This window comes from Caballeronia sp. dw_19 (assembly GCF_018449515.1).
Lineage (GTDB): Bacteria > Pseudomonadota > Gammaproteobacteria > Burkholderiales > Burkholderiaceae > Caballeronia.
In genome coordinates this window covers 115343-172707 of the sequence record NZ_JAAVUQ010000016.1, presented here as the reverse complement: position 1 = coordinate 172707, position 57365 = coordinate 115343, and the positions used below count along the sequence as shown (strand labels likewise).

The following is a 57365-nucleotide window of genomic DNA, read 5'->3' as shown; positions in this document are numbered from 1 at the left end:
AAGCGCTGGATGCAGCGCTTGCGGGCGCCGAACTGATTGATCTGAAGGAACCGGGCGCCGGGGCGTTGGGCGGTGTGTCCCTGGACGAGATCACACGGATCGTGGCCCGGCTGCGATCGACCTTCCCGGTCAAGCCGATCAGCGCAACTATCGGCGATATCGCGACCGAGGCGATCGATGAGATCGCCACGCGCGTGATTGAGGTGGGCAATACGGGGGTGGATTATGTGAAGGTCGGCGTGACACCCGGGGCAGCGGCGCGGGATTGCCTGATTGAGCTGGCGAACTTGCCGGCGGCAGTCGTGCCGGTGCTGCTGTGCGATGCGGGCATGGATGTGGAGCTGACTCGCTTTGCAGCAGCGTTGGGCTTTGCGGGAATCGTCTTCGATACCGCCATCAAGAACGGCCGCACGCTCTTCGATTGCATCGATAAAAACACGCTCGCGGCTTGCTTGCGAGCGGCCGGCGAGAACGGTTCAATGACCGGGTTGGCGGGGTCGCTCGGTTGGGCGCAACTGCCGGAGATTCGCGAACTGGCGCCGGATATAGCGGGGTTTCGAACCGCACTGTGCGAGGGAGGGCGTGCGGGGCGGCTGGACCCCGCAAGAGTCGCCCAATGGGCCGATGCACTGCATCGGAGTGCGGTCGCGGACCCGCATTAAGCTTCGCCTGGAAGATATCGCGAATTGGGTTTCGTCGGCATTCGGGGTTCTGTTTTGAGGTTGATTTTCGCCAGATCAAGCCACCGGAATATGCAACAACCTCTCCCTCATCAAACCGGCGTCGCCCTTATTGAACATCTCCACGACGTAGTTGGCATCCGCCACATGCTTGACAAAGCGCGCATCTACTACCCCTCTCGACGATAAAGCCTCGAGCGGCGTGGCGTCGACCGCGCACGACTTCACCACCATCAGCCGCTCAGCGTTCAGCGTAGTCGACAGCCACGCGGCGAGGCTATCCGACGTCGTGTCCCAGTTGGTCATTTCATCAGGTGTATCGCGCATCAGGTCGGTCGGCACCCACACGGCCACGCGCCCATCGCGCAATGCGCGCCGGATGCGGATCTCGTTCGACGCCAACACGAGTTCCGGCAAAACCCCCTGCATCAATATGGCGTACTGCGCCATCGCAAGCAGGCACATGTTGTGAGCGGCCAGGTCGCCAAAATGCCACTCACTCTGGTACTGGCGAACCGTGTCCGCGAAATCCCCGCCGCCCGGCACGATCACGACCCGCCCGCCGCCTACTTCCCAAAGCTGGGTAAGCCATTCGCGCAACGACGGGTCGTGACTCAGGCTACCCCCGATTTTCACCACCCACATGACATGCCCCTCGCTCTGATTTGACTCGCCCACACACACCGTCACCGTCGTACGCTTCACGTCAAGCCCACGTCAAGCCCACACCACGCCCACATCAAGCCGCAGCCGCAGGCTCGTGCAACACCTCTAATGACAGCAACGCTACCGCCACGCCCGGCGCGCAGGTCGCTATCCATTCCAGCACATCCCGACTCGTGCCGGGCGCATCGACCAGGCTCGTGAAATCGATAAAATCCCGTCCTTGCCGCCGCGCCATCGCATTGGCCAGAAACCGCCCGCACCCCGCGCCCACCAGCGGCGCGTGTTCAAGCGCCGGATGCGCATCAGTCACGCGGGCCAGGTTCTCCGCCAGGATCTGCATCTGCTCGTTACGCCAGGTTTGCGCGAATTCCCGCCATTCGTTGTCGCCAGCGTCGCGAGCGTCAAGGCCAATCATCCGTGCCATCCGGGCACGGCTCGCAGCCTCGGTCTTCGGTCTGTTATCGGCGCTCGGATACTGATCGTGTGCCGGCCATAATTCCCCCGTCAACCGATAGATATCCGCGGTCGTCGCGAACCATTCATTCATCACGTTGACCCGCGCATCACGAAAAACAATCCGATGCGATACCCCGCACAACGGCGTGCGCACTACGCCCTGATACAACAGCTCGCCGTTGGCAAGCCGGCTCGCGTCGTTACTGCCGCGCGCCGCGACGCGCCCGGCGACAATCGGCACGATATCCGTAGTGGTACTGCCTATATCGACGAGCAGCGCATCACTGACACGGCTCGCGACCCATTGCGCGGTGGCGCGCCAGTTCGCCGATGCCACGTCGCGCCAGCCATCGGCGCACGCGCCGGGTGCAAGCCAGCCAGCCGCGCCCGCGAAAAACCGCGTGTCCAGTCCAAGCCGCCGCGCAAGCGTATCCACGAGAACGCTGACGCCCTCGGCGCGATCGGCGAAGAGATCGACCATCTCGCCTGTCATGGTGACCGCGTGGCAGGCACCCGCCTCGCGAGCACCCGGCCAGCGTTCGAATACGGAATCAAGCACCTGCTCCAGGTGCCCGAGCCCTTGCCATAACGGACAAGCCCATTGCGCGATATCGAGCAACTGGCCGGACGCCGCCACCACTGACACCTTGACGTGGGCGCCGCCCACATCCCAGCCGAAGACCACGCTGGCGGTTTTCATGAACGTGCTCCCGATGCACACGCGTGCGTACTGGCGCCACATTCGTACGGCACGCCATGCGCCTTGAGCAGATCGCCGGCCAGGTTGCGCCCGAGCCGCGCCGACAACCCCGCATACGCCGCCGTCAACCGCGGATTGACTTCGATCACCACCGGCCCTCTCTGCGAATGCCACACCAGATCGATCCCGACGAATCCGCGCAAGCCAGGCAACGCCGCCACGACCTGCCGCGCCAGTGCGTCGAGTGCGCGCCCCTGCGCGCCGTGCCGGTCGATCTGATCGACCTCCACGCCGCTGAACTCGACCACGTGCGCCTTCTTTCCCGGCGCGGTCACGCCGGGCAGGCCAATCAACTGTCGATTGATGCTGGCCAGTTCCACATCGTGCTCGCCGCAAACGAGCGACAGGCTCAACGGCTCGCCATCGACCCATTCCTGAAGGACGGGATTGCGGCCGGCCGCCGCGCGCGACTCGTACTCGGTGCAAGCATCGGTGAAATCGTCGTAGACGAACGTGTCCAGACCGCCCGCGCCGTCGTCGGGCTTCACGACCCAGCGCGCGCGCGGGTTGCCGGTATCAGCAAGCTCGCCGGGTTCGAGCGCGGGCGTCACCGCAATCCCGTGCGCTTCCATGCATGCCGCTGTCGCGCTCTTGCTCGACGCAATTCTGATGGCTTCCTTCGAGCATCCCAGCCAGCGCGCCGAGCCAACGGAGTCATGCAGACGCAGCAGCAAGCCGTCGCATTCGGGCGCTATGATCCACGCCCGATCATGCTGCCGGGCGACACGCGCCACAAAAGCCGTGATCGATTCGCCGGGCAGCGCCTTGCAATGGCTGCGCGACGGATCGACAGTTTCGAAACGCGAACTGGCGAACGTCACCTCCACGCTGTCGAGTTCGAGGAGGTCTTTCACCAGCGCATCGCGCATCGCGCGGCCTTCCACGACGAGGGCGCTAAGATCGAGCAGACTGGCCTCGCCGGCAAGTGCCGGATCGATGCCGCCGCCGGTGAGATACTCGTACACGAATAACTTGGTCAAGGGTCCCTTCCATGCAGGTGATGCAGGTGATACCAGTACTCGATCTGCTCGATGGCTTCGCGGTACGCGCGGTGCGTGGCGAGCGCGCCCGCTACAGGCCGATCGAGTCCTCACTGTGCGCGACCAGCGAGCCGCTCGCCGTCGCCCATGCGCTGTTGGCCGCGACCGGCGCCCGCAGGCTCTACGTCGCCGACCTCGGCGCGATCCTGCAGCAAGGCGATCACGCCGGCCACCTTGCAGCGCTGCTTGACGCGCTCGACCGGCACGACCAGACGCCTCACCAAGTGTGCGGCCACAACGTCGAAATCTGGCTCGACGCGGGCTTCACCGATTTCCCTTCGATGCAAACGTTCTTCGATCGCATTGACTCTATCCGTCGTATCCATGGCATTCGGCCACCTCACCGCGCCACGCTCGTGCCCGTCTTCGGCACCGAGACCCTGCACACTACCCATGCCCTGCACGAGGCCGAAGCCGCCGGTCTTGCGCCCGTGCTCTCACTCGATCACCGCGCCGGCCGGCTTATATCGGAGCCGTCGGCAGGACAGCCGGGACCCGACACATCATGGTGGCCATCGCGCGTGATCGTCATGACGCTCGACCACGTGGGCTCCTATGAAGGCCCCGACCTCGACACCTTCACGGCCATTCGGGCGCAAGCCGGTGATCGTGAGCTGATCGGCGCCGGCGGTATCCGCCATGCCGCCGACTTATCCGCCGCCGCCCACAGCGGCGCCGCTGCGTGGCTCGTGGCCTCCGCCCTCCATGACCGGCGGCTCGATCTTCCGTCCGCCAAACCCTGAGCCGAATACACAATATCCATGCCAACCGGCACGTCGGGCCTTGGCCTGTAATCGTTTGGCAAGGAACCGTAATAGCCATGCGCAGCGGGTGACAGTGTGTTCCAGCGGCGCACATACTGTGCTGCGCAGCGGGGGTCATAGGGACATGGCTGCGGCGCAATGAGCGGGCGCAGTCCCGCTCTGTCCCCCATGCCCGCTGCATCTGCGCAGAGACCCGCTTGCGGTGCAGCCGTCGGACATTGCGCTTCGAAAACCGGCATGGACTTTGCACTAATGGCTTCATGCATCTTTCGTCCGCCCCTTCGTCGAGTGTCGCTCAGCCAAGCGTACGCACCGCGGCCTCATCGCCGCTGTCCGTTGCTGCGCCCTCGCCTGAGCCCGGCGTGCGCGACTGGACCTGCCCGTTCTGTCCCCTGCTCTGCGACGACATCACGACCATCGTGCACGGCGACGGCACGCTCGATGCACCCGATGTCGATTGCCCGCGGCTCGCCCGCGCGTTGACGTGGTCCAGTGTGCCCGGTGCAAGCCAGCCCGCTATCGATGATCAGGATGCCGACCTGGAATCGGCCCTGCAGCGCGCCGCCGATATCCTGAAACGCGCATCCCGCCCGCTCTTTGGCGGACTGGCGACCGATGTCGCGGGTGCCCGCGCGCTCTACCCGCTGGCGGCCGGCTGCGGCGCGATCCTCGATCATCTGCACGGCGATGCCATGGCCGCATCGACGGCCGCCTTGCAGGACCGTGGCGGGTTTTTCACTACGCTCTCCGAAGTGCATACGCGCGCGGACCTCCTGATCATTTTTGATTGCCAGCCATCGCTGCGTTATCCACGTTTTTACGAGCGCACACTGGGTGGCACGGATCACGCGCGCGACCTGATATTCGTGGGCTGCGAAGTGGATCCCGCGGCGGATATCGTTGAAAACACCAGCACGCATTCAATCCTCAAGGACGCCGATCCGTATGACATCCTGGCGATCTGGTCCGCGCTGACACAAGGCCGCACCGAGGCATCGATCCGCGACGGCACCGGCAACGGCAACGCCATCGCTCACGCGCTTGCGGATCTGGCCGGGCGCGTAAGCGCCGCACGTTATGCGGTGGTTGTGTATGAACCGGCCGCATTGCCCGGTCCGCATCCGGCGTTGCTGATCGAAGCGGTGAACCGGATCGTCAAGGCGGCGAACGGGACCACGCGCGCCGGTGCACTCGCGCTTGGCGGTGACGATGGCGCGCTGAGCGTCAACCAGGCCGTTACGTGGCTATCGGGGTTGCCACTGCGTACCCGCGTGTCGATGTCCACGCGCCTTGCTGATCAGCCCCAGCTCGATCACGATCCGCAGCGTTACCGAACGCAACGGCTCCTGTCGGCTCATGAGGTCGATGCGCTGTTATGGGTCGCGAGCTTCCAGCCTGAGCCGCTGCCACCCGGTCTCGCCGATAACGTCCCGGCCATCGTGCTCGGCCATCCCGCGATGCGATCGATGCTCGCCACACGCACCGCGCCGACCGTTTTCATCGCTGTGGCGACACCCGGCGTAGATAGCGGCGGCCACCTGTTTCGCGTTGACGGTTCGGTGGTCGCGCCACTGAGCGCCGCACGCGCGTCGGCACTACCGACGGTCGCTGCCATCGCGGCACGATTGTCCGGCTTGCTCGACTCGAGGAGCCCGCCATGAGCCTGACGCGGCTAAAAGGCGGCACGCTCTACGATCCGGCCAACGGCATCAACGGCGAACGTCGCGACCTGACCATGCGCGACGGCCGGCTTGTCGCGGCCGATCCCGGCGCTCCCGTCGATCAGGAATTCGACGCGACCGGCATGATCGTGATGGCGGGCGGTATCGACCTGCACTCGCACATTGGCGGGGGCAAGACCAATCTCTCGCGCCTGCTGCTGCCGGAGGATCATCGCGGCAGCGGCGCAAGTGGCGAACCGCCAGAACAAGCCATCAACGGCCGCTACTTGCGGCTGCCGTCGTGCGGTACTTGCGCGCCCGGCACGCTCGCTACCGGCTATCGATACGCGGAGATGGGATACACGGCCGCCTTCGAGCCCGCGATGATGCCGTCCAACGCGCGCCACACGCATCTGGAAATGGGCGACACGCCGATCATCGATCACGGCGCGTACGTGATGCTGGGCAACGACGAGCTGTTCCTGCAGCTTCTCGCCGAACGCGACAGCTTCGAGCGCTTGCGCGATTACGTGGGCTGGACGATGCACGCAAGCAAGGCGCTCGGGGTGAAGGTGGTCAATCCCGGCGGCATTTCCGCGTTCAAGTTCAACCAGCGCTCGCTGAACGTGGACGAGCCGCATGTGCATTACGGCATCACGCCGCGCGACGTGCTGCGCACGTTGTCGCGCGCACTGACCGAACTGGGCGTGCCGCATCCGCTGCATGTGCATGCGAGCAACCTTGGCGTGCCGGGCAACATCGACTCGACGATCGCCACCATGGACGCCGCCGACGGCCTGCCCATTCATCTGACCCATATCCAGTTTCATAGCTATGGCGTGGAAGGACCGCGCAAGTTTTCATCGGGCGCGCACGCGATTGCCGACGCTGTGAATGCGCGGCCAAACGTGTCGATCGATGTCGGCCAGATCATTTTCGGGCAGACCGTCACAGCGTCGGGCGACACCATGATGCAGTTCAAGAATGCGCCGCTTGCGACGCCGAAGAAGTGGATAGTCGGTGACATCGAATGCGACGCGGGCTGCGGAATCGTGCCATTCAAATACCGCGAGCAGAGCTACGTGAACGCACTGCAATGGATCATCGGGCTCGAGATTTTCTTGACTGTCGACGACCCCTGGCGCGTGTCGATGACCACCGATCACCCGAACGGCGGACCGTTCACGAGTTATCCGCACCTGATCCGCTTACTGATGGACAAGGGCTTTCGCGACGAGCAACTGGCGAAGCTGAACCCCGAAGCGCAGGTCGCGAGCGCGCTGCCGGAACTCACACGCGAGTTCTCGCTGTACGACATTGCGATCATCACGCGCGCGGGTCCCGCGCGCTTGCTCGGCCTGAAGGATCGCGGCCACCTGGGCGTAGGCGCGGCGGCGGACATCGCGGTGTATCGGGATCACGTGGACAAGGAACGGATGTTTACATCGCCGGCGTATGTGTTCAAGGACGGGCAACTGGTCGCGCGCGACGGCGTGCTGGTCGCCACGCCCACGGGTGGCATCCACTACGTGTCGCCCGATTTTGATCGCGGGATCGAGAAGACCTTGCGAGCGTATAGCGCGGCAAACCTGGTCGGCAACCCGGTTCACACGGCCATCAGTGACGACGAAATCTGCACCTGCTGCCGCGGCGGCAGGCTCTTGCCGGTTGCGTGCCTGAGCGCCGGCGCGTGAGACGTGAACACCATGCAGATCAACGACACCCTCATCGACGACACCTTCGCGGAAGCCTTCCCGATGAAAGCGACGCGGCTCGTCATCACCGCGCACACGCCGGTCTGGGCGAGCCATGCGGCGCAGTCGCTGACGGGCTTCGCCACATCGGTCATCGGCTGCGGTTGCGAAGCGGGGATCGAACGCGAACTCGGGCCGCATGAAACGCCCGACGGCCGGCCGGGCGTCGCGGTGCTGCTGTTCGCGGTATCGACGAAAGAACTGGCGAAGCAGGTCGAGCGGCGTGTCGGGCAATGCGTGCTGACCTGCCCGACTACGGCGGTCTTTAGCGGTATCGATCCGGCGACAAGCCGCGCGCCTCTCTCCGATAACGCCCCGCTTGGCAGCAGCCTGCGTTTCTTCGGCGACGGCTGGCAGATCAGCAAGATGCTCGGCGAGACGCGCTACTGGCGCGTGCCCGTGATGGATGGCGAGTTCGTCGCCGAAGAAAGCACTGTCACGGTGAAGGCAGTCGGTGGCGGCAATTTGTTGCTGCTCGCAACCGACACCGACGCGGCGTTGCGAGTGGCCGAAAGCGCGGTTCACGCGATGCGCCGCTTGCCCAATGTGATCATGCCCTTCCCCGGCGGAGTCGTGCGCTCAGGCTCCAAAGTCGGCTCGAAATATGCTGCGGCACCGGCATCGACGAACGACGCCTTTTGTCCGACGCTCGTCGGCTTGTCGCCGAAAAGCGAACTGGATAGCGAAGTCGGCTGCGTGCTCGAAATCGTGATCGACGGCCTGACCGACAGCGACGTCGGCGCGGCCATGACGGCAGGGATCGCGGCCGCGGCCGGGCTTGGGCGAGCGTGTGGCGTGCTGCGGATATCGGCGGGAAACTACGGCGGCAAACTCGGCCCCTATCACTTCCATCTTCGCGAGCTTGCGGCCGGCGTTGAAGGGAGACGCGCATGAGCACAACGTTGTTGCGGCTCAGGAGTGCGCCCGGATTTCGTGTGGATGCTGCCGGGCTGCTGCCTGCCGCGCTCGCCGCGCTTCCGGTGGCTGAGCTCGGGCGCATCGTGCTGCCGGCGGGTAACGAGCGTTGCGCGGCCGGCGACCTGTTCGATATTTCGCGTACGGAAGGGGACGGTACGGAAGATGGCGCGGCGCTCGTGATCGAAGGCGATGTGCCATGGCTCGACCGTCTGGGCGCGCATCTCGCCGAGGGCCGTATCGATGTCCACGGTTCCAGCGGCAACCACACGGGCTTTCGCATGGCAGGCGGCGAATTGCGCATTGATGGCGACACCGGCGACTTCACCGGCTGCCAGATGAGCGGCGGCCGCCTGACGGTAGGCGCAAACAGTGGCGACTTTACTGCCGGGCCGCTGCCCGGCGACATGGAAGGCATGACCGGCGGCACGCTGACTATCCACGGCAACACCGGCGCGCGGCTCGGCGACCGCATGCGCCGCGGCCTCGTGCTGGTCGGCGGAGACGCGGGCGAGTGCGCGGCATCCCGGCTCGTGGCGGGCACGATCGGCATCGCGGGGAAGCTCGGGCCGCACTTCGGCTACGGCATGCGGCGCGGCACGCTGCTACTGGTTCAAGCGCCAGCCAGTTTGCCGCCGACATTCACAGGAGGCGGCCAGGGATTCGATGTCTTCTGGTCGCTTCTCGTGCGCTCGCTTGCCGCCGAGATGGCACCCTTTTCGACACTGAAAGCCAGCTCGCTGCCGCGCCGGTATACCGGTGATCTCGCAGTGGACGGACGCGGGGAAGTGCTACTCGTCGGATAAAACCAAATCGGCGTAGGGTAGAGCAACCCGTTGAGGAACGACGTTGAGCAACGAATAAGCTGCAGCCGACAAGCGGCCCACACCGCAACCTGAAGGAGGCGACCATGAACATCGCGCATTCATCCGCCGCGCCGCTCGAGGCAAGCGCCGGCGTGGCGCGTTATTCACCCGCGCAAATCGTGCTGCATTGGGTGATCGGGCTGGCGATCATCGTCATGCTCGGCATTGGCCTCTATATGGTCGGGTTGCCGAAAGGCCTCGCTTTCAAGTCGAGCCTGATCAACTTCCACAAGTCGCTTGGGATGACCGTTTTCCTGCTTGTGCTGATTCGCATCGTGGTTCGCCTGGTTGCAGGCCGGCCTCCGCTTCCTCCGATGCAAGCGTGGCAACGCGCCGCCGCGAGCACGACGCAGGGTCTTTTATACGTGGCAATGATCGTCATGCCGCTGACGGGTTACGTCGGCTCGTCATTCAACAAGTTCGGCACGCGCTTCTGGGGCATCCCGCTGCCAATGTGGGGCTGGGACGACCCGGCCCTGAGAAAGATTTTCTTCACGGTGCACACGGTCTCGGCCTGGATCCTGATCGGATTGATCCTGCTGCATGTGGCCGGTGCGCTCAAACATCAGTTAATAGACCGCGACCGTCTGATGCAAAGGATGTTGCCATGACAAGGCTCCACCGACTTTTTAAAGAGGGACGCCGCCAGCGTCACGCCGCATGAAAATCAAGGTACTCGGTTCATCGGCGGGCGGTGGTTTTCCGCAATGGAACTGCAACTGCCGTAACTGCGATGGCGTGCGCAATGGAACGCTAAAGGCACGGCGACGCACGCAGTCGTCCATTGCCGTGAGCGCGAACGGCCAGGACTGGCTGCTGGTTAATGCATCGCCGGACCTGCTGGCGCAAATCGCGGCCCATCCCGAACTGCAGCCGGCGCGACGCGTGCGTGACAGCGGCATTGCAGCAGTCGTCACCATCGACGCGCAGATCGATCACGTGACCGGCCTGCTGATGCTGCGTGAACGCGATACCCCGTTGCCGCTCTACGTCACCGATGCCGTCCTGCACGACCTGAGCACGGGCTTGCCGGTTGTATCGATACTCGCGCATTACTGCGGCGTCGAACGCCATGCCATTCCACTCGATGGCGCGTCGTTTGCGGTTCCCGCGCTGCCGGGCATTCGCATTGAAGCGCTGCCGCTTTCGAGCAAGGCGCCACCCTATTCGCCGCATCGCGAAGCGCCGCAACGCGGCGACAATATCGGGCTGACTTTCATCGATGAACACTCGGGCAAACGTGCGTTCTATGCGCCGGGCCTTGGTGCGCTGGAACCGCACGTCCTCGAAGCGATGAATGCTGCCGACTTGCTGCTGGTCGACGGCACGCTCTGGACGCCGGACGAAATGATCGAACTCGGGCTCTCCAGAAAGACCGCCGCCGACATGGGCCATCTCGCGCAAACCGGCACGGGCGGCATGATCGACGTGCTTGATTCGATCGAACGCGCCGGCGTGCGCAAGGTCCTCATCCACATCAACAACACGAATCCGATCCTGATTGAAGACGGTCCCGAACGACGACGGCTCGCGGAACACGGCATTGAAGTTGCATTCGATGGGATGGCATTCGAACTTTAAGCAACGCTTACAGGAGGACGCAAGTGAACGGCCCCACTCCGATGACCAGCAACCACGCGACAGACCACACGACAGCCTGGACTCGCGAAGAGTTCGAAGCCCAGCTTCGCGCGAAGGGCACCGCATATCACATTCATCATCCGTTCAACGTGAAGATGAACGAGGGCGGCTGTTCACGCGGCCAGATTCGCGGCTGGGTCGCGAACCGCTTTTATTACCAGATCAACATTCCGCTGAAGGACGCGGCCGTGATGTCGAACTGCCCCGATCGCGAGACCCGCCGGCGCTGGGTGCTGCGTATCCTCGATCACGACGGATACGGCAACGACGAAGGCGGCATCGAGACATGGGCCCGGCTGGGCGACGCGGTGGGTCTCTCACGCGACGAACTCTGGTCGCTCGAACACGTGACGCCGGGCGTGAAATTCGCCGTCGATGCCTACGTCAACTTCGCGCGCCGCGCGCCGTGGCAGGAGGCGGTGTGTTCGTCCCTGACCGAGATCTTTGCCCCCCAGATCCACAAGGACCGGCTTGCCACGTGGCCGTCGTGTTATCCGTGGATCGAACCCGATGGACTGACGTATTTCCGCTCGCGTATCTCGCTCGCCCAACGCGATGTTGAACACGGCTTGCAGGTCACACTCGATTACTTCAAGACCCGTGGACAGCAGGAACGCGCGCTCGAAATACTGCAGTTCAAGCTCGACATCTTGTGGTCAATGCTCGATGCCATCGAAAAGGCCTTCCCCCAATGACATCGCCCATGCTCAAGCTCAAGGGAATCTTCCGGCTGCAATGGGAACCGGCGCAGGAAGCGCATGTGCTGCTGTATCCCGAAGGCATGGTGAAGCTCAACCAAAGCGCGGGCGAGATACTCAAGCGCTGCGACGGCACGCGCGATATCGACATGTTGATCAAGGACCTGCAGCAGGCCTTCAATGCGCAAGGCATTGACGAAGAAGTCCGTTTGTTTGTCGCCGAAGCCGAGCGCCGCGGCTGGCTGGAAAGCGCGGAGGCCGCAACATGACCAACATGAGCGACATGAGCAAGATCGCGCCGCCGCTGTGGTTGCTGGCCGAGCTGACATACCGATGCCCGCTGCATTGCGCGTTCTGCTACAACCCCGTGAACTACACTGACCACGCCAGCGAACTGTCAACCGATCAATGGCTCGGCGTGTTGCGCGAAGCACGTGCGCTCGGCGCCGCGCAACTGGGCTTCTCGGGAGGCGAACCACTTCTGCGCGACGACCTGGAAGTGCTCGTACGTGAAGGACGCCAGCTCGGTTTTTACACGAACCTGATCACGTCGGGCATCGGCCTGACGGACAAGCGTCTCGACGCGTTGAAAGACGCCGGACTCGATCACATCCAGTTGTCGTTTCAGGACTCGACCCAGGAACTCAACGACTTCCTGAGCAGCACGCGCACCTTCGACCTGAAGAATCGCGTGGCGAAATCGATCAAGGCGCATGGCTTTCCGATGGTGCTCAATTGCGTGCTGCATCGATACAACCTGCCTCACGTCGACAAGATCATCGACATGGCGCTCGCCATGGGCGCCGAATATCTGGAACTCGCGAACACGCAGTACTACGGCTGGGCGCATGCGAACCGTGCCCAACTGATGCCGACCGCTGAACAGTTGAAAGAAGCGGAAGCCGTGGTTGAACGCTACAGAAATGAAATCGGCGACCGCTGCAAGATCTTCTTCGTCGTGCCGGACTACTTCGAAACCCGGCCGAAGAAATGCATGAACGGCTGGGGCTCGGTGTTTCTCGGCATCGCCCCGGACGGCGCCGCACTGCCCTGCCACACGGCTCGTTCGCTGCCCGGTCTCACCTTCCCGAACGTGAAACAGACATCGATCCGCGAGATCTGGTACGACAGCGACGCGTTCAATCGCTTTCGCGGCTTCGACTGGATGAAGGAACCGTGCCGCAGTTGCGAGGAAAAAACCATCGATGCAGGCGGTTGCCGCTGCCAGGCCTACCTGCTGACCGGCGACCCGGCCAACGCCGATCCGGTCTGCGATAAATCGCCCCACCACGAAGCCGTGATCAACGTGGTGCGCCAGGCGGCCGCTCAATCCGCTCAATCCGTTCAACGGGAGCCGGACGAGCAGCCGATCCTGTTTCGCAACGACAGCAATTCGCGCCGGCTGGCGGCGGCGTCCGACGATCACAACCCAAACCATCGCAACGTCACCGATCTCGCGGGAGTCCACAAATGACCATCGCCAACATCAGTGTCCTCCTGGTCGATGACCACGCCGTGGTGCGCGAAGGTTACAGGCGCCTGCTCGAACTGAGTCCCGACGTGAGCGTGGCCGGTGAAGCCGCCGACGCCGCGCAGGCGTACCAGCGTTTCTGTGCATTGCGTCCGGACGTTGTCGTGATGGATCTGGCGTTGCCGGGCGCGAGCGGCATTGAAGCGATGCGGCGCATGCTCGCCCGTGAACCCGACGCTCATGTGCTGATCTTCAGCGTGCACGAGGAAACCATCTTCGTGCGCCGCGCGCTCGATGCCGGCGCGCGAGGCTATGTGACCAAGGCAAGCGCGCCCGATGTCCTGGTCGAAGCGGTCCGCGCGGTCGCCGGGCGAGCACGCTACCTGAGCGCGGACGTGTCGCATGCATTGGCGCTCAGGGCCGCGTTCCAGGAGGGCCCCCCGGGACGCCATTTATCGGCGAGGGAATTCGAGGTGCTGCGCCTGCTGGTGCAGGGCTATACGCTGCCGAGCATCGCGGAAAGACTGGGCTTGAGCCAGAAGACCGTTGCCAACCATCAGTCGGTGATCCGGCAGAAGTTCGGCGCGGACAATGGCGTGCAGCTTGCGCAGATGGCAAACCGCCTGGGCCTTCATTTCACCGATTTCGCCAACTCGGCGGGTTCGCTAGGTTCGTTCAGTTCGGGCAATCCGGCCTGAACCGGCACGCGCGCGCAGAACAAAAAACCGCTGCCCGGCTGGCTGGCAACATGGAACTCGCCGCCAATCGCCTCGACGCGCTCGCGCATGCCGATCAATCCAAGGCCCGCACGCGGTTTTGTCAGGTCGATGCCCGGACCGTCGTCGGTCATGGTGACCACGATCTCGTCTCGTTGCTTACGTTCTCCATTCGGATCATCCGCAGTCCGAACCAGATAGATCTCCACTCGCGATGTGCGCGCGAACTTCGATACGTTGGTCAGCCCTTCCTGCACCAGCCTGTAGAGCGTGATATTCAGCACGTCCGCCAGATCCGAGAAGTCACCGTCGACCGTCAGGGCAAACGACGCCTGTGGCAGGCGCTCACGCCAGCTTTCAACGCAATGTTCCAGTGCGCTCGGCAAGCCGAATTCATCGAGTCCGATGGGCCGCAAGCGCCGGATCATTCCCCCTATCTGCCGATACACCGTGCTCGCGCTCTGCATGACCGCCAGCGACAAGCGATGGACTTCAGGCTCGCCTTGCGCTGACAGATCACGGATACGTCCCGCATCCAGCGCAATGGCGTTCAGGTACTGACCGAGTTCGTCGTGCAATTCGCGCGCGAGATGGCGGCGCTCGTTTTCCTGTGCCCCGATGCTTTCGCTGGCGAGACGCCGGTTGTCGGCGAGGAGCCTTTCAGCTCGCTCTTCAAGCACACGGCGATGCAGCAATTCCTGTTGTGATTCCCGATAGCGGCGCCAGGCAAACCACGCCAGGCCCAAGGCCAGCACGACCAGCGTGGGCGGATATTCGTCCATCTGGAAGCGTTCGAACCGGCGCGTGAGGGAATACGTCAACTCGCCGACGTCAAAGCGCATGCACAGCACGGCAGCGAGCACCGTGACCGCCAGCACGCACGCGAGATCGCGCCACACGCTCGAGTGCGTGCTCGGACGAGATGCGGGCGCTGGCGCGGAGGAGATCGGGGAATCGGGTGGCATGGCGCTCTCATTCTACTCAGCGCGCGCGCTCGCGTCGCGTGCGAACCGAGCGGGTTGGGAATGCTTCCCCCTGTAATCGGGAAGACCTCCCGGTTGCACGACGCGCATCTTGTGGGACGCTTTCAGTATGGCAACGGCGCGGATATTTTCTGCGTCGAACTTATACCGAAGTCATACCGATAACAACACCCTGCAGGAGACAATCATGAGCCAGGCCCCGCATCACCGTCCTCGCAAGCCTCCATTCGCGCTGCGCGTGTGCTTGGGCAGCGCGCTTGCCGGCCTCAGCGCCACGGCCTGGGCACAAGATGCAGCCTCGCCGCCGGTGGCTGCGTCCGAGCCGAACCTGATCCAGCTGGCGCCGATAGTCGTGGTAGGCACCACGCCGCTGCTGGGCATCGGCACGCCGCTTGAGAAGGTGCCGGCCAATGTCCAGACCATCAAGGGCAGCGCGATCGACGCGCAGCATGGGGCGGTGCTCACCGACTACTTCGAGAAGAATGTGGGCAGCGTCGACATCAACGAAGCCCAGGGCAATCCGTCCCAGACCGACATCAACTATCGCGGCTTCACCGCGTCACCGCTGCTCGGTACGCCGCAGGGTTTGTCCGTGTTCCTCGACGGCGTGCGCATCAACGAGCCGTTTGGCGACGTGGTGAACTGGGACCTGATCCCGCAAGCCGCGATCAACACGATCCAGGTGATCCCCGGTTCCAACCCGACCTTCGGCCTTAACACGCTCGGCGGCGCCATTGCTGTCACGACGAAAAACGGCCGCAGCAATCCGGGCGGCGAGGCCGAAATTTCGGCAGGGTCGTGGGGCCGCAAGACGGCGCAGATAGAGCAAGGCGGCGTGATCGGCCAGAATCTCGACTATTACTTCACCGCGAACACGACCAACGACGACGGCTGGGCCGACCACAACTCCAGCCGCCTGCGCCAGGCGTTCGGCAAGCTGCGCTACACCGACGCGGACACCACGATTTCACTGTCCATGGGGGGCGCCGACAACGACCTGCAGGGCTCGCAGACCATCCCCCGCTCCTTCCTCGATAACTACAAGCAGGCCTACACATTCCCGGACCAGAACCAGAATCAGGTTGGCTACCTGACGCTGTCGGGTGAGCATTATTTCAGCCCCAACCTGCAAATCAGCGGCAACATGTATTACCGGCACTACCGGAACGTGAACACCAGCAGTAACACTAACGACGACTTCGGTGAGGTCGATGACAACGGCAACGTCAACACAGTCCAGGCGACCAATGAACAGTCCGTGATCGTTACGGACAGCTACGGTGCGAGCCTGCAAATGACGCTGCTCAACAAGCTGGCCGGGATGGAGAACCAGTTCGTCGCGGGCATGGCGGGCGACTTCGCCAACTCGCATTTCACGCAGGCTTCACAAGACGCCCAGTTCACCGACTCAAGGGCGACCATAGGTATTGGTCCCTATGAGTCTCAAACCGATGCAAAGACGCGCAACGCAAACTATGGCGTGTATTTCGAGGATACGTTGTCGATCACGGAGCAGTGGTCCATGACGCTGGCCGGACGTTATAACTGGTCCAAGTCCGTCATCGGCGATGAAAGCGGTGTACAGCCGCTGCTCGACGGCAGCCATACGTTCTCCCGCTTCAATCCGGCGGTCGGCATCAACTGGAACCCAACCCCCACGTTCACCGCCTACGCCACGTACAACGAAGGCATGCGCTCGCCGACCGCGATCGAACTCGCCTGTGCCGATCCGGCCTCACCCTGTTCCCTGCCGAACGATTTCATTGCGGACCCGTCGTTGCAACCGGTGATTTCAAAGACCTACGAGATCGGCGCGCGTGGTCAGCTCGGACATGCAACCTCATGGAGCGCGGCACTTTACCGGACCACGCTCGACAACGACATCCAGTTCGTCAGCAGCAACGGCGCGGCCAGTACGCTCGGCTTTTTCCAGAACGTGGGCAAGACGCGCCGGCAGGGACTCGAGCTGGCCGGACGCACGCAGTTCGGGCCACTGGCCGTGGCCGCGAGCTACAGCTACGTGGACGCGACGTATCAATCGACGTGGACCGAAAGCAGTTCCAGCAATTCGAGCGCCGACGCCAACGGCAATATCACTGTCAAGCCAGGCGACCGCATTCCCGGCATTCCGCAGAACACGATCAAGTTGCGGCTCGACTATGCGGCGACGCCGAAATGGAATGTGGGCACCAACCTCACGTATCGCGGCAGCATTTTTGCCCGCGGCGACGAAGACAACCAGGATGTGAACGGGTCGGTAGCGGGCTATTTCCTGATCGACCTCGACACCACCTACAACATCACGAAGCAGTTACAGGTGTTCGCCAGCATCACGAACCTGCTCAACAAACGTTATGCGAGTTTCGCGATCCTTGGCGAGAATGACTTCGATGGTCCGAACCATACCTTCAACGGCGCCAATCCGGCCAATGAGCAGTTCCTTGGCATCGGCGCGCCGCGAGGAGCCTGGGTAGGACTGAGGTATGCGTGGAAGTAAGTTTTGTTCCGCACCGGGGTGCATCTGTCTCGGCTGATCCCCGGTGCGAACGAGACTGGCGTGCTACTCGATCGACCCCGCGCTGTGCGGATACGTCACGATGCCCCACGCGAGCGGCAGTCCCTCGATCTGCTTGACCGGCTGGTAGCTGGTGGCGTCGAAGACATACACCGCGTTCGACCGGCCGCATGCCAGCATCAGCTTCGAGCCGTCAGGCGTGAAGCTGAAGTGCCAGCAACGCAGGCCCACCGGCACATCGGTTACGTGATCGAAGGTCCTGGCATCGAATACCTGCAACACCTTGCCGCGCGCCGCCGCGACCATCAGGCGCTTGCCGGCAGGGTCGAACGCGACACCGTAGGGACCAAGCTGGGTATCGACAGTCTTGAGCACCTTGAAGCTGTGGGCATCGAGCACAACGAACTTGTTGGTGTTCTCAAGGGTGACCACGTATTGCTTGCCATCCGGAGAACGCTTGATGCCGCGCGGGCGCGATCCATGGTCCAGCTTGAGCGTGCGCAGCGGCGCGCCCGTGCCAACGTGATACACCGAGACCGTATCGTCCCCCTCGTTGGTCACCAGCATTTCCCGGCCATCGCCGGAAAACTCCACACCCTCCGTCTCGTGCCCGCTTTTCACCGAGCGGATCACCCGCAAAGTCTTCAGGTCGACAATCGCGATCTCCGCCGGCGGCTCATTCGCGTTGTCATCGCCCTTTCCTGCGCCCGGGGGACCGCCTTTATCGGCTCCAGGCGCTCCTCCTGATGCACCCGGCGCTCCTGGTGCCCCCGACACGCCCGGAGGCGGGCCGCCGTCCTCTCCCGGCTCGTAGGTCACGTAGGCGTAGTTGCCATGCACCCGGACAAACTCCGGATTCTTGCCGATCTTCACCCGCCGCAAAATCTTGCCCGTGGCTGTATCGACTTCTGACAAATCACCTGGTTTCTTGTTCGCCAGCAGCAGCCGGCGGCCGTCAGCAGTCAGGCTCAAGCCGCGGGGGCCATCGTCGCCGAACGCGAATGTCTTCGCGAGTGTCATCTGGTCGAGGTCGATCACGCCGACCCCCGCTGTCTCGCTCGTCACGTAAGCTGTCGGCGGCGCCGCCCACGCCGGACTTGCGCCGAACGTGATGCCAGTGGTCACCACCGATGCGAGCGCCAGATACGCCGTCGCCTTTTTCAAATGCATGTTCGTCTCCGTCTATTGTTCTGGTCGGTGCACCGGATGTCTTCGGACATCGCGGACCCAAAGGCCAACTTAGCCCATCATGGCGGTCCTTGACAACGTATCGGGGCAGGAGATTCTCCCGAAAGCGTCTTTCGACAGCGCGCCCGCGGGTCTAGCGAGTTGCATCAGGGTCGTCGGCGAGACGGTCGACCAGCGCCTTGACGCCGCGACGCCATGACAAATCCGTGTTACCGCGAATATCGACCGAGCGCTCGAACACGGTCTTGCCCGATTCCACTTCTTCCACGCGAAGATTGATGTTGATGATCAAGTTGCTGACTTTCTGCACCCAGCACACCCCGACACGCTCAACGCCGAGTTTGCGTCCGACTTGCCGCTCGCAGCCGTTGCACGCGTTCATATTCTGCGCCGCCGTAAGTTGCGCAATCATGGCGCTCGCGGGCGCGTTATCTGCGACACGAAAAAGCTGGCGGTCACGCAACTGGGCGCGCAGGTCATCGCTGATCAAGACAACGCGGGCCTGTTGCGTGCGGTTGGTATCGGCGTCGTTGTAAGAGGCGTTATCGTCGATGAGCGTGCAGTCGATAACAGCAATCGACCGTGTCGCAGCCATTGCCTGCGATCCGGCAGTGACTACTGCAAGACATAGCGCGACACAGCGCAGAACACGCAATGTGCGCCGCTGTCCGTCATGTAAAACGCTTCGCAGCGGCAGCATGGCCATAGGTATCCACGAGTCGATGATTCGATTCTCCATGCCGCGGCCCTTTACATAGTTATCCGGATCACATGATCCTGGCCAGTCACCGCTCGCTTCGCGCCAGCATGTGAAGCTGAACTGCTCACCGTCTGGCGCCGTCTTAAACGCAAGCCTCGCAAACCCCACGAAGGTAAAAATCGCCAGGTTAGCAGCAGTAACGCAAGCAACGCCGGACACCAGTTAAGATTGGTCGCCGCGGGCTCCCGGTGCATCAACTGCGGATCGAGCATGGCGCGGGTCAACGCCTCGGCGCCAAACAGCCGCTGATACTTAAAGCCAATCCGTGACGCAACCGACGCAAGGTACTCCCCCTGCAGTTGCGACAACTCCTCGTGGCTTTCCACGGTAGTCGGCTTGCCCGGTATGGTCGGGACCTGAATCACATCATCGGCATGCCAGAATCCCACCCTGTTGCCGTTGGCATCGGTCTTGGGAATGTTGGCGGGCTGGTCCCCGCCCACGCCAATTAGCCAGCCATGAACCTTGCCGCTGGCCACTTCGCGCACCCGGTCATTTGATGGCAACACGGGTGGCGCTTCCTGGCCATCGGTCACAAAGATCACCGCGGTATCCAGCCCGACTTCCTGCGCCGTTCGCACCGCCGAGTAGATGCCGCCCTCAGCCACGCGGCTCCAGTTTGTCCAGCGCATGCGCCCATCGATTTCATTTAGCGACGACAGCAGCGTGTCGAAATTGCGGCAGACTTCAACGGGCGGCAACAACAGCAAAGTACGTTGTCCGGTAAACACGCTCCATCCGACCTTCGATCCGCAGGGCAATTTTCCCAACGTTTCACGTGTGGCGGCACGGGCGAAATCAAGCCGGCTGGATGGCGCATCGTTCGAGCCCACGTCCTCGGTGTCCATACTTTGCGTGATATCGAAGGTGACGATGTAACGCGCGGTATCGCGCGGCAAAATGACGGGGGGCATTGCGAGCGCGGCGACCAGCAACAGCAGCGCGAGCACGACCGGCCACTGTTGCCGGCTGAAAAGATTTCGGGCAAAACGTCGCCCATGTGGACCGGTTTTCACGGCAGATCCTCAGCCTGAGCGCCGCGCAACTTGACGTCGTGCTGCTCCTTGACATCCGGCTCGTCGGCGCTCTCGGTCTCTTCGGGAGCGCGCCATAACGCGCGTTCGAGGTTGTAGCGCGCATCCCAGTCGCCGGGCGTCACGCGCAGCAACTGGCGGTATCGTTGCTTCGCCTGTTCCAGCAGGGGCAACGATTTGACAGGACCGGGATTTCCCTCGCCGGTCGCCTGACGCAAATACATATTGCCCAGGTTGAAAAGCGCAGCCTGCGCCAGGTCGCTGCCGGCGTCGTCTTGTATCTGCGCCTCATAGAGTTTCTGCGCGTCAGCGTATGCACCCGCTTTCGACAGTGCCATCGCACGGGCCAATCGAGCCTCGGGTAGATCGGCCAGATGGGACGGCACGCTGGTGATGACGCCTGCTTCGGAGACAGCCTGGCGCACATCTTCAGCATGTTTCATTCGTAATCCGTCATCTGCCACCACCGCCGCACAACCCAGCGCAACAAGTCCAAACGCGATGTGAGTCCAGGAGCGTCTCATGTCCAACTCCTGACCTGAACCAGATTCAACGCGAGCAGGAAAGCGCAGAAGACCAGCGCGACCGCAAACCAATAAGCACTGTGATCCTGTCGCGGCAACTGCTCGACAAACGACACCTGATATTTTTGTTGCCGGTTGATATCGGTCATGGCGGCGGCCATCGCATCCGCGTCGCTTGCTTGATAGAGGTGATACGGGGACTTCAACGTGACAAAAAACCGGTGCAGCTCGGCCTCGGCGGAGGTATCGCCGGCGGCGATCGCCCGCAGATCAGGGCTGTATACGCCACTGCGCAGGTAGATGAAATACAGGTCGATCTGATTGCGTGCGAGACCTTCCGCTATATCGCGACGCGCTTGTGCGTCGAGTCTTGCGCCGCCGTCCGAGACAAGTACGATCGCCCGGTGGCTGTCGTAACGACGTCCGTCAAATTGTCCAATCGCTGCACGCAAACCGCGATCGAGCTGCGTGTCTGCCATGCCGCGGCCAATTCCCGTGCCGGCTATCGCGGCTTGAATAATTTCATGATTCGCCGTGAACTGAATGACCGGTATAGCGCTGATGCCGAACATCATGAACGCGAACCGGTCGTTCGGACGGTCATCGACGAAACGGGTTATCGCCCGACGAGCGACTTCATTCTTCGACATGCCCCGCGAGTCGATCGGCTGCCGCCCCATCGTGTCATCCATGCTGGAACTTCGGTCCATCAGGATGAGAATTTCGGCACCGGTACCGGTGTGCAAAACGTGCATGTTGGAACGGCCCGGGCTTGCCAGACCAATGACTATGCAAAGTATCGCCAGCACCGCGCAGCCTCGCCATAATGTCCCGACCGCACGCCCTAGCGGGTCGACCGGCAGCCATCCTATATACGAAAAGCTCAGCGTATCACTGCGTCGACGCAGCAACGCAAGGCAGGCGAGCGGCATGAGAACAAGCACGTAAGGATGGGCGAAGTCGATAGGTGAAGTCATTGCTGCTGACGCCTCTCCGCGCGACAGAGCGCGCGGCTCAAGTCGAGCAAGGGGAAGCTTTCATCGGCTGAACGCGACGCAAAGAAACGCTCGCCCGAGTGCTGGTAGAAGAGTTCGAGCTGCGGCTGCAGCGCTTGCAAATGCGGCGCTCTTGCAAGCAGGCCCGGCAGTGAACCGGCATGCACGACCTGCCCTGCCGTCTCGTTTAATGCACGATGCAGACACAGCCACCCGTGCGCGTTTTTATCGGATTGGGATGAATCGAAGCGCTGCATTTCCATGTACGCCCGGGCAAACGGCAAGCGCGCCGCTTCGCGTGTGTTACGCCATTTCCACCAGCCGAACCATGCGACAAGCGTCAATGTAAGGAAGCAAAGCGCCCACATGGCCTGCCTGCGCAGCGGCGCAATGGCGGGTAACGGCGCTGGCCGGTCGGGACGCAGTGGTAGAAGGTCGCCCGTGCCAAATGCCGTATTTGGCGTGAGCGGACTCACGCTTAGCGGCCATTCCGGTACCTGTAGCGAACCCAGTGTCAGGGCGGGGAGTGAAATGGTGGTGAGCGTTTGCGGCGCGTTCACGATCTGATAGTCGATGACCATCCATCGCCGCCCTTCCCCATCCGTTTCAATACGCGGATGGCGGCGCTCGAACCAGATGCCGATGCGCCCCGTCGATGGCGTCGCGGCGGCGCTAGAACCGTCGTTGCCCAAAGGGAGCAGGATGCGTTGCGAAAGCACATCGCCTACCGTGTAGCCGAACGCGCGCGGTTGCTCCATGGTGACCGGCGCAGGCGCCGCCCTGGCAGCATGCGTCATGCTTAGGATTACTGCCGTGATGACCAGGAATAGCGGACGCGTGAATAGGCTCATGCGACTGCTTCCAGGAAATATCGCGACAACGCTTCGGCCTCGAATGCGCCCTGAACGTAGAACGGCCGTATCCCGCGTTTATCGAAAAGCCGCTCGATTTCGGCACGCCGCCGCACGACGGCGTCGCGCCAATCCCGACGCGTTTTACCCTGCAGCCACACTGTTCGGCGCTCTCCCGTTTCGGCGTCGTCAACAGCTAGCAGCCCGCCATGCTCCGGTGGTTCGACTTCCGCGGAGTCCCATATAACCATAGGGATGACGTAGGCATGGGTCAATGTATCCAGGATCTTCGGCAGCCGTTTCAGCGGCCAATGAAAATCCGAGATGATAAAGACAATCCCCTGCCTCCCGGCAAGTTTCGCGACCGATTTTTCCAGTCCATCGATACCTCCCGCCACGCCGGGCGATTGCGCGGCGCGGCGCACTGTGGCCGCCATCACGTCGCCGACACCCTGACCATAGCGCGCCGGTGAATAGAGATCTTCACGCTCGGCGGCATCGAACGCGAGCATGCCGACCTGATCGCCCGCACGGAACGCGCTGTAACCCAGCGCGCCTATAAAATCCGCCGCAACGTCGAGCTTGGATTTGAGCCGCCCGAAGTGCATCGACGCTGATACGTCGATCAATACGTACACCGGTACGGCCACGCGTTGCAGATGAACGCGAACGAGCCACTCGGCGGGAATAGCCCGCAAGCTCGCGCGTAAATCAATACGGCGTGGATCTGGATGATCGAAAAGACGCGCGTGCATGGCGAATGCCTGACCCGCGCCGAAACTGGAACCGGGATGCGATCCGGGTCGCGAACCGCCGGCACGCATTGGCAACCGGTAGTGAAATTCTGGCATTGGGCTCATCGCATTCATGACGTTACGGCACCGCGACTCTCGCCATGATCTGCGCAATTAGCGCTTCCGCAAGTTCCTGTCGGCGCAGTTCGTAGATTGGCGTGAAGAACACGCGATGCCCGAGCGCGGGCAACAACACGGCATGAATATCCTCCGGTATCAGATGCGAGCGCCCGGCCAGCCACGCGACCACACGCGCTGCCCGCAAGAGTGCGCTCATGCCGCGCGGACTCGCACCCACGAGGATGAGCCGCTCCATGTCAACGCCGTCCAGGGCAATATCGAATTGCAGCGGGTTCTCGGTCGCGCGCCAGATGTCGAGCACGTAGCGCTCGATCGTTGCGCTGGCGCTCACGTTGCGTTGAATGCTGGCGCCGATGTCGTTCAGCTCTGCCCATCGGACCACGCCAGGCGTCACCCGCTCAAGCAATGCGTCGACATCGTGGAAAACGGGATCAAAAACCAGCGCGCGTCTTACTTCGGAATCTGACGGCGTCGGCATGTTCAGCTCGAAGAGAAACCGGTCCCGCGCAGCCGATGCCAGCTCGAAGGTCTCCTCGCGTTCAACCTTGTTACGATCCGCGAACACCGTCATGTGAGGAAAGTGATATTCACGGTCGAACGCGGAAACGGAACGCTCGGCCATCGCGCGCAGCAGGAGCGACTGGACCTGCGGCCGCGCCCGGTTGATCTCGTTGAAGAAGAACGTCGTCAGGCTTTCACCGTGGCGCAGCAAGGGACCGGGATCAATACGAGGCCTTCCGTCTGCGTCTACATACGTGTGATAGATGAGGTCGCCCGGCATCATGTCGATGGTGCCTTCCACGCGCCCGAAGCCTCCGCCGATGGCCCGCGAAAATGCGCGCAGCACGGTCGTTTTGCCGACCCCGACGCCGCCTTCCAGCAACACGTGACCGCGCGCAAACAGCGCAACGTTAATCAGGCGGATAATTTCATGCTGGCCTGCGACGGCGGCGGTGACGCTCAACTCCACCCGCAATGCACTCTCGCGCCAATCCTGAAGTTGCTCCTCGAAAGCCATCGGCCCGGTCTCCTGTTGCACGGCAGCACTGTGTAGGAAACAATGCGCCGGAGCGAGAGAACGCAAGAGTCGTACCGAGTTTAAACACGCGCGGGCTCATGTTCAAAGGCTTGCCGGCGAAGGTTTTAATCAGCAATGGCATGAACGGCTGAGAAACACACTGTCACAGCCGGCGGTACACGTTGTGCCTGCGATTCAACGTAACTAATCGCGCAGGCCCTTAAGGTCCGGGCACAACGGAGGCTTTGTGCCGTCATGCTTTTCCTTCTGTGCATAATGGGCGCTCACTTCTATTCGGGGTTCAGCGCGTGCCTGTACCCGATGGCGGCTCTCGCGGTCGAAATCGGGCGCCGCAATAAGCAATAACGATCAAAATCGTTCGATGCTTGCCCGCTATCTCCGCGGCTTGCTTGACCGGGCGAGGCTGCGGGCGCACCTGGAATTATTGAAATTTGGGAGTATGCATAATGACGATCTATGCACGCGTGAGCGACGGTGTCGTACAGGAGATCATTCAGCCGCTGTTGCAGGAGGACGGCAATGAATGGCCAATAACAGACCGTTTTACGGCGAATCAGGTGGCACAGATGGTGGATGTCACAAATCTCGATCCGCAGCCGGCATGCTGGTGGACATACAACGGATCGACCTTCAGAGCTCCGGAGACGGGCACGGGATCCGCGCCGCAATCTCCCTTAAACTAGACTTCAGACTTTCCCCAATGGAATGAAACGCGGATTGCGCCACGCTTGCACGCCGTCCACGTACAACACAGGCCTGCCGTTAGCGACCTGATAGAAGGCTGGGCGCTCCATCTCGATCGCCCAGCCAGCGGAAATCAGAGTGTCGTACAATCGCGCTTCGATGTGTTTTGAGTGAGTCCCGACCAGGATGTAGGCGACCCTCTCGCTTAGGATCGGCAAGCACGATTCGATGAGGTTAGCCTCGCCGCCCTGAATATCTATGTGCAACAAATCAATCCTGTCTCTGTTGCCGATTGCGGTTTCAAGGGAAATCATCGGCAGCAGATCGTGGCTGCCGGCGGCCATGGCCTCATCCTGTTGCTCTTGCGTAGCGCCGAAGACGGGCTCCAGTCCCCACTTTCCTCCAGCGTATTCCTGACGCGGAAAGAGTGCGGTTCCATTGGTAGCCGCAGCGACTCCTCGATGCAGCGTGTATTCGTCCTGCGAGAAACCGTTATGCGCCAGTGATTCGCGCGCAAACTCAAGATGGCCTTCGTCGCCCTCAATGCCGATAGCATGCGCTTTGCGACCGGTGCGCCTAGCCGCGACACCGGTGTTGTTCATCCAGCATCCCCATCCGCATCCTAGTTCGATCATGGTGAAGGTGTCGGAGCGCGCCAACTCGATAGCGTGCAGCGCCGATGCCCATTCAGCAATGTCGGCGTGCCAGTTGGCCGGGAGAGGAAATTCTTCCAGCTTGCCGCCCTGGTCAGCGAGATACGAATAAATCTTGGGGTCAACGAGCACGCCAAGCCAGTTAGTCTGGAAACCAGGGGTTGGCTTTAGATCACGAACTTGATGGCGGCGCATGCAGTCGATCGCATCAAAGTCGGCGAAGTACGCGAAGAAGGGTGTACCGCGAGCGATCTCTAACTGGCGATCCAGATCGCGCACTCGCTCTTCTGATGCTTGAAGTGCCCCGAATAGTTCGTTCCGGCTATCATGCAATCGGCGGATCGGGCCTATCGAACGGCCAAGTTTTTTCATCAATGACATGCCTTCCCCCCATGACTCGACTCTTGGAAGTCCGTATATTGCCACAAGCCGGATAGCCGCTTTCCCGGGTTGGTATCTGTAGCCAAGCATCGATGAACAGCCAGGTCATCCTGTTGCTCCAGCAGGCATTGGATGCGCGCGGAGTAGAGATCGGGGAGAAGTCGCTGGATGAGATAGAAGCCCGAATGCGGCGAGCGATCAAAGGCAAGTAGAGCCGAACCGCTCCGAGGCGGTTTTTTTACGTCCGTACCACAGCCGCCTCCGGGCGGCTTTTTCATTCCCGGGGCAATGAATGAACGGCCAAGAGCGGCCCGGCATCTCTGACAAGGAGATCACTAGCCTCACAACCGACGATAAACGCTGGAAGGATGTGGCCAACCAGTTCGCCGCCGTCAACCTGCGCTTAAGCAATCAGGACGTCGTGATCGACAGCACGACGACCGCAGTAAAGCAAATCGCAGAAGACACGAGGCAATGCGCGACGCGTGGAACCATGGCGTGGCCGTAAAGCGCATTTTCTGTCGGCTCGCAGAAGCGTGGACATTTTTGTTGAAGAAGGTTTTCGTACCAGTCGTGCTGCCGATCGTGATCCTTTGGTCTCTGGCTAGGGTGATGAATCACGAAGCGCTGCCTGAGTGGATTAACGCATGCATCAAACTGGTAATGGCGGTCCTATGACACCAGACGACTTCATTGCCGCGGTGAACCCTGCCGCGCGTGCGAATGCACCCGCATCAAAAATACCGGCATCGTTTGTCGTAGCCGAAGGCACGCTCGAGAGTGGATGGAGTTCGTCGCAGCTCTGCACCGAGGCATTCAACCTGTTCGGCGTGAAGGCTGACCCAAGTTGGGCTGGTGCGGTATTCATGCTGCCCACGCGCGAGTATCTCGACGGCCAATGGACGACGGTCCAGGCGAAGTGGCGCAAGTATTCGGACTGACTCGGCAGCATCCAGGATCATGCCTCGTTCCTGTTATCCAACCCACGGTACCGGGGCGCGTTCGCCTATACCAGCGGCACGACATTTGCCATGGCCATCGCCGCAGCCGGGTATGCGACAGATCCGCAGTACGGACAGAAGATCGTATCGATCATCAAGGCACACAACCTCAGCGCGCTCCTAACCGACTGATCTCTAACCACCAGTTTGCGCGTTTGCGCAATTTGCCGCCTTCGGGCGGCTTCTGTCGTTTACGGCCGTACCATTACTCAAACATCTTGTCGATGCTGCCAAAGGCAAGCATCCGCTCAGCGCTACGCGCTCCGGCCATTGGCCCACCGTGCGCAAGCAGCATCTGGCTCTTCATCCGGTCTGTGAGGTTTGCGGCGGCTCGGAAAAGTTGGAAGTCCACCACATACGGCCTCTCGTTTTTGCGGAAATGAATCATAATTGCGGAAAAGCATAGAGCGAAAATAATGTAGAGGAACTCAATTAGCTTCCGGAAAATTAACCAAATAACTTCCGTATTTCCCGCTTTTAAACCATATAACTTCCGTGCTCTCTCCGACCCTCTTCGAGCGAAAGACGAGCATGAGATGTCCAAACTCGTAGAGATAGGTTCGGCTTTGCTCGGCAGGTCATCGGCCTTGGCGGACTTGGTCCATCGACGATGATATGCCGGCTTGCTGCTGCAGACCGGCCATTCGCCAACGACGATAGCGAGCGTCCGCTACGGCCATCGATGATCAACGACCCCTCCATCGATGATAATGTCGAGAGGCGTTTTCACGTACCTCGCTCGCGTCAGCGTTATCGTGCTTTACGTGTAGCTCCACTTTCTTGATCCCACGTCATGCCAACCAAGGTTCAGCAGCGAAGTGGGCCTTTTCGAACGCCTTTATTCGCTCGCTGTAGCTAGCCAATATCTGCTCGATTTCATCAAGGCCCGACAGCAGAGAATTCTTGCGGGAGGCGTCGAGGTCAAACGAATAACTCTTCCCACCCTGGCAAACCAGCCGCTGCTCCGGGAGGTCGATTGTCATGGGAGTCGGTTCGTCTATCCGGGCCAGCTCGCTGAACAACTCTTCGACAAGTTCTGCCGGCAGCCTTATTGGAAGTAAGCCGTTTTTGAAGCAGTTGCCGTAGAAAATATCGCCGTAACTGGGTGCGATGATGGCTTTGATCCCCCAGTCGGCCAACGCCCAGACAGCATGCTCGCGGCTCGATCCGCATCCGAAGTTCGCGCGGCACAACATGATTTGTGCGCCATGATAACGGGGCTGATTAAGTGGGAAGTCCGGCCGCTTGGTCCGTTTCGTTATGTCGTCACCAGGCACGCCCACGTCGGCATATCGCCAGTTGTCGAACAGGTAATCGCCAAATCCGACGCGACTGGTCAACGCCATGTACTGCTTCGGCAAGATCGCGTCGGTATCGACGTCGGCCCGGTCGATAGGTACCGCGTAGCTATTCAGTATAACGAATGGTTTCATTCAGAGCTCCGCTGGGTCGATGAAATGTCCGGCGATAGCTGCTCCAGCCGCCATAGCTGGGCTCACCAGATGGCTGCGGCCACCACGCCCTTGTCTTCCTTCGAAATTTCGATTCGAGGTTGAAGCGCAGCGTTCGCCCTCACCAAGACTGTCGTTATTCATCCCAAGGCACATGGAGCAGCCCGGTTCGCGCCACTCAAATCCTGCCTCGACAAAAATCCGATCCAGACCTTCTGCTTCCGCCTGGTACTTGACGTTCCCAGAACCGGGTACGACCAATGCCTGCCGGATCGTGGATGCGACCTTCCGGCCCTTCACGACATCGGCGGCAATGCGCAGATCCTCGATGCGCGCATTGGTGCACGAGCCGATGAAAATCTTATCGAGCCTGATTTCCCGAATCCGCGTTCCTGCATCCAGTCCCATGTAATCCAGTGTACGCGTTGCTGCGGCGCGCTGCTCGTGCGTTGACTCGGCAGCCGGGTCGGGCACGCATCCATTGATACTCGTGACCATGGCGGGCGTCGTTCCCCACGTCACCTGGGGCCGCAGGTCGCTCACGTCGAACACCGCCGTCTTGTCGAATTCGGCCGAGGGATCGCTGTGCAATGTCGACCATAGCCGCTTTGCCTCATCCCACTCCGTACCAACCGGGCTGGACGGGCGTCCGTCGAGATAATCGATCACCTTCTTGTCGACACCGATCAGGGCACAGCGAGCGCCCGCTTCCACTGCCATGTTGCACAATGTCATGCGGCTTTCCATGCTGAATCCGGATACCGTCTCACCTGAAAATTCCAATGCAAACCCAGTGGCAAAGTCGGTTTTATACCGGCCGATAAACGCCAGTGCGACGTCTTTCGCGTAAGTACCGCGCGGTAGTTCGCCCCGGATTTGCACGTTCAGTGTCTTGGGCCGGCGCAGAACCAGACATTGCGTTGCGAGAATCTGCTCCACATCCGATGTGCCGATACCCAGCGCCAGCGCACCGAATGCACCGTGCGTCGTGGTGTGGGAATCGCCACACGCGATCGTCATGCCAGGCAGGGTCTCGCCCAACTCCGGCGCGACGACGTGCAGGATTCCTTGCCTGCGGTCCGTCAGCTCAAAAAAACGTAAGGCGTATTCGATGCAATTCTGCTGTAGCGCAACGAATTGTCGCTTGGCCGATTCGTTGTGCATCCCCGCAAGGCGATTTGTTGTGGGAATATTATGGTCTGCGGTCGCCAATACCGATGAAGCGCGCCACGGTTGGCGCGAGGCGGCACGTAAGCCGTCGAATGCCTGAGGACTCGTCACTTCGTTCAACAGGTGCCGGTCGACATACAGCAAAAAATAATCGTCATCCAGTTGTGAAACGACGTGCCGCTGCCAAATCTTTTCAAGCAGGGTTTGGGGGTAAGCCATGGTTATCCGTCATCGAAAGCGTGGGAGATGCTTGACGATGAGGATAGCAAGCCGGGGATCGGATTGAATTGACCGTTCGCGACAACTGCCGTCACGGGCCGGCAAAGCTCTTCGGCCCGAGTTTTATGTGAAGGATCTGTCAGACCATGCGTTTCGATATTGAAACTTTGCGCCTCTTTATTTTTGTCATCGAAGGAGGAAGCATTTCCGCCGCTTCCGAACGGGGGAATATCGTAGTGTCCGCTGTCAGCCGCCGCATCTCGGACCTGGAGCGGGACGCCGGAACGCCGTTGCTGCATCGCCGTAGCCGCGGCGTCGAGCCGACGCCCGCAGGCAACGCGCTATACCGGCGAGCGAAGATCGTGATGGACCATTTGCAGCAGATCGAATGTGAGATGGGGCAGTATGGAGACGGGGTGCGAGGGCTGGTGCGGCTGTCCGTCAACCTGACGGCGATGGCGCATTATTTGCCGAAGGAACTGAAGTCGTTTGTCAATCGCTTCCCCAATGTCCAGATCGGGCTTGTCGAGCGTCTCAGTGAGCAGGTATCGCGGGATTTACTCGGCGGTGATGCGGACATAGGCATAGCCGCGGCATCCTACATCGACGGAAGCCTGTCGGAACGGCCGTTCCGCACTGATCGGCTAGTCCTGATCACACCCGCGGACCACCCCTTAGGTCGACGTAAAAGCGTGAAATTCGCAGAGACCCTCGATTACGAGCACGTCGGCATGCAAGACGGCGCCTCCATTCTGGCCCTTGCTATCCAAGCGGCCAAGGCGCTTGGGCGTCCTATGCGTCTGGCCATCCAGGTCACTAACTTTGAGGCGATTCGCAATATGGTCATTGCCGGACTGGGCATTGCCATCATCCCTGAAATCGCACTTGCCGACCGGGATCATTCCGACTACGCGAAGGTGAGGCTCGACGAACCGTGGGCCGGGCGGCAGCTCAAGCTCTTGTTCAAACCAACGGCGCCTTTGCCGATAGCGGCCATGCACCTTCTCGACCACCTTTGTACGAAAGGCGGCAAGCCAGAGATAGGCCCGGATCCAATGGAATGAACGCCCACGATAAAGATTCAACACCCATAGCACTCGGCGCCAGCTGAGTTGGCCGGCTATACGACTTGGTTGTCAATGGAGCTACGTCGCGCGCTAGGACGAGCGGATCGAATGGACAAGTGCAGGCGCCCGGCGAATGGCCCATTCGATATGCGCGCGAGCCTCCCTCAAGACCGGTAGGCGCGTGGCAATCAAGTCATCGGTCGTGGTGCGGTCCGTCTCCGAGGAGCAATTAATCGCAGCGATCACGTTACCCTGAGGATCGCAGACCGGCACCGCGATCGATACGACGCCCATTTCGATCTCGTCCTGCTGAGTGGCAAAGCCGTTGGTCAGCGCCTTCGCGAATTCGCGGGCGAGGTCGTCGCGCTGGACCAGGGTCCTGGCCGTATATTGCGGAAAAGGCGCGCGGGTCAAGAGGCGCTGCTGTTCTTCGAGCGGCTGATTGGCGAGCAGGATCCGCCCGAGCGACGTGCAGAAGGCAGGTAGCCGATATCCCACGGACGCCCGTCGCGTAATGCTGCGCTTGCTGGGTACATGGCCAAGATAGACCACGTCGTCGCCATCGAGGACCGCGAAGGACACGGAATCGCGATACTCGTCCGCGACTTCCTGCAGGTACGGGTTGACCAGGTCCTTGAAGTTCATCGAGCGCAGATACGCCACCCCAAGCGACAACACTTTCGGCAACAGCAGGAAACGCTTGCCCTGCATTCCCACGTACCCGAGCGAGTGCAAGGTGAGCAGCGCGCGCCGGGCAGTGGCGACGTTCATCTGCGCGGCCTGGGCGACCTCGCTCAACGTCATTTCCGGCTGATCTTCGGTAAAGGCCTGGATCACCGAGAGGCCGCGCGCAAGCGCGGCCACGAAATCCCGATGAGTCTCATCAATGCGTTCAGACGGCGTTTGAGTCATGAAAGAAGGTAGGCGGTCATCGACAGGGCTCAACTATACTGTTTTTCGCCCTGCGAAAAACAGTTCGGCGGCAAAACCCTGGCAGCGACGCGTCAGAACCGATGCCGGATGCCCAGGCTGACGATGGTCTGGTTGCCGCCGCTCGAAGGCGTTGCCGTGAACAGCGTAGCCTGGACGTCGCCGCCATGCACGTGCTCATAGTTGAGCAGGGCATAGAGGTCAGTTCGCTTCGAGAGGAAATAGTCAGCCGAGACCATGTATTGCCCCCAGCGGGTTTCATTCAGCTTCGAGTAGGCGTAGCCGCCGAGCACCGATACCGCCGGCGTCAGCCAATAGGTCACACCGCCCTCCCAGGTGCTCAGCACGGCGGTTGAATTACCGCCCTTCATGTCGGTGAGCGAATACACGCCATGCAGCAACGCGGGACCGAACTTGTAGCTGCCTCCTGCCGCGAAAGTCGAAATCCGGTTGAGCGCAACCGTTCCGCTTTGCGGCGTGCCGAACAGGTCGGGTACGCCGATCGTCGCGGCCGGCGTGATGGTCGTATTGTTCACGCTCGTGTACGCGGCGGCGAGATTCAGATTGTCGCTGCTGTACGAGATGCCGTAACTTTGCGCGCTGCCTGCCGCGAGATGGCCGGGCTGGCCGCCCGGCGCGTAGAGCACGCCCACCTTCAACCCGTCGAACGTCGGGCTCTGGTAGGCAATGACGTTATTGAGCCGTTCCCCTCCGAGGCGATCGTAGTCTCCCAAATGGAAACCGTACGTACCGACGTTGAACAGGTTGGTCATCGAGTACAGGTAGATCAGGAAGTCGTATTGCCGTCCCAACGTGATCGTGCCGGCGGGCGTCGTGAGTCCGACGAAGGCCTGGCGTCCGAACTCCAGGCCGCCCTGACCGAACGCCCCGTTGTTCAGCGCGAAGCCGTTTTCCAACGTAAAGATGGCCTGGTAGCCGCCGCCCAGGTCTTCCGTGCCCTTGATGCCCCAGCGGCTGCCCTGTACGTTGCCGGACGTTTGCGTGAAAGCGCTGTGGCCGCCTTCGTTGCTCACGTAGTTGAGGCTTTCGTCGATCAATCCGTACAGCGTCACATTGCTTTGCGCGTAGGCGGTGCCCATGCTGACCAGCGAGCATGTGATGGCAGCCGACGACAGCAACGCCGCCTTGATGGAAGTTTTCATTATCGGTCTCCGGGAGGTTTTTCTTTTAGCTATGAAATACGAATAGATTTAAAGGATTACTAAATAATTAACAACAACTTGTAATTCGCTTGCGCCGGTTACCCCGGCGCGCGCGACGAAACCTGGCTCAATCAGGTCGTCCGGTGGACGCCATTGCGCGGGGAATCGAAAGAATCAGGCAGCAGCACACCAGCAGGCATCCGCCCAGCACGTAGGTGCCGCTGTTGACGTCGCCGGTCACGTTCTTCGCCATGTTGGTGATCATTGCGCCGGTGATGCCGGACAAGCTGCCAATGGAGTTGATCATCGCGAGGCCCGCCGCTGCCGCTGCGCCCGACAGCAGGCGGCCGGCGAAGGTCCAGAAGATCGGCATGATGCTTATGATCCCGGATGCGGCGATCGAAATGAGCAGGATCGACACCGAGAGCTGGTGCGTGAATATCGCGCTGAGAATCAATGCGATACCGGCCAGCAGCGCTGGAATGGCGGCATGCAGGCGCCGCTCCCCGGTGCGGTTTGAATGCATGGCGTTCGCGACCATCACAATGCTGGCGGCGACATACGGCACGGCGGCAAGCAAACCGATATGAAAAGCGTCCTTGAGCCCTGCGGCGCTGATGATGGACGGCAGCCAGAACGACAAGCCATAGAAGCCGGTGTTCATGGTGAGCAAGATGCCGCACAGGAGCCATACGCCCCGGCTTTTCAATGCGGCGCGAAAGTCGTGGGTCTTCGTCACGTTCTCCGACGAGATGTTGCGCTTCAACAGCGACTTCTCTTCCGGCGTAAGCCAGCGGGCATCGTCGATCGTTTCCGTCAGCGTGAGCAGCACCAGCACCCCAAGGATGATGGCGGGCAGACCTTCAACGATCAGCATCCACTGCCAGCCGCGAAAGCCGAGCGTCTCGTGCATGTTCTGCAGCACCCAGCCCGAGACCGGTCCGCCGATACACAAGCTCAGCGGCAGCGCCACCATGAAACCGGCCATGACGCGGTTCTGCTTGTGCGATGGGAACCAGCTGTTCAGATAGAGAACCACGCCAGGAAAGAAGCCCGCTTCGCACACGCCCAGCAGGAAACGCAGCCCGTAGAACATGGTCGCCGAACCGGTATGGAAGAACTGCCCCAGCGGCCCGATGTACATCAGCAGGATGGAGACGAGGCCCCAGGTCACCATGATCCGGGCAATCCAGCGGCGCGCTCCCACGCGGTGCAGCACGATGTTGCTCGGCATTTCGAACAGGACGTAGCCCCAGAACAGCATGCTCGCGCCCAACGCGTACACGTTGTCGCTGAGATGCAGGTCGCCGAGCATCTGCAGCTTCGCGAAGCCGATGTTGACCCGGTCGAGGTACGACACCATGTAGCAAAGAAAGAATAGCGGCACACAGCGCCAGAACACCTTGTCGTACGTTGCTTTCTCCAGGTCCTGCGAAAGCTGGCTCATGCCGGCTTTTTCCACGCTCAACGCCATGACAGTCTCCTGATTGTTGTTCCCGCGCCGCCCGGCAATGTGTTCCGGGCCCATCTCTGGCGAGCGCGGCGATGTCTCACGCGCGCAGAGGCCCGAGGATTTCTTCGTTGTGTTCGCCGAGTACCGGCGGCGGCACGATCGAAAGCGAGCGCTCGCCGTTATAGCTAACCGGGCTGCGCACGGTCTTGTACTCGCCCATCGTCGCGTGGCGCGCGCTCACCAGTAATTCCAGGTGCTTGGCCTGAGGGTCTTCCAGCGCTTCGCTTGCGTCGTACATGGGCGCGTGCGGTACATCCTGCGCGAGCAGGAGGCTGCACCATTCGTCACGCTCACGCTCGACGAATATTCCCGTTAGGACGTCGATCATCGCATCCTGGTTGTCGATGCGGCCCTCGCGCGTCGAGAAACGCGGGTCGTCCAGCAAGCCCGGGACGCCGATCACCAAGGCCAACCCCTGCCAGAATTTTTCCGGCGACGACATATGCAGCGCGAGCCATTTGCCGTCCCGGCATTTCATGACATATGACTGCGAGACCATCGGCCGGCTGTAGGGTCCCATGACCTCGTTCGCCGAATAGTAGTGCGTGAATGCGTCCATGTTGAAATGCGTCATGGCCTCGAGCATCGACACTTCCACGCTCAGGCCCGTTCCCGTGCGCGCGCGCTCCTGCAATGCCCCGAGAATGCCGTAGGCGGCGTAGAAGCCCGTGATCGAATCGGCGATTGCCGGTCCGACCACGCGCGGGTTCTCCGGATTGACGAGCAGCCCGAGGAATCCGCTCGCGGCTTGCGCGACCGTATCGTACGCAGGACGTCCCGCTGACGGCCCCGACTGGCCGAAGCCACTGATCGAGCAGTAGATCAGGCGAGGGTTGATTGCGCGAAGACGCGCTTCGTCCACGTTCAGGCGCGCTGCCGCGCCGGGCCGGAAATTCTGGATGTACACGTCCGCAGTACGGATCAGCTCGTCGAAAGTGGCGAGGTCGCCGGCATCCTTCGTATTGAGCGTGACGCTGCGCTTGTTGCGGTTGTAGGTCTGGAAGTGCGGGCTGTAGAGGCCGCCGCGAAAGGCCCGGAAAGGGTCGCCCGAGCCGGGCTGCTCGACCTTGATGACGTCGGCGCCGAGATCGCCGAGCAGCATCCCCGTGGCCGGCCCGGTAATGAATGTGCCTTGTTCGATGACACGAATGTTCTGCAATACCTTGATCACTTCGATTGCTCCATGTGCGGCAACCGCCGCGTTGTATTCCGGGAGTGCTTGTTCAGCCGACGTATTCGATCGCGCTTTCGCCGGCATGGGCCAGCGCGAAGCCGATCGGCTCCATGCTCTCCTCCAGCAGATGTGCGACGAGGCTCACGCTCCGCGCGACGAGCGGCACGCCTTTCAAGGCCTTGAGCGGAAAACCGACGTCGAGCAGCACGGCTGGAATCGCGCCCGACACGTTGATCGGCAATGCCCGGCCATAGATTTTCGGCACCGCGGCAGCGATCTCGCGCAGCACCCGCACGTTCGCGCCCGCGGTGCCGTGTTCGTCCGCCATGGCGAGCAAGCGCGTGGCGCGGGGATCTTCCTGCTGGTGCAGCGGATGCCCAAAGCCGGGTAACGGCGCCCGCCGCGCCCGCAGTGCCGAGATTTCACGCTCGACCACCTGTTCGAGCGTGCCCTCTTGCGGCGTTTTCGCGAGCAACCCGGCGAAGAGTTTGCCCGCCTCTTCGGAGCTGCCGAGGACGACCGACCCGCATCCCAGCAGGCCGGCTGCCACCGCGCCCTGCAAAGCCTCGGGGGCTGCCGCGAATGTCATGCGGGCGGCTTGTATGGACGGCACCAGCCCGTGTTCCGAAATCGACACCAGGGATGCATCGAGGAACAGGCGCTGGACGTCCGTGGGCGGCTGACCCGTCAGGAGCAGACAAAAGAAGTCGGTCAGACTCATGTGGCCTATCAACTCCTTGCAGAGATCCCGGTTACGGACCGTGATGCTGTCAGGCGTTGCGGTAGAAATCGACGTGCGTAGCTGACTGGGTTTTCCGATTTGCATGGCGACCTTTGAAGATGCGATGGATAGCGATGTTTCAGCTGAAATAATTTCGGCTAACGCGCATTATTTCGGTAGACGAAACTGTAACAAAGCTCCGATCTGACCACCAATAGGTGGTTTCACCTAGCGAATATATTTTCGCACAGCGAAAATATTACTGACCCATGCATGGTCCACACTTCCAGGAGCGCCGACGCAGTGAATCTGTAAACAACCAGTTCAACCGTTTTTCATTGTGATGGGAGCAACGGACACGCAAGCTCGAATGACTCGGAAGGGTCGGAGGCGCTCGTTCGTTGAAGCCGGTAGCAGACGTTCGTCCCTGGCGTTAATGAATGGCTGGTCTTAAGCGATGAGCTGGCATAGCAAGATTAACCGGCGAACGACCGCTCCGGCCGAACAGCAATCTTCCGAAGATCCAATCGTCGGCGCTTGCAAGCAACCCAACGAGGCCAAACGTCCCTGAAGTCGCCCTGCCCCGACGCTATGCGGCGAGTATCGCCGCGATAACCCGCGTTATCGCCGCAACCGGGCTTATGCCCCCCTCTTGAGAAAACGTCAGCTAGAGCAGTTCGCCCGTACCAGCCGCTCGACGATGCACTCCTCACTGCTATTGAGTAGTTATCCGAACGAAACTGTATTCATGTGAAATATGAGCTTGCGTCAGATGTCTATTCCAAGGGTTGCGTATGGCATGTCGGTTACGCGAAAACATTAGATGCAGTCGTGAGCATCCTCGAGGAAGACCGACGCCCGAAACCACAATAATTGCGTTGTCCGTCTTGTCTTCCCGCACCAACAGGCGCCCCGGAAAGACGCTAGCCGGTCCAAATTAGACCTTTACCTCCCGATTGAAGCGATCGATATACCCCTGACGCAAAGGCGCAAGTTTGACCCAGTCGATGGATTTGAAAGTGTCAAGTTCCGCAGCATTCCGAGCGTAATGCTGCAATCCTTTCGAATATGGGACCTGCGTATTGGTGGGTACAAGATAGTACGGCGCGTCGGCGAGTTTGCCTTGCACCCCGGCATCCAGCGCCGCGTTGATATACGCTGCCGCCAGCGCGGGTTCCTTGCTGTTCTTAACGACGTGCATCGACGTGAGCACGATGCCCCAGCCTGTATCGGGACGCGCCAGTTCGACCGGCACGCCTTTCGCCTGCAAATCGCCGACGTTGTTGCTGTAGTGCGCGCAAATATCAACCTGTCCTTGCTGAATCAGCGTCGCCAGTTGGCCAGGGCTCGACGCTACCGCACCAATGTTCGGCAGCAGCTCGCGCAGGTAGGCGAAAGCAGGTTCCATATTGGTTTCACTGCCGCCGCGCATCTTCGCAACCTCGGTGAGCCATACCGGACCCACAGCCGAGCCAAATCCCACTACCCCCACGCGGCCTTTATATTCGGGCTTGAGGAGGTCGTTCCATGACGTGGGTGCGACTTTTATTTTTTCCGTATTGTAAGCAATGCCGACGACCTGAGCCGACACATAGACACCGAGACCATGCGGATCGACAAATTTCGCAGGAAGGTATTTCAGGTTCGGTAACAGCGCGGCCGGAATCGGTTCGATGAGCCCCTCCTGAACAGCGACCGCGAACGAGCCTTCGTCGGCGACGATAACATCGAATGGGGGGTTATTGCGGGCCGCGGCAGTTTTCGCGATGATCTCCAACGGCATGGTGGGCATCAAATTTACAGAACCGCCGCTCGCCTTCTCGAATGCAGGAATGAGGAAGCTGCGATGCGCTGTTTCCCATGCACCGGGAAAGGTCGCCGCAGCGATCCGGTCCGCCGCAAAGCTGCGGCGTGTACCGGCCGCACCGACCAGGGCCGCCGCGCCAACAGCTTTCAACACGGCGCGCCGTGACCGACTATATGTAGTGTTCATGCTGGATGCTCCTTTACGTTGTGAGGTAAATTGCGCGGCCCGGCGCACAGGCCGGCGCCTTATCCTGAGAGTGATGCGGCATCCGCCGGGTCGCCTGAATTGCATCTAGCGATCGAAGCGTGCCGGGTAGACCGCCGTATCGATGCCCGTTGCGCAGCAGCGGTCCCAGATACGCCGGTACGACGGAAACATTTGTTCGACCTTGGTTTCGCGGTCGGCGATGAGGGGCGCAAGTGCCGCCCACTCCGCCGCGATTTCCTCCAACAGTGAGGTTTCGTCGACACGTGTCAGCCGGCCGTGCTCGAGCACCGGCTCGCCGTCGACAAAAACACTCGCCAGGTTTGCTCCGGTTTCGTTGAAAACGAGTTGCCTCAATGGATCGTTTAGTGGAACGAACGGAATTGAATCGGTACGCCACAAGCTCAGATCCGCTCGCATCCCAGGACGTATCTGGCCGATCATGTCGTCGAGTCCCAGCGCCTTGGCGCCCGCCGCCGTGGCCGCATGAAAGGCGTCGTCCGCGCCGACCCAGTGCGTATAGTCGTCGCCCCGCATCTTGTGGATCAGGGCCATCGCGTGCATGACTTTCAGCATGTTGGCGTTTTCAATCGAGCCGCAGCCGTCGCTACCGAGGCTCACATTGACTCCGGCCTTGAGCATCGCGGGGACGGGTGCGATGCCCGAGCCCAGCTTCAGGTTGCTTTGCGGATTGTGCTGCACCGACGCCCCGCTCGAAGCCAGCAGGTCGATATCGCGCGGGGTCAGCCATACACCATGAATCAGACTGGTTGCAGGCTTCAGAAAGCCGATGCGATGCAGATACTCCACCATCGAACTGCCGTAGAACGCTTGCCCGGTGACCACCTGCATACGCGTTTCCTGCACGTGAATGATCAACGGCAAGTCGTGCCGATCGGCGAGTTCGCGCACGCTCATCAAGAAGTCTTGCGTGCAACGCTGCGGCGCGCTCGGCGTCGCCAGGTAGCCAACGCGATGCTGGCGCGGATGGCGCGCGCGCGCCAGCGATTCGGCGTAGCTCAGGTACTCTGCGGCAGGCGTGGGCTGGGTCGCATCCAGATTGGCCAGCAGTACCGGGTCGAACTCTTCGTCGACGAATGGCAGTGCCCTGAAAAAAGGTTTGTCGAAAAGCGTGATGCCGACAAGCGCCCGGATGCCGAGATCCTCATATGCCTGGTACGCCGCTTCCACGAGCTCAGGCTGCAGCACCGGACTGGCGTTCATGTCGTCGCAGATCGTGGTGGTGCCGGAGCGCAGCGCATCGATCGCGCCGATCAACGTGCGCAGATAAACTTGCCGCGGCGTGAACGGAATGGGCTCCAGCGGCCGTACGTTGTTCATCCACAATTCGAGCGGTACATTGTCGTACCGTCCCTTATGAAAACCTTCATGGCTGTGCGTGTGTCCGTTGATCCAGCCTGGCGTGGCGAGCAGCGCGCGGCCATCAACCACTATGCCGCGCGGAGCTTGCGTTTGCGTCGCCACGACCTTGTCGATCCGAGTGCCGGCGATATGGATGTCCCAGCGCTGTTGCACTGGATCCTGCTGACGCAACCGATCCGGCGAACTGAGTATCCGGCAGCCCACGATAGTGCGTTCGTTCATGCTTTTTCTCCGCTGCTCTTAGCACGAAAGAACTTCTTGTCGAACCGCTGCTGCTGATCGTATATCTTGCCTGCACCGTAGGTTGCAGACGGATACGGCATGCGCAGGGCGACCGCTTCCATGCGTGGCGTATAAGTCGATTGACCACGCACCATGCGCTGGTTAAATTCGTCCCATTGCACGCCGTAGAACAGTGGCCACGCATCCGCGGCGGCGTATTCGAAGAACAGGATCCTTCGATCATGCACGCCATGATTGAATCCGGATCCGTGCACGGTGAACGGGTGATGAATGGAGATCATGCCCGCCTCGCCGACCGCATGTTCAGCGCGGTCGAGATCCAGTTCGGCGGGATCGATTGCACCGAAGAAGACACCGTCACTATGGTGATCGTGAAGCGGGCCACGATGCGACTCCGGCAGAAAGCGAATCGGACCGTTCACTTCAGCGCACGGGTCCAGGCAGATCGCGACAATCGCCATGCCCGGGTAGGTATGCGGAATGAACGCCCAGTCCTGATGCCACTCCAGCGCCGAACCCACTGCAGGCGCCTTGATGTTGATCTTGCTGTGGTGGAGACGGATGTCCGGGCCGATCACCGCGGCGACCGCATCGAGGATGAAGTCCGCCCGCGCCAGCTTCCAGTAGAACGGGTCGATGTCCTGAGGCCGGCGGATACGTTGCACGCGCCGCCGCCCTTGTGCGTCGACTTCCGGCTCCCAGTCAAGCAGCGCAGACTTCTCGGCGTCGTCAGGAGCCCGCGCCAGCACGCGGTCGGTTACGGCACGCAGTTCTTCCAGCCAGTCCTGTGGAATCCAGTCGTGCAGCACAACAAATCCCTTCTCATGAAACGGCTGCCTGACCTGCAAATCGATATCGGTGATCATGTGCCATGCCTCGTGAAGAGCCGCATCAGCGATGCGCGCAAGTTTCGAACACCGTCGCAAGCATTCCGCCGCCGGGTACGCATTGATATTCCGCGCCACCGCCGATAAAGATTCGCGGCGAGCCGAGCGCGGCGCCGAATACGCCGCTCATCGCCGCGCGAAAGTGCCTGAACGCATGGATGTCGCTGTCGCTGCCCATCGTGGTCCGGGAGCCGCGCACGCGTCCGTCGGGCGGCGGGTCACCCTTGAAGAACCCGGCGAGCAACCGCTCGTGCCGCACGGCCGCGAGCGCCTGAAGGTCGAGCATGTCCGACATCTGGATGCTCGCGACCTGCAACGCGCCACGCCATGCGCTGCTGTTGCCAAGCACCAGCGCGTGAATGCGGCCGTCCGTGTCGCCTGCGGTAACGGCAACCCGCTTCACATGCCGGCTCGCCACCGGCCCCGCGCTGGTCCAGCGAATCTCCGGCCACTCGATCTCGTTCAATGCCAGTCCTGCGCCCAGCGCCGCGGCTGCGCGAATCGCCGGCTTGGACGCGTGAGCAGTGCGTGCAACCAAAGCCGCGTCCGGCGGTGCCGACAAAACCAGTGCCGCGCTCATCCATGGTGAAAGCAGATGTACGTAGGCAACTTCGGACTCATCGAGCCCGGCGTCGTGGCGCGCGCGTTCGACGACATCGCGCGCGCTCAGTGCGTGCGCTTCATAGCCGATCTGGGTGGCATCGAGCGGTTCGGAAACGGCCGTGCCGATTGCCAGTGCCGCCATCGTCGGCATGCCCTCACCCTCGCCTTGCAGCTCCTGCGTTTCGTTATCCACGCAGGCGAATACAACCATGTGCGGTGTCAGTATCCCTTCACAGCCGCCCGAGACTACGCACATCGGTGCACGGGCATCCGCCCCCCGGGGCGCGGGCAGATGCGCCGACAGCGAACGCAGCGCAAGAGGCCGGCTCCAGTCGTTATCGAGCCCGTTGCCTTCTGTCTTGATGAAGACTGCGCGAATGCTGTCCGCTCGCAGCGGGCCCAGTTCGAGATCGCGTGCAAGGCCCGAACAATCTTCCGGATGCGCCATCTCGTAGACCAGGACGTGCGCGCGTCGCGTCATCGGAAATGCCTCGAGATACCTGTCATGCGTTCCATGACCACCATCAGTACAAGCGTCACCGCTATCAACACGCCCGATACCGCGGCGGCGCGCACGTCCAGGTTATCCTCGATGATGTGCCACATCCGGATCGGCAGCATTTCACTGCGCGCATCCGACAAAAATAGCGACACTGCAACGTTATCGAAAGAGTTCATGAACGCGATGAATGTGCCTGCTACCACGCCGCGCGCAATCAGCGGCAAGGTCACCGTGAAAAACATATAGCGTTGCGAGGCCCCCAGACTGCCCGCGCTTTCGTGCAAGGCCGGGTCGATCTGCACGAGGCTCGCTATGGTCGTGCGCACAATGTACGGCGCGGTAATCGCTATGTGGCCTATCACCAGCGTCCAGAACGACAACCCTATGCCGGCCTGATTGAACAACATCAACAGGGCGAGTCCCAGTGCGAGACTCGGCAACATCAACGGCGACAGAAAGGCTGACTCGAGCACACGCGCCCAGGACTCGCGCCGGCGAGCGAGAGAAAGCGCCGCCGGGACCGCCGCCGCCACCGATATGCAGCACGCAAGCGCCGCCACCTGGAACGACAACGCGAAGGCTTCGAGAATTTCCGGCGAGTTGCTCCATAACGCCTCGTACCACCGGGTCGAGTATCCAGGCGGTGGAAATTTCAGCGAATACGCACTGGTAAAAGAGGTGATCAGAACGATCACCGTCGGCGAGATCAGTTGCAGCGCCGCGATCGCGCCAAGCCCTCCGAACACCAGTTCGAACGAACGGCGCTCCAGCGACCGGCCCGGCGATTTCGGTCGGCCAGCGGCCTTCGCGACGCTCGTTTCTCGTTGGATTTCACCCATGAATGAACCCCTTGCTGCGACGGCCGAACACGTTGACCAGAACAACCACGATAGCCACGGACGCGAGCAGCAGGACTGCCACCGTTGCAGCGAACGGATAATTGCTGGCCTCGATCGCCTGCTGGTACATGTAGAACGGCATGAACACATGCTGGCCGCCGCCTACCAGCGTCTGCGTCACGAATGCGCTGACGCTCGACGCGAAAACCAGCGTGCAGCCGGCCAGCAAACCTGGCATCGACAATGGCAGTGTTATCCGGAAGAACGTGCGCCAACTGCCCGCGCCCAACGCGAGCGATGCTTGACGCAGATTCGGGTCGATGTTCATCAGCGACGTGATGAGTGGCAGCACCATCAGCGGCAACTCGATCTGCGCAAGTGCGACGACCACCGCGCCCTGCGTGAACAGGAGTCTGAGCGGCGCATCGATCAGGCCCGCATGCAGCAGCAGCGTGTTGACAATTCCCTCGCGCCCGAGAATAACGACCCAGGCGAACGTCCTGACCACTGCGCTCGTCAAAAGCGGCAACACGATGACAAGCATCAGCGGCCCTTGCCAGCGCGCTGACGCACCCGTGTAGAGACTCGCGAGCGGAATGCCCAGCAGCAACGCAAGCGCCGTGACCTTCACACCCAGCCACAGCGTTTGAACCAGCACGTTGACGTTGAAACTGTCGGTGAAGAACTTGCTGTACTGGCCGAACCCGAAATGGATCAACGCCGGGTCGTTGTGCAAACTGACATAGACGAGCAACAGCAGCGGGCCGAGCACGAATACAGTGAAGAAGAGGCCAAGCGGCAGCGCCAGCGAAAGCGGCGAAAGGGCAACCGGCTGTGTATCGACGGCAATTGGCATGGCGATGGATGGCGAGGCGGCCGTCATGATGTCCCCGTTCAGGCCGCAAACACGCTGGCGGGGGAATCCGAGCGCAGGCTCACGCCGACCCGTTGCCCAACGGCGAAGCGCGGCGCTTCCGCTCGCCGCGGTTGTGTGATTTTTATCGGCTGGCCATCCGCCAGTGACAGCTCGTACAGCACCGAAGCGCCGAGCGGCAGGGCCATCTCGACGGTAGCATCGAGCGATGTCTGCGACGGCATGCCCATCACCAGATGCTCGGGCCTCGCGGCAAGCACCACCCCGCCGCTACGGGAGCAAGGCGTGGCGCGTTGCAGCATCATCTGGCCGCCTGTCGCGCAGGCCACCGAGAAGCGGCCGTCCGCATCCCGGGCGAGCCTGCCCGGCAGCAGATTCGCCGTGCCAACAAAGGTCGCGACAAATAGCGACGACGGCGTGTCGTAAATCGCCTCGGGCGAATCGAACTGCTCGACCCGGCCGGCGTTCATGACCGCGAGCCGGTCCGCCATCGACATCGCCTCTTCCTGATCATGCGTGACCAACAACGTGGTGATGCCGAGTTCTCGCTGGATACGTTTGATCTCGATCTGCATATCGAGCCGCAGATTCTTGTCGAGCGCGGCGAACGGCTCGTCGAGCAGCAGCACCTTGGGACGGACCGCGAGTGTGCGGGCGAGCGCGACCCGCTGCTGCTGGCCACCCGACAGCTCGCGCGGATAGCGCTTGCTGTAGGCCGTCATCTTGACCATCTCCAGCATCGCCGCGACCGTCCTCGCGCATTCCGATTTCGGTACGCCCCGGGCACGCATACCATAGGCGACATTGTCTTCAACCGACATGTGCGGAAACAGCGCATAGCTTTGAAACACGATACCCGCGCCGCGCTCGCTGGTGGAAAGACGGTCGACCGTGTCCGCACCAATGCGCACCGAGCCGTGGCTTTGCCTGAGCAAGCCGGCAAGAATCCGCAGCAACGTGCTCTTGCCGCAGCCGGATGGCCCCAGCAGCGCGACCAGTTCGCCACCCTCGATCGAGAGATTGAGATCCTCTATGACGGACGTCGCGCCGAATCGGTGCTGGATATTTTCCAGCGCGACGGCAACGCCCTGACGCCCGCGGGTGCTCGTCTCTGCCGTCATGTCGAAACCTTGAGATGAAAGTGGCACGTCGGGTGCGCCGCGCGAATGCCTGAATACATGGCCGATCTCCTGTGAGGTCCGGTGAGGTCCCGTGCATCAGGGCTGGAACCGATACGCTGCTGGCATCGCGAATCCGGACAGAACCTTGTGCGGCCCGATGCGCGGTTCGAGCGGATGTCGCGGCCGCGCGAGTTGCGGCCTCAGCGCCTTCAAAAACAGGCCCCGCCCATATGCGCCCGTGGGCCGGGTACCGTCCCAGACCACTTCGCCACGCGAAAGCGTGCAGGCGGGCCACGCCCTCATCCGCCAGCCCTCATACGGCGTGTAGTCGACGTTGTGATGCAGATGGTCGTTGCTCAGCACGAACTCGTGCTCCGTATCCCAGATCACCAGGTCGGCGTCGCTGCCAATCGCGATCGATCCTTTTGCCGGATAGAGCCCGTAAAGCTTCGCCGCATTTGTCGCCGTCAGCGCGACAAATGCATGAATGTCGATGCGTCCGCTCAGCACGCCGTCCGACATCAGCAACGGCATGCGGGTTTCGATCCCCGGCATACCGTTCGGCACGCGATCGAACGACGGGTTGTCGCCCGCTGTCAACTTGCCGCCAGGGCCCGCGTATGTGAACGGCGCATGGTCCGATGACACCAACTGGAACGTACCGTTATTCAAGCCATCCCAGACCGCCTGGCGGTTCGCCTCGTCGCGTGGCGGCGGGCTGCAGATGCACTGGTATCCGCGCGCGCCGTCGTCGAGCATGTCATCGGTGAGCAGCAGATAATGCGGACAGGTCTCGGCAAACACCGACAGTCCCCGCCCTTGCGCCCACCGAATCTGGTCGATCGCCTCCGCACCCGACACGTGAACGATCAGGATCGGCGTATCGACGAGCTCGGCGAGACTGATTGCCCGATGCGTCGCCTCGCGTTCGACCAGCATGGGCCGTGAAAGCGCGTGCCCGATAGGCGCGGTGATGCCCTGTTCGAGCAGCGCCTCGGTAAGCCACGCGATGCAGTCGGCGTTCTCCGCATGGATCATGGTCATCGCGCCATGTTTGCGGGCTGTGGCCAGGACCTCGATCATCTGCCGGTCATCGAGCTTGAGCGCGTCGTACGTCATATAGATCTTGAACGACGTGTAGCCCTCTTCGATCAGTTGCGGCAATTCTTCGTGAATAACGTGCGGCGTCGGATCGGTCACGATCAGGTGAAACGCATAGTCGATCACCGCCCGGCCCTCGGCGCGCCGGTGATAGTCGTCAATCGCCGCGCGAAGCGACTGGCCCTTCTGCTGGCACGCGAATGGGATGACGGTTGTGGTTCCGCCGCATGCAGCCGATACCGTGCCGCTCGTAAAATCGTCGGCCATCACCGAGTCGTCGCCCGTCGGCTGGTCGAGGTGGCAGTGTCCGTCCACGCCGCCTGGCGTGACCAGCCGCCCGTTCGCATCTATCTCCTGCAAGCCGGCGGCGAGCTTCACGCCGAGCGCCGCAATGCGTCCGCCGATGATGCCGATGTCCGCGTGAAAGCGGTCCACAGCAGTGGCAATGTCCGCGCGGCGGATGACGAGGTCGAAGGTTTCGTTAATCACGTCAGGTCCGCGAACAGGCGGCCCCATCCTTTGACGCGAGCGGTATCGACGCGTGCGAGTTGCAACGATTTCCACACTGCCGTCGATATCGAGTCGTAGATCGGAATGCCGAGTTCAGATTCGAGTTCGGCTGCGAGCGGCGCGCCCGCCAGATTGGTGCACAAGATAGCGATCGCATCGGGCTTCGACGCCGCAACCTCACGCACCATCGTATGGATCTGGCTCGCGCTGACTTCCGAAAAGGAAAAATTGTCCTGCAGCTTCAAATGCCGCTCCGCGACGCATTCGAATCCGGAGCTGGCATAGTTTCGGACGATCCGTTCCTGCACATCGTCGCGATACGGCGTGACGAGACCAAAGTGGCGCACTCCCTTGCGCTCGAAAATCTCGTTGAGCGCAAGGACCGACGTGCATGCGGCAATGCCGGTGCGCTCAGTGATCAGGCGGCACAAACGCTCGTCGGCATCGAAACCCAGCCACCCTGCGGACGTCCCATTCCACGCGATCACGTCGAGGCGGGCATCGGCAAGCAGGTCGACGGCCGCCAGGATTTCCTTGTCGTTGAATTGATCGAGCGCGCGATCGGTGAGCCCGATTTCGGTCACGCGAAAACGTCCAAAGTGCGCGCTGACCTCGGACAGTCCAGCCAGCATCGCAGCCGTCACGGGCTCGAGCGTGGTGTTGGACGATGGCGTCAGCATGCCGAGCAAAGTCCGTTTTGTCATGATGGAGTCAGACATCGTTTTGTGAATCTCCTTTCGCCCTCGCCATTTCAATATCCGCCTGTTGGATTGATCGGTGGTGAGGAGCGCCAACCACATTGGCGCAAGCTTCATGCCAGAATGTAGAGTCTATTGCATGCAATTATTTTAGTGATCGTATGCAATGCTGGACAAGCGATTTGCCCCAAGCGGGATAGGTTTCCTGCCCGGTGCTCACAACATGTGCATGGACTCACGAAGTACTGTATCTGTGCAAAGCGGCACCGCTAGAACGATTTTCAGCACTGCTGCGGTGCGATGCAAGGCTGCTGCCTGTCTTCATGTGCTCTTCGTTATCGGAAGTTGCTTTAAATCCCGCTCAAGCCACTTTATAATGAAGCTGATGCTGTACCTATGTCCGCTTATTACTTTGTATACAAACTGTATACAAGCCGAACCGATTGATTTCAGGTTATCGACAGGAGAGATTTTTGGCTGCGCCCTTTCTCGAGCCCGCTGAGGCGGCGCGATCCGGCAAGACTTATAGCAATGAAGAAATCTACGCACGGCTGCACAAAGCCGTGCAGGAGCAGCGGCTGGCGCCGGGTACGCGTCTTATCGAGGATCGGCTGGCGGAGCTGGCAGGCGTTAGCCGCACCAAGATTCGCGAGGTCTTGGGCAGGCTGGCGCACGAGGGACTCGTCACGTTGGTCCCTAACCGTGGCGCATTTATCGCCAGTCCTAGTGTCAAACAGGCACGGGATGTGTTCGTGACGCGCCGCATGGTCGAACCGGATATGGTACGCATGCTATGCAATACGATCACGCCGGCGCAGATTCGCGCGTTGCGCCGGCATAGCCGGCTAGAAAAAGAAGCGCGCGCAAAGGATGACCGTCCGACGATCATCCGTCTGTCCGGCGAATTTCACACGCTCATCGCGGAGATGGCTGACAGCGAGATCCTGCTGCGACTGATGCGCGAATTGACGTCGCTCACCTGCCTGATCATCACGCTCTACGACAAGCCGAACGTGCCCGCATGCCCGCACACGGAACACGTCCATCTTATCGATGCCATCGAGGCAGGCGACGCCGAACTCGCGGCGTCCTGCATGACTGAACATCTGGCGCATGTCGCAGAGACCTTGAAGCTGGACGCGCCTCAGAACGACACTCCGAATCTCGAGTCACTGTTCGACTAAGGGCTTTCCGACGTGCAGGGAACAAGCTTGACGTAACGCGCGTGGGGAAAGGCACCGTCAACGCACTGAAAGCCGCAAACCAGACGGGCGAGATGCTGCCATAAACAGAATTCACGGCCGTGGACACAGCATCCAGGCCATGACCTGGGTCACGAGCACCGCAAACCCGAGCACTGTGAACTGCCCTGCCAACCGCATCCTGGTCTATGGTTTCATGGTCGACTCCGCCCGCGTGGCTGTTGGTCACGTCGCCTGCATCGGTAGTTCGCACGGCAAGAAAATTGCCCTCACGTTGTCGAGCCCTTTGCCATGTGTACGCCAGAAGTCGCGCACCTTGGCATCCAGGTCAATGAGTTCGATACAGTGCGGAAAACGGTGATGCGCAATCTCGATGTGTTCGTGATGCAGCCGGTCACCTTTCAGGTAACCCGCATGGACGCGATGCAAGAGTGCCTGTTCGATACCCGCTTCCTTCGCATGGCGAAGTAAGTGCGAGGCAAGACTCGGTCGCGACACCCGATGCCAGAAGCGTGTCGGACGAGCCCTTTCGGAATGGTGGAAATACAGGCGAAGTGAAATCAGCTGAGTCATGGTGATGGGCAGGAAAGTGTTCGAAGCGTTCAGGATTGCGCGGAGACGGTCGCGGCCTTGCGGCGCGCGCGGCGCCAGGCCGGGATATCGGCCAAGCGCATGCCGGCTGGAATGAGCGGATGTTTTGCGTGGCCGACTCGTTGGGCGCGGTAAATTCCCGTGTGGCCGGAAAAGAGGTAACTGACCACGCACGCCAAGGCGGCATACACGCCGATCTGAGGACCAAAGAGTTCGATTGCCATCACCGTCGACGCGATCGGGGTGTTCGCCGCACCGGCGAACACGGCGACAAAGCCGAGCCCCGCGAGCACCGGTATCGGCAACGCCAGGATGTGACCCAGTGCGTTGCCAAGCGTGGCGCCAATATAGAAGAGCGGAGTCACCTCGCCGCCCTTGAATCCTGACGCAAGCGTGACCACGGTGAAGGCGAATTTGCCGGCAAAGTCATAGACGGGCAATGGGCCGTTGAAGGCCTGCACGATGGTCGGTATCCCGAGACCCAGGTACTGCGGAACGTTCAGGACGGTGGCAAGGATCGCCACCACGGCACCACCAACTACGGGCCGAAAAGGCGCATAGGCGATCTTGCGTTTGATGAGGGAGGACAACGCATGCGTCGAGTCGGCAAAGAGCATCCCCACTACACCGAATGCGATACCGGCAATGATCGCGGATCCAAACCCGAGGGCCGTGACGGGCGGCACGAACGGGATCGAATACACGGTGTGGTGAATGCCCCATAGACGGCATACCGCGTCGGCCACGACAGACGCGGCGAGACACGCCAGCAACGCGTCATAGCGCAGGCGGCCGATCGCAAGCACCTCAAGGCCGAAGATCGCACCGGCGAGAGGCGTGCCGAAGACCGACGAAAAGCCCGCTGCGATGCCGGCCATCAGCAGGATGCGACGATCCTCTCGACCTAGATCGAAGAGGTGCGTGACCCGGTCAGCCAGCGCCCCGCCCATCTGGACCGCTGTGCCCTCGCGGCCCGCAGAGCCACCGAACAAGTGAGTGATCACGGTGGCCACCAACACGAGCGGCGCCATGCGCTTGGGCACGATCTTCTGCGGATCGTGAATCTCGTCGATCAGCAGGTTGTTACCGCCCTCGACGCTCTTGCCGACGCGGTGATAGATCCAGCCGGTCAGGAACCCCGCGAACGGCAGCAACCAGACGAGCCACGGATGATCCAGGCGTGTATCAGTGGCGCGGTCCAATGCAAAGAGGAAAAGTGCGGAGGCGGACCCGGCCAGGGTGCCCAGCACAGAGGAAAGCAGCAGCCAACGCGCCAGATACGGCACCATGGCGATCTGTTCGACAGACTTGAGACGTTTCATGATTTTTAGGTTTGCAGAACATCAAACCTGGGCGACAGGGCGTCGCACGGACGACCTACGACCTCCTGCACCCAGGAACTCGTAGGCATCATCAGCCGAAGGATCGGCGGTTGTTTGGAGGAATGCCATCTCCAGAAACACGGATTTTACGGATTAAATTTGCGCAACGCAACAACGGCGTGCGCCAAGAGGCGCATGACATACGGTCACAACAGCGCGTTCGCCAGTATTCTGCAAGGGGACGCACCCTGCCCTTCGCAAGCGATCTATACCAGCGTCAAGGCCAGTATCGCGACAAGCAATCCGCCGATCAGTGCGAGATAGAAATTCAGGTTACCGGACTGCAATGCACGCAACTTCTCGGCGGACCACGTCACGATCCGCGTCGCAGGCGCGAACAGATGCCGCTCGAACAGATCGGTCACGCCCTCGGAGAAAACCAGCCGCTTGATAAAGTACTCGCGCTGTTCGTGTTCGCGCTCGGTGCTCATCGTCGGTTGATATACGAAGCTATAGAACGTGCGCATCGCGTTCGAGAATGTCAGCGGCGTGGTCATCGCCTCGCGACCATCCGGGGTCATGCCACCGAACCAGACCGCCGTGCGCCGCACCGGACGCGTTTTCGTGAGCCTCAGGAGTGCGAGCGGCAGAAGCGCCAGCAACGGCATCACAATGATGAGCTTCGACGGCGAGATAAAAGCGAACTTGCCGGTCAACGGTACCAGCAGCCATCCCGCAACCATTGCCTGGGGACTGTTGACTTGGAACAGCGTCTGGGCACCGCTCGCCAGCGCGTTGAGCCAGAGCGGTGCACCGACGGCCACTGCGAGCACGCATAGTCCCAGCGTCCCGACGACTGCCGCATTCCGTCGCGGCACCGGCCGCGCGTAGTCGACATCCGGCATGCCCAGGAGCCCCAACCCGAACAGCTTCACGAACGTAGCAAGCGCCACCGCTGCCGCGAGTGCGAGGCCCGCTCCAGCCAGTACGAGCGCGAGGCGTCCTGTGAAGGCCGAGAGATGAAAGCCTTGAAACACCGTTTGGAAGACATACCATTCACTGACGAATCCCGCTTGCGGTGGAACCGAGGCGAGGCTCATCACGGCAAAGGCCGCGCCGAGCCCTAGCATGAAACCGCTATTTTTGAGCCACCCGCGCGGCACGATATCGTAGGTGCCGGTCGACGCCTGGATGCCGTCGGCGACCAGAAAGAGCGCACCTTTGGCGAGCGAGTGGCCGGCGAGGTGAAGCAACGCGACGGTCCACGCGAGTCCCGCGAGGTCGCCCAGTTGGTCACTGCGAAAGAGTTGCGTCACGCCGAGCATCGCCACCGCGACCGACGCGTTCTCCGCCGACGAGTAGCTAAGCAACGCTCTCCAGTCGTCCTGCTGGAACGCGAACAAAATCGCCAGCACCGCGCTGACCACGCCGATTGCAATCGCGACGACACCCAATCCGAATGCGGTGCCGCTATCGCTCGCGACGCCCAGCCAGCTATTCCAGCCACGGCTCAGCGCGAAATACGCCGCGTTCAGTACGACCCCGGAAAAGAGCACGCCGGTCGCACCGCTACCGCTCGAGTACGCACGCGGAAACCACTCATAGAAGGGGATGAGGCCGAGCTTCGCGCCGAAGCCGACAAGCAGCGCGACGCCGGCCACCCACGACAGAAGCGCTGACGCGTGGGGCGCATGAGCACTGAACGCGTCGAAGCTGATGCCGCCCGCCGCGTGGTCCAGCAGCAGGATCGCGAGGACGAGTGCGATTGCGCCCACCTCGAGCAGCGCAAGCATGAGCAGCACGGCGTTGCCATTGGTGTCGCGTGCGCGCTCGCCTGCGAGCATCACCGCTCCGCCCAGGCTCATCACCTCCCAGGCGACGAGCATCGAGATGCCGTCTTGCAGGCCGAACACGCCCAACGCACCCAACAAGCTCAGCGATGCACCCATCCACCACGTCCCTGTGCGACCCGAGAGCGGCGAGCCCAGCCAGCAGGCGAAGGTGGCCGGTACCAGACCAAAGCCCAATAGCCATAGCGCTGACGGCTCAAGCTTGAACGCGATTCGCTGCGACGCGAGCGCAAACGGAAATTCGACGCGCGGCGTCGCAGTAGGCAAAGCGAGCAGACACGCAACGACTCCCAGTACGCAACCGGCGGTCAGCGAATATCTGACCAACACGCGAACCGGGCGCAGCGGCGAAAGGATGGCGGCGGCGAACCACAGTGCGCTCGCGGCCAGAATCAGATCAGCGCTCAAGCTGTCCTCCTCGCATCCGTTGCTCGGCACGGCCAAGGAGCAACAGCAGCGCGTGAATGATCGCAGCCGGGTTCGGCGGGCAGCCCGGCAGATAGATGTCGACCGGCAAGACGCCATCAAGCCCGTTGCCGCACGCGTAATTGCCGCCCGTGACACCACCCGACACCGCGCACGTGCCCGTCGCGATGACCCACTTCGGGTCCGGCATCGCCTCATAGGTCTGCAGCAGCGGCGCGCGCATCGCATGCGTCACGGGGCCGGTGACGAGCAGGACATCGGCCGAGCGCGGGGACGCCGTGAAGAAGATGCCGAGCCGATGCAGGTTGTAGAACGGATTGTTCAACGCCTGCAATTCCGATTCGCAGCCATTGCACGATCCTGCGTCGACGTGGCGGATATGGAGGCTACGCCGAAACGGTCGGCGCGTTTGATCGGAGAGATCGCTGGCTTGATCCCTGGCTGCATCGGACGCGAGCCCCTCGGCCCACACCAGGTCGTCGCGCTGCCTCACACCGAGCGCCCAATCTTCAGACGGTGTAAAAGCGCCTGTCGGACACGCTTCAGTACAGAGCTGGCAGACAATGCAGCGGCCCCAGTCCACCTCTGGACGCGCATTCTCACCAAGCTCCGGCGAAAACGTGATGGCATGCGTCACGCACGCCTGCACGCATGCGTCGCACCCCTCCTGGCATTTGGCCGCGTCATACCGCGGCATGCCAAGCACGCCTTGCTGGCCGTGCGCGTCACCCTTGAGCGGCCAGCCGGTACTGGCGCTGCCGCTGGTCAAGCCGAACCAGGTCCATAGAGACATAACCGCTCCGTCCTATCGTGCACAACCCGAAATGGTCAAACCGAAACTTGCCTCGTTGATCGCATAGTCCATCATGTTGCTGTCATGCACGGTGAAGGGAAAAACCCGCCAGTTCGAAAACGAAGGCGACTTGATCTTCGCGCGCGCAATGCGTGACCGGTCGTCGAAGTGCAGCGCGTAGAGTACGCTCCCACGCGACGATTCCGCCCACCCGAGCCCCTCCGCGTTCGGCACGCGACGACAAGGCTCAAGCAGCGGTCCAGCAGGAACGCCGCGCATGATGGCGTCGTCGAGCAGTTCCAGACTCGCCCGGAGTTCCGCGATACGCACCTTCATCCGGGCATACGCATCGCCCTCGCTACGGGTCGCGACAGCGGGCGGCAGTTCACCGTACGCGGCATACGGATGATCCCGCCTGAGATCACGATCGATGCCTGACGCCCGCTCGATCGGCCCGGTAGCGCCTTGATCAAAGGCGAGCTGCTGACTGAGCGGCGCGGTGGATATAAGACGGTCGAGATGACTGGTGGTCCGCTCGATGAGATCGACGTACCGGTCCAGTTCGCGTCGGAGCGTCGCGACGCCTTGGGAAATCGCAACCACGTCCAGATCCCGGCGTACGCCACCCGGCCAGACAATGCTGCGCAATAGTCGGCTACCCGATGCAAGCGCATTCATTTGCTTCGCCCGCTCCTCCAGCAGCTTGCCCTGGGCCTCGCCAACCTTCAGCGTCGTCGTATGGCACAAGTGGCCGAGGTAGTGCAAGTGGTTGTAGGTACGCTCGAGTTCCGCCGCGATGACACGAAGCCACCGTGCGCGCGGCGGCGGGATGCACCCCGAGGCGTCCTCGACGGCCTGCGCATAAGCAAGCGCATGCGCGACAGTGTCCACGCCCGACACACGCTCGGCCAGCAGAACGCCTCGTTCAATGTCGATCCCCTCGAATTGTTTCTCCATCCCGCGGTGCTTGAGGAACAGGTTCGGGTGATAGTGAAGAATGCCTTCGCCGACGTAGTAGAAAATGAACTGGGCGGACTCGACGACATCCGCTCGCACGGGACCGAACGGCAATCGCTGGACGTGCTTGCCGGACATCTGCGGCAGCGTCGATGCTGCAAGCGAGCCCGCTACGCTTGCACGCGACGTATCTGCCGGTTCGAGCGGCCCACGCGCCGTCAGCGGCAAAAACGCGGTTACCAGGCGCTCCGGCTCCGGATGGCCGGCAAACACAACACCGCTCATTTCCATGATCTCGCGCTCATGCCAGCCGAGCAGCGGAAACTTATTGGCAAGGCTCTGAACCGGTGCTTCGCCGGCATCGACGCGCCAGCCCATGAACTCCCGCCGGCCGGGCACGGTCGCGATATAGCGCAGTTCCGGCCTATCCGGTCTCGGAAACCACGCATACGCAACCTGCATGCGCCCTCCATGATCAAGAAGATCGGCGGCGGCCGCGTTGAGTTCGGCAGGCGTTACGGTCTTGAGCGTGCAGTTGTTCATCGCGCAGCTCCTCCCAGATCAGCGGCGACCCGTTCGAAGAAGCGCCACAGGTCTTGCGGCCACCACATGCCGAGGACCAGCACCGGCATCAGGGCGAGCCACATCGGAACCGTCATCCAGGCGCTCACGCTCACCGTGCTATTCGTCCCGCCCGTGTCTGCCGTTGGCCGGGTTTCAAAGTACATGGCGCGGAAGTGGTTGAGAAAGCCGATGAAGATAACAATCAGCAGCAGCAACATCACGATCACGGCCCAGGCGTTCGAGCTCGCCATGCCGGCGCGCATCAATGTCAGTTCGCTCAGGAACAGGCCGAACGGTGGTGCACCCGTGATCGCTACGGCACCGGCCAGCCACAGCGCGCCCGTGACCGGAAAACGGGTCCACACATTGCGTATTTCGCCCATGTCCTTGGTGCCGAATACGCGCATGACGTTGCCGGCGCCAAAGAACATGAGCGACTTGTTCAGTGAATGGTTGAGCATGTGATACAGCACTGCGGCGATCGCCAGTGGGCCGCCGAATCCGAATCCGAGCGCCAGCACGCCCATGTGCTCGACGCTGGAATAGGCCATCAGCCGCTTGATGCCCTGCTGCTTCACGATGAAGAGCGCGGCGACGAACAGCGAAAACGCACCGAACGCGACGAGCACCGTGCGCGGCAACAGCGAGGAACTCTCGGCATCCGTGATGGTCAGGAACCGCGCGATGCCCAGCATCGCCGTATTCAAAAGCGCACCGGAGAGCATGGCGGACACTGGTGCGGGACCCTCGCTGTGTGCGTCGGGCAGCCAGGTATGCATCGGCGCGAGGCCCGCTTTCGTGCCATAGCCCACCAGCACGAGCAGGAACGCCATCTGGGTGAGAGCAGGACTCATCTGTGGGGCCGCATGGCGCAGCGCGTCCCAGGTCATGTCGTAGGTCGGGCCAATGACGAGACTTCCCGCCCAGTAGAGGAGCACGGTCCCGAGCAGCGCAAGGCTGATGCCCGCCGACACCACGATGATGTATTTCCATGCCGCTTCGATCGCTTCCCGGCCGCGCTCGAAGCCGACGAGGAATGTGCTGACGAGCGTGGTCAGCTCGATCGCGATCCAGTAGACACCGATATTGTTCATGATCGGTCCGCAGATCATCGTTACCGCGAACAGAGCAAAGAGCGCATAGAAGTTCGGCAAGCGTTCGCGTTCCTCGGCGAGCAAGCGCATGTAGCCAACGGCGTAGATCGAAGCGAGGCAATACACCAGCGCGGTGCAGACCAGCGTCCAGACGGCCAAAGCGTCGACCACTACATAATCGTGCAGAAAGCGATACCCGTCCTTGACGTTGCACGCCAGCGAAACTGCCGCGAGCACGCAGACGAACGACGCGATCAGGTTCGCATACTCAGCGACGCGCGCATGCCGGAACGCGGCGCAAATCACTGCAGCAACGAGGGGTGAAACAACGATCACGATGCTCCACGTTCCAATCATGGTCACCCCACCAACCGCGTGAGTTCACGGCTGCTCGTGCTGCCGACGTGCTCGACCAGATAGCGGACCAACACACCGAAGCTCACGACGATGACGAGCAGATCGAAGAGCAACACCAGTTCGATCAACATCGGCATGCCGGGCACGAGGATTTGCGAGCCGAGGAAAATGCCGTTCTCCAGGATCAGCAGGCCAAGCACCTGGCTGATCGCCTCATGACGCACTGCCAGCATCAGGAAGCCAATGAGCTTCATCGAAAGCATCACCGTGAGCGCCAGCACGACCACGGTGCCGCCGAAACCCAGCGCGTTGCCCAGATGGTTCGATACGACAAAAGCAAAGAGCACCAGAAGCGCGCCGAGCACGATGCTTGAGCTCGGCTGCAGGATGACATGCAACTCGCGCTCGACTTTCAGCCGAACGATGATTCGCCAGATCAGATAAGGCAGCACCAGTCC

The 57365-nt window shown here is 61.5% G+C and carries 53 protein-coding genes, 1 pseudogene and 1 riboswitch (2 of these 55 running past the window's edge); of the genes and pseudogenes, 18 read left to right on the top strand and 36 right to left on the bottom strand.

Features of this window, described 5'->3' with window-relative positions:
* A protein-coding gene (locus HB376_RS21860; RefSeq protein WP_213765749.1) for a (5-formylfuran-3-yl)methyl phosphate synthase crosses the window boundary here: on the top strand, positions 1 to 662 show its 3' portion. It extends 37 nt beyond the left edge of the window; 662 of the gene's 699 nt are visible here — the last part of the coding sequence; its start codon lies off the left edge, out of view; the stop codon is at positions 660 to 662.
* Between the two features lie 75 nt (positions 663 to 737).
* On the opposite strand, the gene HB376_RS21855 is transcribed toward HB376_RS21860, so the two are convergent.
* From HB376_RS21855 to HB376_RS21845, 3 genes are all read right to left on the bottom strand, one after another.
* Positions 738 to 1325 carry an aspartate kinase gene (locus tag HB376_RS21855; protein ID WP_213765773.1) on the bottom strand — a complete coding sequence of 196 codons (588 nt, stop codon included), beginning with the start codon at positions 1323 to 1325 and terminating at the stop codon, positions 738 to 740.
* A gap of 94 nt (positions 1326 to 1419) precedes the next feature.
* A complete protein-coding gene (locus HB376_RS21850) occupies positions 1420 to 2502 on the bottom strand; it encodes a hydantoinase/oxoprolinase family protein (protein WP_213765748.1) in 1083 nt (360 codons plus the stop codon).
* Positions 2499 to 3542: an ATP-grasp domain-containing protein gene (locus HB376_RS21845; RefSeq protein ID WP_213765747.1), complete on the bottom strand. Its 1044-nt coding sequence runs from the start codon at positions 3540 to 3542 to the stop codon at positions 2499 to 2501. The genes HB376_RS21850 and HB376_RS21845 overlap by 4 nt, the downstream gene beginning before the upstream one ends.
* Positions 3543 to 3562: 20 nt before the next feature.
* On the opposite strand from HB376_RS21845, the gene HB376_RS21840 reads away from it, so the two are divergent.
* The 11 genes from HB376_RS21840 to HB376_RS21790 all read left to right on the top strand — a co-directional run bounded on the left by HB376_RS21840 (position 3563) and on the right by HB376_RS21790 (position 14070).
* Positions 3563 to 4345 carry a HisA/HisF-related TIM barrel protein gene (locus HB376_RS21840; RefSeq protein ID WP_213765746.1) on the top strand — a complete coding sequence of 261 codons (783 nt, stop codon included), beginning with the start codon at positions 3563 to 3565 and terminating at the stop codon, positions 4343 to 4345.
* A 281-nt stretch (positions 4346 to 4626) separates the two neighbouring features.
* The gene (locus tag HB376_RS21835; RefSeq protein ID WP_213765745.1) at positions 4627 to 6027 is read left to right on the top strand and encodes a formylmethanofuran dehydrogenase; all 1401 of its coding nucleotides are present in this window, start codon (positions 4627 to 4629) and stop codon (positions 6025 to 6027) included.
* On the top strand, positions 6024 to 7721 hold the full coding sequence (locus HB376_RS21830) for a formylmethanofuran dehydrogenase subunit A (protein WP_213765744.1): 1698 nt from the start codon (positions 6024 to 6026) through the stop codon (positions 7719 to 7721). Before HB376_RS21835 ends, HB376_RS21830 begins: the two co-directional genes overlap by 4 nt.
* Positions 7722 to 7733: 12 nt before the next feature.
* Positions 7734 to 8675, top strand: coding sequence for a formylmethanofuran--tetrahydromethanopterin N-formyltransferase (gene fhcD, locus HB376_RS21825; protein WP_213765772.1), 942 nt, complete (start codon positions 7734 to 7736; stop codon positions 8673 to 8675).
* Positions 8672 to 9502, top strand: a complete 831-nt coding sequence (locus HB376_RS21820; RefSeq protein ID WP_213765743.1) for a formylmethanofuran dehydrogenase subunit C — start codon at positions 8672 to 8674, stop codon at positions 9500 to 9502. The genes fhcD and HB376_RS21820 overlap by 4 nt, the downstream gene beginning before the upstream one ends.
* A gap of 104 nt (positions 9503 to 9606) precedes the next feature.
* Positions 9607 to 10173 (top strand): cytochrome b, encoded by a 567-nt coding sequence (locus tag HB376_RS21815; protein WP_213765742.1) that lies wholly within the window; start codon positions 9607 to 9609, stop codon positions 10171 to 10173.
* A 49-nt stretch (positions 10174 to 10222) separates the two neighbouring features.
* Positions 10223 to 11143 (top strand): pyrroloquinoline quinone biosynthesis protein PqqB, encoded by a 921-nt coding sequence (pqqB, locus tag HB376_RS21810; RefSeq protein ID WP_213765741.1) that lies wholly within the window; start codon positions 10223 to 10225, stop codon positions 11141 to 11143.
* 41 nt (positions 11144 to 11184) lie between these two features.
* Positions 11185 to 11898: a pyrroloquinoline-quinone synthase PqqC gene (gene pqqC, locus HB376_RS21805; protein ID WP_213765771.1), complete on the top strand. Its 714-nt coding sequence runs from the start codon at positions 11185 to 11187 to the stop codon at positions 11896 to 11898.
* Positions 11895 to 12170, top strand: a complete 276-nt coding sequence (gene pqqD / locus HB376_RS21800) for a pyrroloquinoline quinone biosynthesis peptide chaperone PqqD (protein WP_213765740.1) — start codon at positions 11895 to 11897, stop codon at positions 12168 to 12170. The genes pqqC and pqqD overlap by 4 nt, the downstream gene beginning before the upstream one ends.
* On the top strand, positions 12167 to 13375 hold the full coding sequence (pqqE, locus tag HB376_RS21795) for a pyrroloquinoline quinone biosynthesis protein PqqE (protein ID WP_213765739.1): 1209 nt from the start codon (positions 12167 to 12169) through the stop codon (positions 13373 to 13375). The genes pqqD and pqqE overlap by 4 nt, the downstream gene beginning before the upstream one ends.
* Positions 13372 to 14070 (top strand): response regulator transcription factor, encoded by a 699-nt coding sequence (locus tag HB376_RS21790; protein ID WP_213765738.1) that lies wholly within the window; start codon positions 13372 to 13374, stop codon positions 14068 to 14070. The genes pqqE and HB376_RS21790 overlap by 4 nt, the downstream gene beginning before the upstream one ends.
* On the opposite strand, the gene HB376_RS21785 is transcribed toward HB376_RS21790, so the two are convergent.
* Positions 14004 to 15053 carry a sensor histidine kinase gene (locus HB376_RS21785; protein ID WP_213765737.1) on the bottom strand — a complete coding sequence of 350 codons (1050 nt, stop codon included), beginning with the start codon at positions 15051 to 15053 and terminating at the stop codon, positions 14004 to 14006. The two genes, HB376_RS21790 and HB376_RS21785, sit on opposite strands and share 67 nt — an antisense overlap.
* Positions 15054 to 15258: 205 nt before the next feature.
* Here HB376_RS21785 and HB376_RS21780 point away from each other — a divergent pair, with 205 nt between their 5' ends.
* Positions 15259 to 17568: a TonB-dependent receptor gene (locus HB376_RS21780; RefSeq protein ID WP_213765736.1), complete on the top strand. Its 2310-nt coding sequence runs from the start codon at positions 15259 to 15261 to the stop codon at positions 17566 to 17568.
* 63 nt (positions 17569 to 17631) lie between these two features.
* Here HB376_RS21780 and HB376_RS21775 read toward each other — a convergent pair whose 3' ends face one another.
* The 8 genes from HB376_RS21775 to HB376_RS21740 form a co-directional block, all read right to left on the bottom strand.
* Positions 17632 to 18756, bottom strand: a complete 1125-nt coding sequence (locus tag HB376_RS21775; RefSeq protein ID WP_213765735.1) for a cytochrome D1 domain-containing protein — start codon at positions 18754 to 18756, stop codon at positions 17632 to 17634.
* Positions 18757 to 18907: 151 nt separating this feature from the next.
* Entirely contained in the window at positions 18908 to 19369 is a 462-nt protein-coding gene (locus HB376_RS21770) for a DUF3280 domain-containing protein (protein WP_255631487.1), read from the bottom strand.
* A gap of 155 nt (positions 19370 to 19524) precedes the next feature.
* Positions 19525 to 20448, bottom strand: coding sequence for a vWA domain-containing protein (locus HB376_RS21765; protein ID WP_255631493.1), 924 nt, complete (start codon positions 20446 to 20448; stop codon positions 19525 to 19527).
* Positions 20449 to 20546: 98 nt separating this feature from the next.
* On the bottom strand, positions 20547 to 21092 hold the full coding sequence (locus HB376_RS21760) for a tetratricopeptide repeat protein (RefSeq protein WP_213765734.1): 546 nt from the start codon (positions 21090 to 21092) through the stop codon (positions 20547 to 20549).
* The gene (locus tag HB376_RS21755; protein ID WP_213765733.1) at positions 21089 to 22069 is read right to left on the bottom strand and encodes a vWA domain-containing protein; all 981 of its coding nucleotides are present in this window, start codon (positions 22067 to 22069) and stop codon (positions 21089 to 21091) included. The genes HB376_RS21760 and HB376_RS21755 overlap by 4 nt, the downstream gene beginning before the upstream one ends.
* The gene (locus tag HB376_RS21750) at positions 22066 to 22938 is read right to left on the bottom strand and encodes a calcium incorporation protein MxaA (RefSeq protein ID WP_213765732.1); all 873 of its coding nucleotides are present in this window, start codon (positions 22936 to 22938) and stop codon (positions 22066 to 22068) included. Before HB376_RS21750 ends, HB376_RS21755 begins: the two co-directional genes overlap by 4 nt.
* Positions 22935 to 23798, bottom strand: coding sequence for a VWA domain-containing protein (locus HB376_RS21745; RefSeq protein ID WP_213765731.1), 864 nt, complete (start codon positions 23796 to 23798; stop codon positions 22935 to 22937). Before HB376_RS21745 ends, HB376_RS21750 begins: the two co-directional genes overlap by 4 nt.
* A 13-nt stretch (positions 23799 to 23811) precedes the next feature.
* Positions 23812 to 24831 carry a MoxR family ATPase gene (locus tag HB376_RS21740; RefSeq protein ID WP_213765730.1) on the bottom strand — a complete coding sequence of 340 codons (1020 nt, stop codon included), beginning with the start codon at positions 24829 to 24831 and terminating at the stop codon, positions 23812 to 23814.
* A gap of 467 nt (positions 24832 to 25298) precedes the next feature.
* On the opposite strand from HB376_RS21740, the gene HB376_RS21735 reads away from it, so the two are divergent.
* Entirely contained in the window at positions 25299 to 25535 is a 237-nt protein-coding gene (locus HB376_RS21735; RefSeq protein WP_213765729.1) for a hypothetical protein, read from the top strand.
* 3 nt (positions 25536 to 25538) lie between these two features.
* Here the strand turns inward: HB376_RS21735 and HB376_RS21730 are convergent, their stop codons facing one another.
* Positions 25539 to 26570: a class I SAM-dependent methyltransferase gene (locus HB376_RS21730; RefSeq protein WP_213765728.1), complete on the bottom strand. Its 1032-nt coding sequence runs from the start codon at positions 26568 to 26570 to the stop codon at positions 25539 to 25541.
* Between the two features lie 292 nt (positions 26571 to 26862).
* Between HB376_RS21730 and HB376_RS21725 the strand changes: the two genes are divergently transcribed.
* Together HB376_RS21725 and HB376_RS41755 are read left to right on the top strand one after the other, a co-directional pair.
* Positions 26863 to 27078, top strand: a complete 216-nt coding sequence (locus tag HB376_RS21725) for a hypothetical protein (protein ID WP_213765727.1) — start codon at positions 26863 to 26865, stop codon at positions 27076 to 27078.
* Positions 27079 to 27217: 139 nt separating this feature from the next.
* Positions 27218 to 27703, top strand: a pseudogene (locus HB376_RS41755) (glucosaminidase domain-containing protein).
* 659 nt (positions 27704 to 28362) lie between these two features.
* On the opposite strand, the gene leuD reads toward HB376_RS41755, so the two are convergent.
* Together leuD and leuC are read right to left on the bottom strand one after the other, a co-directional pair.
* Positions 28363 to 29004: a 3-isopropylmalate dehydratase small subunit gene (leuD, locus tag HB376_RS21715; RefSeq protein WP_213765726.1), complete on the bottom strand. Its 642-nt coding sequence runs from the start codon at positions 29002 to 29004 to the stop codon at positions 28363 to 28365.
* Entirely contained in the window at positions 29005 to 30411 is a 1407-nt protein-coding gene (leuC, locus tag HB376_RS21710) for a 3-isopropylmalate dehydratase large subunit (RefSeq protein ID WP_213765725.1), read from the bottom strand.
* Between the two features lie 146 nt (positions 30412 to 30557).
* Between leuC and HB376_RS21705 the strand changes: the two genes are divergently transcribed.
* Positions 30558 to 31475, top strand: coding sequence for a LysR family transcriptional regulator (locus HB376_RS21705; RefSeq protein WP_213765724.1), 918 nt, complete (start codon positions 30558 to 30560; stop codon positions 31473 to 31475).
* Between the two features lie 93 nt (positions 31476 to 31568).
* On the opposite strand, the gene HB376_RS21700 is transcribed toward HB376_RS21705, so the two are convergent.
* The 14 genes from HB376_RS21700 to HB376_RS21635 all read right to left on the bottom strand — a co-directional run bounded on the left by HB376_RS21700 (position 31569) and on the right by HB376_RS21635 (position 47757).
* Positions 31569 to 32390, bottom strand: coding sequence for an IclR family transcriptional regulator C-terminal domain-containing protein (locus tag HB376_RS21700; protein WP_213765723.1), 822 nt, complete (start codon positions 32388 to 32390; stop codon positions 31569 to 31571).
* A 92-nt stretch (positions 32391 to 32482) separates the two neighbouring features.
* Positions 32483 to 33571: a porin gene (locus HB376_RS21695; protein ID WP_213765722.1), complete on the bottom strand. Its 1089-nt coding sequence runs from the start codon at positions 33569 to 33571 to the stop codon at positions 32483 to 32485.
* Between the two features lie 127 nt (positions 33572 to 33698).
* Entirely contained in the window at positions 33699 to 35045 is a 1347-nt protein-coding gene (locus tag HB376_RS21690) for an MFS transporter (RefSeq protein ID WP_213765721.1), read from the bottom strand.
* 76 nt (positions 35046 to 35121) lie between these two features.
* Positions 35122 to 36255: a CoA transferase gene (locus HB376_RS21685; protein WP_213765769.1), complete on the bottom strand. Its 1134-nt coding sequence runs from the start codon at positions 36253 to 36255 to the stop codon at positions 35122 to 35124.
* 52 nt (positions 36256 to 36307) lie between these two features.
* The gene (locus HB376_RS21680) at positions 36308 to 37084 is read right to left on the bottom strand and encodes a citryl-CoA lyase (protein ID WP_213765720.1); all 777 of its coding nucleotides are present in this window, start codon (positions 37082 to 37084) and stop codon (positions 36308 to 36310) included.
* An 832-nt stretch (positions 37085 to 37916) separates the two neighbouring features.
* Positions 37917 to 39020: an extracellular solute-binding protein gene (locus HB376_RS21675; RefSeq protein ID WP_346730546.1), complete on the bottom strand. Its 1104-nt coding sequence runs from the start codon at positions 39018 to 39020 to the stop codon at positions 37917 to 37919.
* A gap of 57 nt (positions 39021 to 39077) precedes the next feature.
* Complete coding sequence (locus HB376_RS21670; protein ID WP_213765719.1) at positions 39078 to 40595, bottom strand: amidohydrolase family protein; 1518 nt, start codon at positions 40593 to 40595, stop codon at positions 39078 to 39080.
* Positions 40592 to 41482 (bottom strand): phytanoyl-CoA dioxygenase family protein, encoded by an 891-nt coding sequence (locus HB376_RS21665; RefSeq protein ID WP_213765718.1) that lies wholly within the window; start codon positions 41480 to 41482, stop codon positions 40592 to 40594. Before HB376_RS21665 ends, HB376_RS21670 begins: the two co-directional genes overlap by 4 nt.
* A 25-nt stretch (positions 41483 to 41507) precedes the next feature.
* The gene (locus HB376_RS21660; RefSeq protein WP_213765717.1) at positions 41508 to 42587 is read right to left on the bottom strand and encodes a ring-opening amidohydrolase; all 1080 of its coding nucleotides are present in this window, start codon (positions 42585 to 42587) and stop codon (positions 41508 to 41510) included.
* Entirely contained in the window at positions 42584 to 43447 is an 864-nt protein-coding gene (locus tag HB376_RS21655) for an ABC transporter permease (protein ID WP_213765716.1), read from the bottom strand. The genes HB376_RS21660 and HB376_RS21655 overlap by 4 nt, the downstream gene beginning before the upstream one ends.
* On the bottom strand, positions 43440 to 44330 hold the full coding sequence (locus tag HB376_RS21650) for an ABC transporter permease (protein WP_213765715.1): 891 nt from the start codon (positions 44328 to 44330) through the stop codon (positions 43440 to 43442). Before HB376_RS21650 ends, HB376_RS21655 begins: the two co-directional genes overlap by 8 nt.
* Positions 44331 to 44341: 11 nt before the next feature.
* Positions 44342 to 45442 (bottom strand): ABC transporter ATP-binding protein, encoded by a 1101-nt coding sequence (locus HB376_RS21645; RefSeq protein ID WP_213765714.1) that lies wholly within the window; start codon positions 45440 to 45442, stop codon positions 44342 to 44344.
* A gap of 96 nt (positions 45443 to 45538) precedes the next feature.
* Positions 45539 to 47029 (bottom strand): dihydropyrimidinase, encoded by a 1491-nt coding sequence (gene hydA / locus HB376_RS21640; RefSeq protein WP_346730547.1) that lies wholly within the window; start codon positions 47027 to 47029, stop codon positions 45539 to 45541.
* A complete protein-coding gene (locus HB376_RS21635; RefSeq protein WP_213765767.1) occupies positions 47029 to 47757 on the bottom strand; it encodes an aspartate/glutamate racemase family protein in 729 nt (242 codons plus the stop codon). The genes hydA and HB376_RS21635 overlap by 1 nt, the downstream gene beginning before the upstream one ends.
* 467 nt (positions 47758 to 48224) lie before the next feature.
* Between HB376_RS21635 and HB376_RS21630 the strand changes: the two genes are divergently transcribed.
* Complete coding sequence (locus HB376_RS21630) at positions 48225 to 48935, top strand: GntR family transcriptional regulator (protein WP_218627332.1); 711 nt, start codon at positions 48225 to 48227, stop codon at positions 48933 to 48935.
* Between the two features lie 243 nt (positions 48936 to 49178).
* On the opposite strand, the gene HB376_RS21625 is transcribed toward HB376_RS21630, so the two are convergent.
* The 7 genes from HB376_RS21625 to HB376_RS21595 form a co-directional block, all read right to left on the bottom strand.
* Positions 49179 to 49526, bottom strand: coding sequence for a DUF190 domain-containing protein (locus tag HB376_RS21625; RefSeq protein WP_213765712.1), 348 nt, complete (start codon positions 49524 to 49526; stop codon positions 49179 to 49181).
* Between the two features lie 29 nt (positions 49527 to 49555).
* Complete coding sequence (locus HB376_RS21620) at positions 49556 to 50866, bottom strand: voltage-gated chloride channel family protein (protein WP_213765711.1); 1311 nt, start codon at positions 50864 to 50866, stop codon at positions 49556 to 49558.
* A gap of 75 nt (positions 50867 to 50941) precedes the next feature.
* A riboswitch (Fluoride riboswitch) is annotated at positions 50942 to 51008 on the bottom strand.
* A 124-nt stretch (positions 51009 to 51132) separates the two neighbouring features.
* Entirely contained in the window at positions 51133 to 53124 is a 1992-nt protein-coding gene (locus tag HB376_RS21615) for a proton-conducting transporter membrane subunit (RefSeq protein WP_213765710.1), read from the bottom strand.
* A complete protein-coding gene (nuoB, locus tag HB376_RS21610) occupies positions 53114 to 53935 on the bottom strand; it encodes an NADH-quinone oxidoreductase subunit NuoB (RefSeq protein WP_213765709.1) in 822 nt (273 codons plus the stop codon). Before nuoB ends, HB376_RS21615 begins: the two co-directional genes overlap by 11 nt.
* 12 nt (positions 53936 to 53947) lie before the next feature.
* Positions 53948 to 55435 (bottom strand): NADH-quinone oxidoreductase subunit C, encoded by a 1488-nt coding sequence (locus HB376_RS21605; RefSeq protein WP_213765708.1) that lies wholly within the window; start codon positions 55433 to 55435, stop codon positions 53948 to 53950.
* Positions 55432 to 56907 (bottom strand): hydrogenase 4 subunit F, encoded by a 1476-nt coding sequence (locus tag HB376_RS21600; protein ID WP_213765707.1) that lies wholly within the window; start codon positions 56905 to 56907, stop codon positions 55432 to 55434. The genes HB376_RS21605 and HB376_RS21600 overlap by 4 nt, the downstream gene beginning before the upstream one ends.
* Before the next feature lie 2 nt (positions 56908 to 56909).
* Positions 56910 to 57365: the 3' portion of a hydrogenase gene (locus HB376_RS21595; protein WP_213765706.1), read on the bottom strand. 225 nt of this gene lie beyond the right edge of the window; the window shows 456 of its 681 coding nt (coding positions 226-681); its start codon lies off the right edge, out of view; it ends in the stop codon at positions 56910 to 56912.

What these genes read in the sequence shown, in the direction of transcription:
- HB376_RS21855 (WP_213765773.1), bottom strand. Translation starts at nt 1,325, where the DNA reads ATGTGGGTGGTGAAAATCGGGGGTAGCCTGAGTCACGACCCGTCGTTG.
- HB376_RS21850 (WP_213765748.1), bottom strand. Translation starts at nt 2,502, where the DNA reads ATGAAAACCGCCAGCGTGGTCTTCGGCTGGGATGTGGGCGGCGCCCAC.
- HB376_RS21840 (WP_213765746.1), top strand. Translation starts at nt 3,563, where the DNA reads ATGCAGGTGATACCAGTACTCGATCTGCTCGATGGCTTCGCGGTACGC.
- HB376_RS21835 (WP_213765745.1), top strand. Translation starts at nt 4,627, where the DNA reads ATGCATCTTTCGTCCGCCCCTTCGTCGAGTGTCGCTCAGCCAAGCGTA.
- HB376_RS21830 (WP_213765744.1), top strand. Translation starts at nt 6,024, where the DNA reads ATGAGCCTGACGCGGCTAAAAGGCGGCACGCTCTACGATCCGGCCAAC.
- fhcD (WP_213765772.1), top strand. Translation starts at nt 7,734, where the DNA reads ATGCAGATCAACGACACCCTCATCGACGACACCTTCGCGGAAGCCTTC.
- HB376_RS21820 (WP_213765743.1), top strand. Translation starts at nt 8,672, where the DNA reads ATGAGCACAACGTTGTTGCGGCTCAGGAGTGCGCCCGGATTTCGTGTG.
- HB376_RS21815 (WP_213765742.1), top strand. Translation starts at nt 9,607, where the DNA reads ATGAACATCGCGCATTCATCCGCCGCGCCGCTCGAGGCAAGCGCCGGC.
- pqqB (WP_213765741.1), top strand. Translation starts at nt 10,223, where the DNA reads ATGAAAATCAAGGTACTCGGTTCATCGGCGGGCGGTGGTTTTCCGCAA.
- pqqC (WP_213765771.1), top strand. Translation starts at nt 11,185, where the DNA reads ATGACCAGCAACCACGCGACAGACCACACGACAGCCTGGACTCGCGAA.
- pqqD (WP_213765740.1), top strand. Translation starts at nt 11,895, where the DNA reads ATGACATCGCCCATGCTCAAGCTCAAGGGAATCTTCCGGCTGCAATGG.
- pqqE (WP_213765739.1), top strand. Translation starts at nt 12,167, where the DNA reads ATGACCAACATGAGCGACATGAGCAAGATCGCGCCGCCGCTGTGGTTG.
- HB376_RS21790 (WP_213765738.1), top strand. Translation starts at nt 13,372, where the DNA reads ATGACCATCGCCAACATCAGTGTCCTCCTGGTCGATGACCACGCCGTG.
- HB376_RS21785 (WP_213765737.1), bottom strand. Translation starts at nt 15,053, where the DNA reads ATGCCACCCGATTCCCCGATCTCCTCCGCGCCAGCGCCCGCATCTCGT.
- HB376_RS21780 (WP_213765736.1), top strand. Translation starts at nt 15,259, where the DNA reads ATGAGCCAGGCCCCGCATCACCGTCCTCGCAAGCCTCCATTCGCGCTG.
- HB376_RS21775 (WP_213765735.1), bottom strand. Translation starts at nt 18,756, where the DNA reads ATGCATTTGAAAAAGGCGACGGCGTATCTGGCGCTCGCATCGGTGGTG.
- HB376_RS21770 (WP_255631487.1), bottom strand. Translation starts at nt 19,369, where the DNA reads ATGGCTGCGACACGGTCGATTGCTGTTATCGACTGCACGCTCATCGAC.
- HB376_RS21765 (WP_255631493.1), bottom strand. Translation starts at nt 20,448, where the DNA reads ATGCCCCCCGTCATTTTGCCGCGCGATACCGCGCGTTACATCGTCACC.
- HB376_RS21760 (WP_213765734.1), bottom strand. Translation starts at nt 21,092, where the DNA reads ATGAGACGCTCCTGGACTCACATCGCGTTTGGACTTGTTGCGCTGGGT.
- HB376_RS21755 (WP_213765733.1), bottom strand. Translation starts at nt 22,069, where the DNA reads ATGACTTCACCTATCGACTTCGCCCATCCTTACGTGCTTGTTCTCATG.
- HB376_RS21750 (WP_213765732.1), bottom strand. Translation starts at nt 22,938, where the DNA reads ATGAGCCTATTCACGCGTCCGCTATTCCTGGTCATCACGGCAGTAATC.
- HB376_RS21745 (WP_213765731.1), bottom strand. Translation starts at nt 23,798, where the DNA reads ATGAGCCCAATGCCAGAATTTCACTACCGGTTGCCAATGCGTGCCGGC.
- HB376_RS21740 (WP_213765730.1), bottom strand. Translation starts at nt 24,831, where the DNA reads ATGGCTTTCGAGGAGCAACTTCAGGATTGGCGCGAGAGTGCATTGCGG.
- HB376_RS21735 (WP_213765729.1), top strand. Translation starts at nt 25,299, where the DNA reads ATGACGATCTATGCACGCGTGAGCGACGGTGTCGTACAGGAGATCATT.
- HB376_RS21730 (WP_213765728.1), bottom strand. Translation starts at nt 26,570, where the DNA reads ATGTCATTGATGAAAAAACTTGGCCGTTCGATAGGCCCGATCCGCCGA.
- HB376_RS21725 (WP_213765727.1), top strand. Translation starts at nt 26,863, where the DNA reads ATGAACGGCCAAGAGCGGCCCGGCATCTCTGACAAGGAGATCACTAGC.
- leuD (WP_213765726.1), bottom strand. Translation starts at nt 29,004, where the DNA reads ATGAAACCATTCGTTATACTGAATAGCTACGCGGTACCTATCGACCGG.
- leuC (WP_213765725.1), bottom strand. Translation starts at nt 30,411, where the DNA reads ATGGCTTACCCCCAAACCCTGCTTGAAAAGATTTGGCAGCGGCACGTC.
- HB376_RS21705 (WP_213765724.1), top strand. Translation starts at nt 30,558, where the DNA reads ATGCGTTTCGATATTGAAACTTTGCGCCTCTTTATTTTTGTCATCGAA.
- HB376_RS21700 (WP_213765723.1), bottom strand. Translation starts at nt 32,390, where the DNA reads ATGACTCAAACGCCGTCTGAACGCATTGATGAGACTCATCGGGATTTC.
- HB376_RS21695 (WP_213765722.1), bottom strand. Translation starts at nt 33,571, where the DNA reads ATGAAAACTTCCATCAAGGCGGCGTTGCTGTCGTCGGCTGCCATCACA.
- HB376_RS21690 (WP_213765721.1), bottom strand. Translation starts at nt 35,045, where the DNA reads ATGGCGTTGAGCGTGGAAAAAGCCGGCATGAGCCAGCTTTCGCAGGAC.
- HB376_RS21680 (WP_213765720.1), bottom strand. Translation starts at nt 37,084, where the DNA reads ATGCAAATCGGAAAACCCAGTCAGCTACGCACGTCGATTTCTACCGCA.
- HB376_RS21670 (WP_213765719.1), bottom strand. Translation starts at nt 40,595, where the DNA reads ATGAACGAACGCACTATCGTGGGCTGCCGGATACTCAGTTCGCCGGAT.
- HB376_RS21665 (WP_213765718.1), bottom strand. Translation starts at nt 41,482, where the DNA reads ATGATCACCGATATCGATTTGCAGGTCAGGCAGCCGTTTCATGAGAAG.
- HB376_RS21660 (WP_213765717.1), bottom strand. Translation starts at nt 42,587, where the DNA reads ATGACGCGACGCGCGCACGTCCTGGTCTACGAGATGGCGCATCCGGAA.
- HB376_RS21655 (WP_213765716.1), bottom strand. Translation starts at nt 43,447, where the DNA reads ATGGGTGAAATCCAACGAGAAACGAGCGTCGCGAAGGCCGCTGGCCGA.
- HB376_RS21650 (WP_213765715.1), bottom strand. Translation starts at nt 44,330, where the DNA reads ATGACGGCCGCCTCGCCATCCATCGCCATGCCAATTGCCGTCGATACA.
- HB376_RS21645 (WP_213765714.1), bottom strand. Translation starts at nt 45,442, where the DNA reads ATGACGGCAGAGACGAGCACCCGCGGGCGTCAGGGCGTTGCCGTCGCG.
- HB376_RS21635 (WP_213765767.1), bottom strand. Translation starts at nt 47,757, where the DNA reads ATGACAAAACGGACTTTGCTCGGCATGCTGACGCCATCGTCCAACACC.
- HB376_RS21625 (WP_213765712.1), bottom strand. Translation starts at nt 49,526, where the DNA reads ATGACTCAGCTGATTTCACTTCGCCTGTATTTCCACCATTCCGAAAGG.
- HB376_RS21620 (WP_213765711.1), bottom strand. Translation starts at nt 50,866, where the DNA reads ATGAAACGTCTCAAGTCTGTCGAACAGATCGCCATGGTGCCGTATCTG.
- nuoB (WP_213765709.1), bottom strand. Translation starts at nt 53,935, where the DNA reads ATGTCTCTATGGACCTGGTTCGGCTTGACCAGCGGCAGCGCCAGTACC.
- HB376_RS21605 (WP_213765708.1), bottom strand. Translation starts at nt 55,435, where the DNA reads ATGAACAACTGCACGCTCAAGACCGTAACGCCTGCCGAACTCAACGCG.
- HB376_RS21600 (WP_213765707.1), bottom strand. Translation starts at nt 56,907, where the DNA reads ATGATTGGAACGTGGAGCATCGTGATCGTTGTTTCACCCCTCGTTGCT.